This window comes from Flavilitoribacter nigricans DSM 23189 = NBRC 102662, assembly GCF_002646595.1.
GTDB lineage: Bacteria > Bacteroidota > Bacteroidia > Chitinophagales > Saprospiraceae > Flavilitoribacter > Flavilitoribacter nigricans.
In genome coordinates, this window is sequence record NZ_PDUD01000054.1 from 1 (window position 1) to 57,671 (window position 57,671).

Below are 57,671 nucleotides of genomic sequence, written 5' to 3' on the forward strand. Positions count from 1 at the left end.
ACCAGACGTATCCATTCTGGTATAGGAGGTATTTCTCCGAAAGAAATGTATTATCGATTAACTCAACTAAAACAGACAACCTAGCCCAATTCACTGTCCACTATTCTGAGGAGTTCCACTACCCGCTCTCCAAGTCTCCAAGTCACCAGGTCTCCAAATCGTCTCCTTGTCTCCAAGTCACTAAGTCTTCCTCAACAGGGCCTGTAGGTAATAATAGCTTTTGAACAAAAGGGAATTGTGAAGTCGTGCTTTTCGTTTGGAACGCCGGGACAGATCCTGGAGAACTTTAAGGTAAGGTTCGTGACGGGATGGTTCCTTATTAATTATGCGCCGCACGTTGTCGTCGGGATCATCCTTGAGTGCCTTCCAGGCCGCTTCAATCTCCGGATCGGAAGCGTATTGGAGGCCCTTTACGGCTTCGGTCCTTACGTAGCTGTTGGTATGCTTTAATGCTTCCAGAAAAGTCGGGCATATTGCTGGATCAAACGGCACGTGCTCCAGTACCCGGTTGATTGCTCTCATGCTCCCGAGCTGGATAAGCACATCTTTATTTTCCACCAGCGGCAGCAACTTTGGAATATATGCGGCCTTGTTAACCCTACCCGCGATATTTCCCAAACTATTGGCGACCTCCTTCACCACATCCCGATGGTCATCTTTCAGCAGCTCAAAAAATTTTTCTTCCAGCCTTTCGGAAAACTGAAAATTGACATGATCGTACTGATGGCAAATTACGCCGATCTGGATGACCCCAGCCTGCCGAACGAAAGGGGAGGCATGTTCCAGAAGCTGGTACAGGTGATCGGGTACGCTGGCGTTGTAGCGCTTTGCGATCAAACTTGGCGTGGCATAAGCAATATTCAGGTTTTGTTTTTTCTCCAGCAGACGGGGTAAGATCCAGATGAATTCCTCCGCCCGCGGCAACAGGTAGGGATTTTTGATATTGTGGAAGCGGGCCAACACATTTTGCATGTATTCCGGTTTCTTCTCGTCGTAAAAATTCGGTTTGATCCGATCCAGGATATCTCCATCCGAAATACCCCGGGAACGCAGGATCTTTTCTGCTTCATTACCGGCAAACCGCAACGGTCCGCAGAGGACTTCCCAGGCGATCTCCGTCACTTCCGGGGTATGGAAATTTTTTAATGCCATCAGGATATTGGTGACCAACTGCTCGGGTTTGTTGGTCTTTGTTTCCTCCCGATAGGCCTTCAGGGCAATATCATAAACTTCCTGGTCCTGATAAACCGACAGGCCCTTTAGTATTTCTGAGCGTATATTCTGATAGGGCTCACTCCCATAGAGTTCAAGCAGTATAGCCCGGTTTTCGGGTTCGGGAAATTTGACGAGGACTTCGCCGGCCAGGCGTCCAACATGATTCGGTGTCATGAAAGGCAGTACGGATCGCACCACAGCCGGCGCCAGAGGAAATTTGTAATATCCCAGATGACGGCATGCATCCGCCAGTCTCTGCTCCTCTTCTCTGAGCAATACCGAAAGAGAACGGCAGCTTTTCCGAATTATCTCCAGATATTTCGCCGGGCTGAAATGGAATAGTTCAAAAAGATCACGCGTCCACGGATCCCGTACTTTTCCCAGATCGGGAGGTAAATCGTTTAGATTCAAGGCTTTTTTTCGTTCGCGAATGAGACTTAACAATGGCTCCAGGCTCTCATCTTCGTGCAGGTCCAGGGTGGCGATGGGTAGAGCGAAGCGGCAGATATTCGGGAAGTTCTCGATGCGTGGTTTCCAGCGATCGTACTGATCCCCCAGCATCATGCGCTGCGCCTGTTCCGGTAACTGCAGAAATAAATTTTCTATCTCGATCACTTCGCCATAAACGGTGGCCGTGATCAGGTATTCATACCGGTTTTCACCAATCTCGGCCGAGATGGTGGTTTTGATGAGATCATCAGAGTGTACATTATTTTCTTTCATGAGCGCAAAAACATCTTTTTCAAACAGTGAGTTCCGGTGGGGATATCCGTAGATCATTGGTTCCGGGAGGGACTTGATCTGAATTCCATCCCGGCTCCTCTTCTTTACCTATCCAGCTACTCCTGTACCGCCACGGCAATTCTCGAATCCGCCGTCCCGTAGTAGAGGAACCATTTATCCTGAAAATAGACCAGGCCTTCCACAAAACATACTTCATTCACTTCACCTACTTTCTCGTAAGGTTTATCCGGATGGATAAAGTAGCCCTCGGTACGGTCGATCAGTTTATAGGGATACCGGGCATCAAACAGCGCCTGTCCGGCGGCGTAAGTAAACTTCGGCAGCGCGGCATCGTTAAAATTTGCGGCATTGCTGCCGTTATAGATCAGCACTACGCCTTCGTCCCGCAGCAGCGCATACGGTCCCGGCTCCACCAGTCGACTATCAAAGTATCCCATCCGGGGATGCAATACGGAAATGAGTTGCCCGTTTTCGGCATTCTCAGCGACCTCCCAGTGAATGAGATCTTCGGAAGTAGCCATGAAAAGGTCGGTATCGCCAAAATACATCCAGTATTTACCGTCAATTTTGGTCGCGATCATCCGGCTACCGTCACGTTTGGCAATGATGGCTCCCGATTTCGACCAGGTATCCCGGTATTTTCCGTAGCCCATTACCAGGCCGTGCTTGGTCCAGGTGGTCAGGTCCCGGGAACTGGCGAGGCAGAGCCGGGCCGTTTTGCCATCGTAGGCCGTGTAGGTCATGATGTAGCGGCCATCTTCACTTTCCACAATACGCGGATCTTCTACGCCCCCCGGCCATTCGTAACGTTTCAGACTATCTTCCGCCGGATAGAATACAGGAGCGGCCTGTTTTTCGAAATGCAGCCCATCCGAACTCATCGCCAGTCCCAGACGGGAAGTCATTTGTTGGTCCTGCGCCCGGTAGAGCATGTAGACCTTGCCATCTTTGACTACCGCCGTGGGATTGAGCACATTCCGCGCTTCCCAATTGACGGTTGCACCCCGCAGGGGGGCCGCAAAACCGACGGAAGTATCGGGTTGCATAATGGGATTGATGCTGTCCACCTTGACGAAATTCGAAAACGCCCAGGATCCCGGATCTTTTTCCGCAACCGGAGCTGTTGTTACATCCCGACAGGAAGTCAGCAATCCGCTGATAACTACGAATACTATCCAAAAATAATTCCGTCCCAACATAGAAATTTAGTTTTAGCAGGAACCGCACGACCGATCAGGCTATCGTTGCCTTTTGGAATCAAGTTTTGCAACCGTTTCCAGGCCCACTTTCGATTTCCTATTCCACTTTTAACCGCAAGGTCGGTTCACCTTCCAGATAACCTAAAGACTCGAGGAATTTATCGGTCTCCAGCACCGTGTGGTAATAAAATTCCGGACTGCGATAATTGAAGAAACCGTGTCCGGCCCCTTCGTACAGATGGAGATCGCAGCGGCTGCCCACTTTTTCCATGACCGTCTGATAGTATTCGCCGGTCGCTACGGGGATCAGGCGATCTTCGGTACCGAGGAAAAAAATAGTTGGCGGAGCGCCCGCGCGAATGTTGTGCAAGGGAGAAAAGGCGTAAAAGTGCTCCCCTATCCTTTCGAAACCGTAGCCGCCGGGGCCGTTATCGATCACCGGATTGAACAGTACCAGCGCATTGGGCACACAACTTACGGACAGATCATCGGTGGATTCATTGTAGGGTTGGACCAGAGCCGTAGCCGCCGCCAGATGCCCGCCGGCCGAACCACCCGAGGCGATCAGCTGATCGGGATCGATCCGAAATCGGGCGGCATTTTTCCGGATGTAACGAATGGCGGATTTAGCATCCATCAGCGATTCAAAAGGAGTAGTCTTTTGCCTGGACCTGACCCGATAATCCGCCAGGAAGCAGACGATGCCCCGCTTGGAGAGGTATCTGGCGTGCGGTTCGAATTGACTGACCGATCCACCATTCCAGCCACCGCCGAAAAAGAAAACCATGGCGGGATAGTCGCGGCCGGCCTCCATTTGCTCCGGATAGTAAATATCCATCTGCAGGGCAACGGTATCGATCTGTTTATAAATAACGCTATCCACTTCCTGAGCGGAAACGGATAGTGTCATACTGAGCAAAAGAAAGGTGATTAATGTGAAGCGGTTACGACCGGTGCGTACGACCGGGCGTTCAGTGGTTTTTCGTAAATTTTCCATTTTGGAAAACTACTAAAACTTTTCAAATCAGCCAGCCATTTTGGAACGCCCTTTCGCCCGGAAGGCAAAAAAAGCGATGCCGATTAAAACCGCGAAAAAGCTCACGTAAAACATCGTGCCCATACCCGGACGTTCTGGTTCCACCACCGTGATCATTTCGTTGACGGGCTGATCGAGCAGTACCTGTTTTTCACCACCGGTCCAGGTGATGATCAGTGAATCGATGCGATCGGCAGTCCCCAGACCGAAATGGGCAATGGTAGAGTTTTGCGACAAGTGACTGGAGCCACCCCCGTCAATTTCCCGCAGCTGGTGCTTCCCTCCTGCAACGACCTCCACGCGGGAACCCAGTCCGTGCGTTTCGGCTTCGTTACCCTCTAGTTTCACTTTGACCCAATTGCCTTTAGCCAGATCATTACGGAATAATTTGGTAGTGGATTCCACCGGATAATCATAGACGGCTTCCTGATTGATCACCAGCAGGTCCAGATCGCCATCGTTATCGTAATCGAATACCACGGAACCGCGACCGAGACCGTAATCCGCGAGGCCCATCGGGCGGGCATTATCCACAAATTTCCCATCGTTGTTCTCAAAGTAGAAGTTGCCCATGGGTACGCAGTTCGGGTTGAGGTCACCGTTAGCTACGAACAGGTCCAGATCGCCATCGTGGTCGAAATCCGCAAAATTGGCGCCCCAACTGATCGCCAACTGGTGCAGTTGCATTTCTTTCAGCTTATCAACAAAGGGTTTCCCCGGTCCCTGACTGACCATAAAACGATTGAACCGGATATTGGTAATGAAATAATCCAGCAGGCCGTCTTCATTCACATCCCCTACCGCCGCACCCATGGCATTGATCTTGAGATCCATGGCCAGTGAGTCGGCTACATCGACAAATTTCTTTTTCGGATAGAGGTTTTCCAGCAGGAGGTTGGGGGTGCGCTTGTAACCAAAGTCGTGGTTGACCAGCAGGTCCTGATCGCCGTCGTTATCAAAATCCGTAAAAATGCCGCCGAACCCAAATCCTTTGTGCGATAAGCCGTATTCCTCGTACTCATTCTCAAATCGTCTTCCGTCCTGATTGATCAGCAGGTAACCTTTCGAAGTCTGGTGCGCAGCCACGATCGTCGCATCACTGATGTAGTTCAGGCCCCCTTCGTACTCGTGGAAATAGTTGCCGACGTACAGATCCGGATAACCGTCTCCGTTTACATCCCCGAAATTGGCGCCGGTGCTGAAGGAATACATCTGATCCAATCCGAATTCCGAAGTTACATCCCGAAAGGTATTATCGCCCTGGTTCAGGAAGAGCAGGTTGATCTCCCGGGGGATGGTCTTCACGCTGTCTTTGGAAGTGATGGTGGTAATAAAGAGGTCCACCCAGCCGTCCCGGTTGATGTCCGCTCCGACCACGCCCTGGGTGACATAATGCCGGGTCAGTTCCAGACCCGATCCTTCGTAAATATTTTTGAATGTCCCGTCCCCATTGTTGAGATAGAGCACATCTTCGTTCATACCGCTGGTGAGGTACAGGTCTTCGAAGCCGTCATTATTCAGATCGAATACGCAGATCCCACCGCCGAACATGCCTTCGTACACTTTGAAGGTATGTTCGATACCGGCCGATTGCGTCACATCGACGAAGGGGGTTTGACCGAAGAGCATTCCGGCCCAGGCGACCAGCAGGATGATCGTGCAGGATTTCCGTACCATAGACCACTTACATTTTTTATTAATTCCACGCATACCTCTGTTTTAAATTACGGGGTGATCCGGATGGATTACATATCCCGTTTCCAGTTCAGTGCATTCACATTTCCGGCAACGACCTGTCCTTTTTCCAGGCCCACGTCATTATCCTGCGGGGTGTGAATACCACCGTAAAAGCGGGAGTCCGCCGTTTCCCGGGCAACCCCCCAGAATTGGGTGAACGGGCGTTCCCGGAAATCGACATCCCGGAGTTCATCCCGGGGGCGTCCGACGTGGGAGCTATCCACAAACGTAAAATCCTCTCCGTACAGATCGATCAGTACGGTGGCCGCAGCCGAAGCCTGAATGGCGTGGCCGGATGGGAAAGCCGGAAAAGGAGGATCGGGCCAGAAGGACTCCCATTCCGGATCAATGAATTGTGGAATGTAGGTATTCGGACGTTCGGAGAAAAAGTGAAATTTCCATTTCCAGCAATTGATGAAAGCGTCCGCTACCGCCATACCCACCCGGGCGTAGGTTTCCGCGCACTTGATCAATTCCGGATTTTTATCTTTCAGCACCAGGGTAGCGATGTAGTAGGAATGTCCCGGAGGCGTAAAGGTCTCATCCGGATCATCTCCCCACCAGATGGCGATCTCTTTTTCCTGCTGGGTCAGTTCCAGGTCTTTTTCGTAAACCGCCAAGAACTGCTGGTAATAGGGGGAACCCGGTGTCGTATCGTAGGGAAGGATCTCGGGTAAAGGTATTTCGGAATTCCGGGGCAGAAAAGTCCGATTATCCCCCCAGTAAGGATGCAGAGGATGGTGGCTGAAGGACTGGGCGTACAGGGGCGGCTTCCAGGAGCCGGGAAATTGACGATGCTCCAGTTCCTTATCGAAATTGTGCAGATAGCCCCGGTGACCGCCGTCGGTCTTGGACCATTCGAAAATAGCCTGCGCTACGGATTTACCGTACGCGACCGACCGTTCCGTCATGGCCTCCATGCCCGCTTCCATGCCAAATGACTGGTAGTAGAGCGATTCCAGTGAGTCGATCTTTACCTTATTGGAATCAGAAGTCTGGTTGTACAGGCTTCGGATGATCTCCGCCTGCCCGGCGTTGAGGACCAGCAGCCAGTTGTATTCCGCGTCGGCTTCCGGTGAGGGCAGACTGCCCAGTTCGTTGAGCTGTCCCGCCAGCGACTGGTATTCCGGATAACCGTTGACGATGGATTCGTACATGGTCAGTCCGATGTAACCAAAGCAACGGGAAGCATAGGTCGGAGAATTGGCGGGGGTGGTCTTGGCCAGATAAGTGGATAATTCACCCCAGCCGATCGCCACTTCCTGCGGGGTGAAAGTCGGCACCTCGGATGCTTCCGTCGGTTCATTGACCGAGCAGGAGGCAAGCAGTAGTGCCAGCGTTAAAAGAAGACTAATCTGTTTATAGCTTTTGTCAATGATGTCTAAAATCATGGCTCCTGTTTTTGATATCCATTTTGGGGTAGCAGGTGTTTGGTGAGGGAGCGCGGGCTATCGCTTACGTTTAGTTTTTCCGGTAGGCCTTTACCGGGCCTTCGCTCAGGCCAAAAAGTAAAGTATTATCCAGTTCAACCACGCTGCGCACATCGCCTTTAATCGCAAATCCGGAGGTCTGCTGATCGATATACCGGAAGCCACCGCGGCCGTCCCCTTCGAGCAAAATACCATAGTTGGCGTCGAACCGCCCCAGACGAAGTTTAGCGTGGCTGTTGTTGCCGCAGAGCAGCAGGTCTTTATTACCATCCGCGTTATAATCCAGTACGGTAACCGTGTAGACCGGAGCAAACTGAGCTTCCACGGGCAGAGCAGCCGGTTCAAATTTCCCGCTACCACTCAGGAAAAGGGTCGTTTCCATGCGATTCGCTTCCAGTCGTTTGGCATCACGCAATTCCTCCGTAGCGAAGATGTCCCCGATCGTCAGGTCAGCATAATCCTTGTAAGTCGTATAACGGGAACGCAGGCCGGAAAGCTGTCCGAGCATTTCATCGCGGGTGACGTAGGGGTAGCTTTTGCCCTGAATGTAAAAGCAGAAGATGGGATCTACCGATCCGTTATCGTCAAAATCGGCAAAATAGATCTCCGCCGGTTCCTCGCTGGATACCCTAAACTGGGTATTGGTGCCGATATTTCCCAGTACAAGGTCCGCCCGTTGGTCACCGTTAAGATCATCCACGGTGATGGTATTCCACCAACCCCGGTATTCTCCATTGAAAAAGTCCAGGGTACTGTTTTCCAGTTGCCCGTTGGTCAGGCGGTATACAGTGAGCGGCATCCACTCCCCTACCACCAGCAGTTCTTCCGTGCCGTCCTGATCAAGGTCGGCCCAGGCGGCATCCGTAACCATCCCCAGGGTACTCAATTCGGGCGCAAGGGCTTCGGTCTGATCCGTAAACCGGCCACTGCCGTCATTGATCAGCAGATAACTGGCCGGCGTTTCCGGATACCTTCCGGGGATCACCCGGCCTCCGACAAACAGATCCTGATGACCGTCTCCATTAATGTCTTTCGCCAGTACCGTTCCTTTGCTAACCAGCATTTCCGGCAGCGCGTCGGCCGAACGGGTAAAATTGCCCTGACCGTCATTGAGATACAGACGATCCTGCAAGGCCTCATCCTGAGCGTCCAGATCGTGGTAACCGCCACTCGCCACGTACAGATCCGGATGCCCGTCCCCATTGGCGTCGAACGCAACGGCCGCCGCATCTACAGGTGCCTGGTCGGCAGTAAAAGCAGGCACATCGACGGGTCGAAATTGCCCGTTCCCGCTTTGCAGATAAAGAGACGCCGCTTGGTTTCGCCCACCTCCGATGAAGATATCCGGCAGGTCGTCGCCGTTCAGGTCTTCCTTCAGCAGGAAGGGGCCCATATAGGATAGCTCACTGATGAGCAGCGGCTGGCGGTCAAAATCCCGTACCTGCATGGTCGGTTCCTGGTGCTTTACGGGTGAGGACACTTCCGTGAAAATGGCGGACTGCTTTCTAGCAGGTGTCCAGGTTTCTGTCGCTTCGCCTTCCGAAAGTTCAATTACCTGATTGGCCCGCACATCAGTCAGTGTCTGTTGTTTGCCGGACGGCCAGATTACCACCAGTGAGTCAAGAGTTGTGGTAGTGCCCAGACCAAAATGCATTACCGGAGATACGGAGGAGAGGTAACCTCTGGAAAGATATTGCTCCAGTTTCTGGCGTTGTCCATTGTAAACGGCCAGCACTTTTGCGCCGATACCCTGGGTATTCATGCCTGCTCCCCGGAGGCGCACCTGGAGGTAGTTATTGTTCAGTTGCCCACCGGCATCATTGCGGTAGATGTAGGCCGGTTGGTTGATGTTATTGACGATCAGGTCCAGATCACCGTCATTATCCAGGTCGGCGTAGGCAGCTCCGTTACTGTTGGAGGGGCGGTCCATGCCCCAGTTGGCGGTCCGGTTGGTGAAGCCTTCTCCGTTTTGATTGCTGAAAATATAGTTTACGACATTGGATGCCGGCATATGACCGATGATCTCCAGTACGTCATCCCGGACCAGCCGCCCTTTGGACTGTACGTAATCATCCATGTATTTTATAAAGTCCAGATTGGTGTAATCCCGGAGATAACCGTTGGTAATGAACAGGTCTTTCCAGCCGTCGTTGTCATAATCTGCCAGCAGGGCGGCCCAGCTCCAGTCCGTATTGGAAATGCCGGCCATCTGGCCGATCTCACTGAAGGTGCCGTTGCCGTTGTTCAGTTGCAGCATATTGCGCATATACTGCCGGTGGAAGCCACTCTGTTCGTTCAGGTCAAATTTGGCGTAATTATCCGGGGCCAGCAGGAGTTTCTGGCGGTAATTATCTTCGGGCAGCATATCGAGCGTCACAATATCCGGCAGACCGTCGTTATTGATATCCGCCACATCATTTCCCATCGAGAAATGGCTGTTCTGGCCCATACTTTCCTTGATCTTATCCGTAAAGGTACCGTCGCCGTTGTTGATGTACAGATAGTCCGGCACGGCGTAATCATTGGAGATATAAAAATCGGGCCAGCCGTCTTCGTTGATATCCGTGATGCCAATGCCCAACCCGTAGGTCAGCGCAGAACTGCTGATCCCCACTTCCACCGTAGCGTCGGTGAAGGTACCGTCTTGTTGTTTGTACAGGCGGACGCCCTGCAAGGGATCATCTTTTTGCAACACGGCCTTTGTGGCCGATACATTGAGTACCGGTAAATTTTTGGGGTTGTGGTTCAATAAAAGGGCGTCCAGGTCGCCGTCCCGGTCATAATCAAAAAAGTAAGCCTGATTGCTGTAGCCGGCACTGGCCAGGCCGTAAGCCTCCGCCATTTCCCGGAACAGCGGGGTTCCGTTGGTACCTACACCCTGGTTGATGAACAACTGGTTCTGGCGTTTTTCATTGGGGAGCGCTCCGGAATAGGAAATGTAGATATCCAGACGGTTATCGCCGTTTACATCGGCCATCGTAACGCCGGTTTTCCAGGGACCGGGAATACCCGAAGCACCGGAAATGGCCGTTACATCCCGGAACTGCATATTGCCCTGATTGATATACAGCTTGTTATTGGCCATATTGGAGGTGAAGTAAAGGTCGATCAGGCTATCGCCATTGAGGTCTCCAGCGGCAACTCCACCGCCGTTATAGAAATACTCGTACATCAGGATGTTGGTATTCAGTCCTTCGTCGAGGGTATTCTGAAAATCAACTCTGGTCTCTTGCGGAGTGAGCAGCGTAAATAAAGGAGGAGCGGATGGATCGGAAGGTGTGGTAGAATCGTCTTGTTCTACATCCCGGCAGGCGCCGAAGCAGACCAGGGCAAGCAATAGATAGAGGCCGCCCCTACCCCATCGGGTGAGTTCTAATGTTTTCCTTTGTAAGTTCATGTTTATCAGCACTTCGTGCAAAAGTAAGAAAATCTATCCCCAAATGTTCAGGGATAGATTTTCCGGTATGACAGCTGTCAATAATTCAGCTTGTGGGATGAATTCGGTAGCGTGTAGCACATTGACGTCCTACACGCTATCCCACAAACTGTATTAGTTGGCGTATCCAGGGTTCTGGACCAATAGCTCGTTACGTTGCATTTCGCCCCGATCGATGGGACGGAAATATAATTTATCTAACCATACACGGGTTTCGTTCTCGGTGTTTTCCACCACCGTGTAGGTGTAATCGTAAACAGATTTATCATGACGATAAGGTACGTGCGGTGTGGCACCCGGCTTAAGTGAAGCGCGGATATCGATAGTCTGAATACCGCGTCCCAGCTCTTCACCGATCATCCAGCGACGACCGTCGTAGTACCGGTGCTCTTCGTATACCAGTTCGATCCGACGCTCATTGCGATAGCGTTCTCTGAGCGCATCGCCGGTATCATCGATCGCCGGCATACCTACGCGGTAGCGGATCCGGTTCAGCCAGTCACGGGCTTCTGCTTCATCCCCCAGTTCAATGCTGGCTTCCACGTAGTTCAATACTACTTCCGTGTAGCGGATAAACGGCCAGGGAATAGTCTGAGCGGCAGACTGGTTATCCGGCAGGGCCGGGTTCGGATCGATAAACTTCCGCACATAGTAGTGCGTACGGCTACCGTTCCAGTTCTCGATGGAAGATTCACGGGTATCGACACCGTTGATGGTACCACCGTTTCCGTCATCGTAGTATCCCGTCTGGATCTGATCTACCGGATCGAGGCCGGCTACATCCGAAGGCCGTGGTTTCCAGGTAGCGCCGTCGTACATGATCGTCGCGTAGAAACGTGGGTCACGGTTGGCGTAAGGATCCGCAGCGTGGGTCGGGTTGCTCCAGTCGAAGGTACTTCCGTCCATCATTTCGTAATCGTCTACCAGCTGCTGGATCGGCGTATTACCGGCCCAGTTGTGGTAACCGTTAGGACCATTGTTGATACCCCAGTTGATACCACCCAGAGGCCAGTTGTTTTCCTGCGTATACAGCGCGGTGTGCGTACGTTGGAAGATCAGTTCCACCGCAGCCGCAGCATCGGCTACTGCACTTTCGCCACCGGCGGACAGTGCAATGTAGTTGTCCGTTCCTTCCTGAGCGGATACCGGCGCGGTCAGATCGAGTTTGTACCCCATTCCTTCGTCCAGTACTTCTTTGGCAGCATTCTGAGCCGCCTGCCAGCGAGCGTTGCGATCACCACCCGGGTAAGCAACCAAAGACAGATCGCTGTAACCGGCCAGTACGGAAGAATTCGCCGTAGCGGTTGGTCCGTGGTGCAGATCACTGGCTGCATAGAGCAGCTGACGTGCTTTCAGCGCCTTGGCCGTCAAAGCAGAAGCACGGCCCGGAGTTTCGGGTTTGCCTTCCAGCAGACGAGCGGACTGATCCAGATCGCTGATAATGAAATTAACACACTCTTCGTAGGTATTTCTGGCGATGCTGTAATCTTCGCCCAAACCGTAAGTACGATCGATAATGGGTACACCACCGTACATTCTTACCAGATTGTGGTAGTAGTAAGCACGGAGGAAATACGCTTCACCCAGGAGGCGATCGCGCAGTTCGTCATTATCAAAAGTAGAGGTCGGCAGTCGTTCGATGGCGATGTTCGCCTGACGAATAGCCAGATACAATTCTCCCCACTGTGGGTGAACGCGCTGGTTACCCAGGTTGGAAGGGGAAATAGAACCTTCCGTGATTACGTCGATACCCCGTCCTGCGTGGGTAAACATGGCTTCATCCGTGACGGCTGCAAGGCCTTCTTCCTCGAAACCACCGTATCCCAGGTAGGAGTAGACGTTAAAGATAAAGGCTTCGGACAAGGGTCCGTCCGCCCAGGTAGCCTCACTCGATATCTTATCGAGCGGCTCCGTATTTAGGAAATCCTGATCACACGACAACGGAAGGATCGCGGCGAGCAAGATTAAAAGGTAAAATGATTTGTTTAGATTCATTATGCTTCAATTTAGAAAGTTAAACTAACGCCGGTGTTGATCACCTTGGTCTGTGGGTAGTACTGACCAGACTGGTTAACAGTTTCCGGGTCAAAGATCTCACTACCCAGTTCGCCGGCGATCGTGAACAGGTTGAGCGCATTTACGTAAAGACGCAGGCTGCCCAGGTTGATCTTGTCCAAAGTCGTACGTGGCAGGTTGTAACCCAGTTCGATGTTTTTCACGCGGATGTAATCCTTGTCAAACAGGTAGTAGGTGTTACCGCCGAAGCTACCGGTGAAGTACGTATCGTTCCGACTTGCCAAACGGGGGTGGATGCTGCTGGGAGCATCGATCCGCCAGCGATTTTCGTACTGGTAGTTCAGGTAGTTACCGATGTCACCGGACTCTGTCCGTACGAAAGTAGAAGCGCCCGTTGCACCCTGCAGCAGGATGGACAGGTCAAAATTCTTGTACGCCAAGTCGACAGTTGCACCGAAGTTGAAGGTCGGTGTGATGCTTTCGTTCAGACGAATGCGGTCATCAGCGTCAATAACGCCGTTACCGTCGGTGTCTACGAATTTCATATCACCCGGGATCAACTGACCGGTCACCTGGCTGTAATCGATGGTGTTGGCATCAATCGCTGCCTGATCGAGGAATACCCCGTCATACTGATAAACGAGGAAAGAACCAATTGGTTTACCTTCCTGGCGCTGATAATCCGGAGCACCGGGGATCTCGTCCATAAATACAACTTCGTTCTGAGCGTAGCCACCGTTGATACCCGCTCTGAATTGCAGTCCGGAACCGGCCTGACCGTTGTAACCCAGTGCGAATTCGTAACCTTTGTTATCTACTTTACCCGCATTTACCGGAGGCAACAGGCTGTTGATACCGGAAGAAGAAGGTGTAGAACCGGTCAATTGGATCAGGATCTGATCCCGGCGGTTATAGAAATATTCGAAAGTGAAGTCAATCTTGTTGTTGAACAGGGTTGCGTCCAAACCGAAGTTCCAGTTTTTAGCTCTCTCCCAGGTAAAGTCGGGGTTAGCCAGTACCGTTTCACGCAGCGTAGTTACCACCTGACCGTCGATCGGGTATTCCCCGAATCCGTAAGTAGACAGGTAAGCGTATTCCTGCAGCTGGTTGCCGAAGAATACCTGGTCATTACCCATCTCTCCGTAAGAACCACGCAGTTTCAGATAATCGACAAAAGAAACGTTGAAGAAATCTTCGTTGGAAACGTTCCATCCCAGCAATAATCCCGGGAAGAAACCAAAGCGGCTGTCTTCGGGGAAGATGTAGGAACCGTCGTAACGCCAGATGAATTCTGCCAGATATTTCTCACGGAAGTCATACTGCACCCGACCGTAGTATCCCAGGCGAGCTCTTTCGTAGCCGCTACCACCGGTATTTTGCTGGAGGGAACCACCGGCAAACAACTGGTCAACTGCAGCGGAGATATAGTTTCTTCTGAACGCGAAGAATCCGGAGCCCTGGAAGGTCTCGCGGGTAACACCCGCCAGGATATTCAGCGAGTTGTCGCCGAACTTGCGCTCGTAGCTCAACAGAGCGGTCAGGTTGGTGTTCAGCTCTTTGCTGTAACCTTCAGATAAACGTGGATCACTGAAGTTAGAACGGATGTTGCCCGTCAGTTTGGGAGTTACCCCGTCGGCTTCGTAAGACACGCGGTCCCAGGAGTACAGGATCCAGGGCGTTTCCCAACGCTTGTTGGTTTCGCTTCTGGTATCCACGGATCCGTTCAGGGTCAGTTTCAGTCCTTCCACCCATGGGTTGGTCAGGGTAATACCACCGTTCACCTGAATGTAATCTCTCGGGTTTTCCTGATAACCGGTTGCATTGGTCGTAATCACGTACGGGTTCTGACCGTTCTCGATATCCGGACCGGGCAGACCGTTCGGCCATACTTCGGGTTCCGTCGGACGACCCCGCATCAACATCCGGAAGATCGATCCGGCGGATTGCGTCGGGAAGTTCCGGTCTTCACGGCGGGCGGCTAGGCCCAGATCCGCGCTGATGTAGTCATTGACCTTGGCATCCAGGTTTACCCGGAAGTTGTATTGCTTATAGAAGGTAGCGGATTCGTGGTAGATGGCGTCCTGGTTGATGTAACCCAGAGAAGCCAGGTAGCGGATGTTCTCCGTACCACCGTTGATCTGCATGTTGTAGCGAGACTGCGGAGACCAGGGTTTCAGAGCGTCACCGAACCAGTCGGTGTCGGGGAATCCCCAGGGATCCTCACCGGTGCCGTGCTTTCTTACGGCCTCCGGGCTGTAGTTTGCGTTGATGGTACCTACACCGGCAGTCGGTGAATCATAAGTACCGGTAGTCTGGATAGCATCCCAGGCTGCACCCCATTCGTTCACCGGAATGGTCTGATAGATCGGCAGTTCGTTCATGATCGTGGCGTATTCTACGGCACTGGACATGTTCGGTACCACCGTCGGCGTAGACCAACCCTGGTTGAAATCAAAAGTGATGCTCGGCTTACCCGTCTTACCACGCTTGGTGGTGATCAGGATAGCACCGTTGGCCGCCCGTGCACCGTAGATGGCTGCGGATGCGTCCTTCAATACGGAAATGGACTCGATGTCCTGCGGGCTCAAACGGCCCAGGCCACCGGCCCGGTCGGGAATACCGTCGATTACGATCAGCGGGCTACTGTTACCGAGGGTGTTCGTACCCCGGATTGAGATGTTCGCACCGTCATAACCCGGCTCACCGCCCGTCTGGATCACAACCAGACCGGGAAGGCGTCCCGCCAGAGAGTTGGAAATATCTACGGCCGGGGACTGCTTGAGTTCTTCCCCTTCGACCCCGACAACGGCGCCGGTTACCGTAACTTTTTTCTGTTTTCCGTAAGCTACTACTACGACTTCATCCAGTACCTGGCCACTTTCCAGGCCAATATTGATCGTACTTTCCGAACCAACAGAAACTTCCTGGGAGCTGTATCCCGTGTAAGAAAAGATCAGAACATCTCCTTCGCTGGCTTCAATCGAATAGTTACCGTCAAAATCGGTGATCGTACCTGTCGTTGTCCCCTTGACAATAACATTCGCCCCGATTAGCGGCTCATCTGTACTGGCATCAGTCATCTGACCGGTAATGGTCTTCTGAGCCAGCATGGTCATCGAGCAGAGCAGGAACATGCCTACCGACAACGACCATTTAAATAAGTGTCTCCTTTTCATCATAAATCCTAAAGTTTTTCGTATTGTCAATTTGTAAATACCACATAAAATCACACTCTAATGCAAGAGCGTTAGTTCTCAATTTTATTGATGGCAAAGCGCAAATTTGGTGATTAGAAAAACTATCCCGATCCTGGGATATGCTCAGTGCGAGCGTGTTTTGGGATCTGTAAGGCTTTTAAAAATATTCGGATCAGGCTGGCGTAATGCAATGCTTCTAACCATACTCTATTGGTATTTGGAGTATTTTAATGGTTATAGTTGGTATAACTTTGTTGTTAAAGCGGCAGGTAAAAGTAGGCTGATTTCAACTAATTACCAAAACAAATTTACAAAAAATCACCTTTTCCAAATTTTATACCATATCTGGAAATTCAAATTGCGCCGCAGTAAGAACCGTCCGTATTGTTAGATCAATATCCACAGCCGGCCGGCCACTTTACAGCTCATTGACGATCAGTACTTTCCCGGAGTTCCGGCCCGGCCCGGAGAGGAGTAGTTGGCTATCGACACCGCCTTCCAGCCGGGCAGCAGTGAATCCCCTGTTTTTTCATCTGATGAAGTTAGCGATATTTGCAGTCGAACCAATTCCGGCCACATGCGTACGCTGGTCATCCATACCGGATCGGAACATCCGGCATTACAGTATACCCTGGACTTCATCCGGCAGCATCCGCTGACCCGAGAGGCCGGTTGGCTCGTCGCCCGCGAACCGGGGACCGACGCCAGCGAGATCCAGCTTTTTTACGGTGCGCCCCTCCCGGAAAACGATGATCACTTTTTCATTCCCGCGCAGGGCCTGTGTTTCGGCGAACCATCCGTCACACGGCCCCTGTTTGCCAATCCCTATTCTTTTCAGGATATTTCGGTATTCAGCGTGGAAGACTACCGGCAGGATAACTCCCGGCCCCTGCTGCAAGGGAACCATTTCCAGTTCGATCTGCTGGAAATGATCTTTTTTCACATCAGTCGTTACGAAGAGGTTTTTGCCACTGCCGGGCAGCTCAATTCCTCCGGTTGGCTCGCGGAAGAACAGCACTTTCTGATCCGGCATCAACTCCAGCGACAGCCCGTAGTAGATTGCCTCCTGGCCTGTTTCTGGAGCGCAATTCAGGGACAGCCGGTCCACTTACCGACTACCTATTCGCTCTCCCACGATATTGACTTTTTATATCGCTACCCCACCACTGTAAAATTACTGCGGGCACTGGCAGGAGCATTCGTCCGCGGCGAAGGCGTAAGCGGGCTGCGTTATCACTGGCAGCGCTACCGGGCGATCCGCCGGAATCAACAGCCCGATCCCTACGATTGTTTCGACTGGCTGCTTGCTCCCGGAACGGGTTGGGATAAAAAGACCCTCTATCTCATGGCCGGCGGCGAGACCCCCTACGATAATCACTATCGGATCGATGATCCCCGGATCCGATCGCTGATCGGGCTGGCCCGGAACAGAGATTACCAACTGGGGCTGCACCCCAGCTACAATGCCGCTTTCAAGCCGGCCTTATTCCGGGAGGAGCAGGCAAAGCTCGAGCAGGTATACGGTAAATCTGTCCATAACAATCGCCAGCACTGGCTTCGCTGGGATTGGCCAACCACACCGTATATATATGGTCTACAGCATATCCGGGAAGATGCTTCCATGGGCTACCGCCATCACCTGGGTTTTCGCGCGGGTACCGGATTCCCCTACCGGCTTTACGATTACCAGTCGCAAAAGGCCTTCGACTGGCGGGAACGCCCGCTGGCCTTAATGGATAGTGCCGCCCTGCACGAAGCTGACCATACCGGCATTGACCCGGTTGCGCTGCTAAATGATTTCCTGCAGCAAAATACCGGCAACAGTCACATTTCGATCAATTTCCACAATAGCAACTTTGATCCAGCCCTTCCCCACGGCCAGGCTTTAGCCGACTTTTACCGCCGAACCATCCTGCATCTTGCGGGCTAATTCCGTGGGGATGCATCTTATTGGCTAAATTGCTATTTTTGTCAGATCAACCAGAGGAAACTTTCGCTCCCAAAATGCGCTGATCCCATGAAGCATTTGATCACTATTCTTTTTTTATCCCTTTCTTTCAGTCTGCACGCTCAGATGTGGAACGGCCAGGATAGCCTGTTCGGCAATGAATGGATTCGCTACGAGCAGTCCTACTTCAAGCTGAAAGTAGCCGAAGACGGTATTTACCGACTGAACTACGCTCAACTGCAGGCCGCCGGAATTTCCCTGAATGAGATACCGGGACAACAGTTTCAAATGTTTCACCTGGGTCGGGAGATCCCCATCCACACCAGCCGGAACGGAACGCTGGGAGCCGGCGATTTCATCGAATTTTACGGTGTGCAAAATCGCTCCGAACTGGACCGCCACCTTTTCACCGATCCGGAAGAAGATCTGCTCAATCCGGAATACAGTCTATTCACCGATAGTTCGACTTATTTTCTGACCTGGACTACAGCCGGCAGTCCTACCCTTCGCTACACCAGCATCGATAATGCTCTGACCGGCGCACCGGCTCCGGAACCCTGGTACTGGGCGGAAGAAAAAGTCGTTTTTACGGAACAGCATTTCAAACAATATGAGAAGTTTGCCGGCGAGAATGTTTACTATTCCAATTTTGAGGGAGACGGCTTTGGTCATCCCTACACGGAAACTACTCAATTCACTCTTCCTACCTCGAATCGGGCAGTCAATGGTCCCAATGCCACCCTCTCGGTAAACCTGATCGGGAACTCGAACCAACAGGGGCACGCTTTGCAAATTGACCTCAATACGCAGACGGTAAAGGTAGATACCTTTTACGGTCCGGTCGTGAAAAAATACGAACTGCCTGTTCAGTCCGGCCAGTTGAGCGATGCCGTGGAAATTGCCGTTCGGGGCAATAACGATACGGACCGTTATGGGGTTTCCGTTGGTAAGATCCGCTACGCCCGCACCTTCAATTTCTCCGGTCAGGACCTGATCCGGATCGATCTGCCGGCCGCCGCGGGGAAACGCCTGCTGGCATTCAATGGTCTGGGCCAGGATCCCTATATTTTACTGGACCTCGAGCATAACTTACGATTGATCACTTCCGAATCCAACGGGCAGCACCGCGTACTGCTGCCGGCCGCAACGGGAGATCGCCGGCTGATCTTGATGAAGTTTTCCGCGCTTGCATCCCTACCGGGACTAGAGCCGGTAACGTTTGTTGACTACCAGTCGTCCAACACCAATTATCTCATCATCAGCAATGACCAGCTTTTTAATGATGGGCTCGGCAACAACTGGGTACAGGATTATGCCGACTACCGGGCCAGTACAGACGGTGGTAACTTCCGACCAACCATCATTGAAGTGCAGCAACTTTTTGATCAGTTTGCCTACGGGATCGATTTTCACCCTTTATCGATCCGAAACGCGTTCCATTTTCTGCGACGGAATCGCTTCCCGGATCTTGAATTCATTTTCATCATCGGCCGGGGCCAGGAATACCAGAACATGCGATCATCGAACCGGCTGCAGAGAGCCGTTGAGGAAGGGGACATGCTCGTACCTTCTTTCGGCTATCCGGCCAGTGACAATTTGCTATTCACCACCAATGAAACCGATGTCAGCCCCGTCCCGCTGGGCCGTCTGGCGGCCAAAGATCCCGGCGAGGTAAAAATATATCTGGACAAGGTCAGATCTGTGGAAGCCAATACCCAACTCCCCCAGACGATTGCCGACCGCGCCTGGACCAAACATATCCTGCACCTCGGCGGCGGCGGCACGGCGGGTGAACAGATCACCATCAAAAACCGCCTGGAAGCACTGGCCGATCTGATCGAGGAAAGTACCTTCGGCGGTTCGGTCAGGGCCTTTTACAAAAACAGTACCGACGTAATTCAGAACAGCCTGTCCCAGGAAATTTTTGACTATATCAACCAGGGCACTTCCATCATTACCTTTTTTGGCCATTCCAGTCCGGGCACCTTCGATTTCAACATCGATAATCCCGACAACTACGATAATGAAGGTAAATATCCGCTGATCCTGTCCCTGGGTTGCTATTCCGGTAATGTGTTCGGCCCCAGCCGCAGCATCGGTGAGCGCTTCACTTTTTACGAGGATAAGGCCGCCGTCATTTTCGGAGCTTCCCGAGGGCTGGGCGTACCCTCTGATCTGGCCCGGTTTGCCCAGGCGTTCTATCAGTTCATCGGCGAGGAATACTACGGTCGCAGCATCGGAGAAGCGCTGAAAGCGGCCTATGAATCCCAGTCGGCCTACAACTGGCTGAGCATCCGCACCCTGGTCCAGCAGTTCAATCTACACGGCGATCCGGCCATCCGGCTGCATCCGGTGGACGGACCGGATTATTTGATTGATGCGGCTTCGGTGCGGTTTGACAATCAGCCGATCAGCACCTTGATGGACAGTCTTACATTCTATTTTGATGCCGTCAATCTGGGGAGAAACGAAATGGATACCGTTAGTCTGGTGATCAGTCGTACGTTCCCGGACGGAGAAAAGGTTGAACTCCTGAAAGATACTATAGTAATGGACCGGTTCCGTAAGCAACTGACCTATACACTGCCGGTCGGAGGATCCCGCAGTACCGGCCAGAATATTTTTCACGTTTTCATCGATGCGGATGAAAAGATCGCAGAATCACCTGATCCCGCGGCTGAAATGAACAATGAACTAAGCAGGTCTAATGGAGAGAGCGGCATTCCCCTTTTCATCATCGACAATGCCGCTCGTGCAGTATACCCTCCGGAATTTGCCCTAATTGGGAATTCTGATATAACACTTAAGGCTTCTACCACTAATGCGCTGGCTCCCGAACGTACCTATTGGCTGGAAATCGACACGACTGCGCTGTTCAATAGCCCGCTAAAGGTTCGTCTCACCCAACAACAACGCGGCGGTGTTCTCAAATGGACCCCGAATATCAATTGGCAGGATCAGACCGCCTATTACTGGCGGGTAAGTCCAGCCGTTAGTACTGACAATCCCGAACCGGTTTGGTCCAACAGCTCCTTTACCTATATTGCCGGCAGTGAGCCAGGTTGGAGACAGGGGCATTACTGGCAGTTTAGACAGAACACGGATACGGATCTGATCTTTACGGATTCAACGCAAGAGGTGAGTTTTGGACAGGAGTTTTTGGATATGCGGGTGCGGAATAAGTTGTGGGATGCTGATGACAGACCCGGTTTTTTCTATAATAACTCCAATGCCGCCGCCTCGGTTAGGCCGTGGCTGGATCTACAACAGGGCATTAGTGCCGTGGTTTTCATCCCCGATACCGGAGTTCCCTGGAGAAATTCGGGCAAACAATACAATAGTGAGGACCGAAGGAATCAGGCTTGCTTTTCCTTCAACACCCAAACGGAGGAAGGCAGAAATGCATTTATTGAATTCCTCACAAATGTGGTTCCGGAAGGACACATTGTCTTTCTATTTACGATACAATCGACACCGGATGCGGACTATCTCCCGGAAAACTGGGCTGTGGACAGCTTAAACACCGGCCGCAATATTTTTAGTGTGCTGGAAGATGAAGGTGCTCAGATCATTCGAAACCTGGAAACGGAAGGATCCGTCCCGTACGCATTTATCTATCAGAAAGGATCTGGTGCCAGAGATGAGAAAATAGCCGACTCTCCGGACGAAGAGATTAATGTGAGTACCGTTCTTCGCCAATTTCAAACTTCAGCCCAACTACGCTCCAAGCTGGTAGGGCCGGCCAGCAGTTGGGGAAGTTTAACCTGGAATCTAGCTGATGAGCTGACTACGTCTGGTGATACGGTAGAGATCAACCTGATCGGTATTACTGCTCAGGGAACCCGGGACACGCTGTTTAAACAACTCGCCCATGCCCAATCGTTGGAAGCTGTAGATGCCTCACTTTATCCCTATCTTGAGCTAGAGTATCTTACCGGTGATGAAACCGAACGCACTCCTGCATTCCTCAGGCATTGGACTGTTTTGTATGAGGGAGTACCCGAATTTGCGATCAATCCTTCTCTGTCATCTTATTTTTTCCAGGCGGATACGCTCCAGCAGGGTGTCGACCTGATACTCAGGGGTACCATAGAGAATCTGAGCCGGGTAGCTTCGGATAGTGTAAAGATTCAGTATAAATTGCTGGACCCACAAAACACCGAGAGCAGTTACGTTCAGGTCAAAGCGCCTTTACCCGGTGAGGGTCAAACCGATTTTGAGCTTACGCTGCCTTCCCACAATTGGGAAGGGATTTATAGCCTAACGACCGAAGTCAACCCTGAACATTTGCCCGAAGAACATCACTATTTTAATAATCTACTCAATCAGAATTTTGCAGTAATCAGTGATAAGAAGAATCCCTTATTAAATGTAACTTTTGACGGTAGAATTTTACTTAACGGAGACCTGGTGGGCACCAACCCTGTTATCAATATTCAGCTAAAAGATGAAAATCCTAATTTGCTGCTCTCCGACACCAGTTTGGTGGGTCTCCAATTGATCAGACCGAATGGGCAGACCGAAAAGATCTACCTGAATAGCCCGGAGGTACAATTCACTTTACCTACTGCCAGCAATAAAAACGAGCTGGGAATCGAGTACTTGCCAACATTTATCGAAGATGGAACCTATCAGCTAAACGTTAATGGAAGGGATGTCAGTGGGAATTTTTCGGGCAATATAGACTATCAGGTAGAGTTTGAGGTAAGGACACGTAATTCCATTTCGAACGTATTGAATTATCCTAATCCGTTTACCACCAGTACCCAGTTCGTTTACACGCTCACCGGCACAGCTCCTACCTTTTTCAAAATCCAGATCCTAAATGTATCGGGCAGAATCGTACGGGAGATCACTCAGGATGAGATAGGACCGATGCAGGTAGGCACTCACCGGACGGATTTCGCCTGGGACGGGAAGGATGAATTTGGGGATCAACTGGCCAACGGCATTTACCTCTACCGGATCATAGCCAAAGATGAACAGGGCCAGGATTATGAATCCTATGACAATTACGTGGAAGATACTGGATTGAGCGGATTCTTCGAACGTGGATTCGGCAAAATGGTGCTTCTGCGGTGAGTCAAAGCTATATTTTGCCGCTCAGCTGTTGTTTAGCCTGCCGATAAGCGTTTAATAGATCCAGGATATGCCGTTCATGGCTAAACCGATCCATTATTTTTTTCCGGTTTTGGGGTTGACGCCCCCAGGTCATAAGCTGTTCCATACAATTCACGTAGGCTGCAATATCCCGTTCTTCGGCCAACAGGCCGTTAACTCCATCTTCAATTATTTCGGGAATACCCGAATGCCGGGTAGCAAAAACGGGCAGTTCCATGGCCATGGCTTCCAAGATAGCCACAGTGGTGCTTTCCATATCGTCTTCCGTAGTAGTAATACTGGGGTGGACAAAAACATCACTGCTTGCCAGTAACTTTACCGCTTCCTCCTGGGTAATCCATCCCGGGAAGCGGACGAAAGCCTGCAGACCCAACTGTGCTACTTCTGTTTTTAATGCTCCTTCTAATGGTCCGCCTCCGGCCAGAATAAGGTTCATCGGTTTTCCCGGGTGACGAGCCATTAACTGTTGAAAAGCCCGTATCAGATAAAGATGCCCTTTTTTCGTACGGAAGCTGGATATTTGAGTAAAAGTTACCGGGATGTTTTGTTGAAGACTAACCGATTCAAAAAGGTCCATTTTAATACCAGAGTAAAGCACCTGTCGGTGACTACCCGCGATGTTGTATTGCTCCATGTAACTGAACAATGAAGCAGAAGTAGCAAGGGCATAAAAATTTTTTCGCGCCATCAGTTCCCGGAGTCGTTTTCGGTAAGCGGGACTTTTTTTAACTAATTTTGTGGCATCATAACCGTGAAAAGTCAGGAAGATAGGGCCTTCGAAGTGGAGGTTATCCAAGAAAGAAAGTGCCTGAATCCCAAAGTGAAAATGTAACACATCCGGATGAAAATCATTCAGTATCCCCTGGAGCTGTTCCCTAAGTGCAGCGTCCTTAAAACAAAGAGATAAATTGAGTTTGTTCCGCAGATTTCGCCATTTAACTTTAAACCGGCTTTCACGGTGATCCAAGACCTGCAATGGGTGAAAAGGTCGCTCTTTTTCATTTTCCCGAAAAAAACATACCACCTTAACCTGAACATGACCTTGCAGTGCGATCACGTCGTGATAAATAAAAGTTTCGGTTATAGGGCTAAACCTATGAGCAAAAACAATTACTTTAAGCGGCATTTTGAGTATAAGTAATGAATAAATACAAGCCTGCCGAATATTGGGAAAATAGATTGAGTAAGCGGTTTTCACTTCGTGGAGTGGGACACCAGTCTTACAGCCTATTCTATAACCAATGGCTATACCGCAGGAAAGCTCAAGTGTTGAGCACAATTTTTCACGACACCAAGTTAGAACAAAAATCCGTCCTGGATATAGGTACAGGCACCGGCTTTTTTATTGCCTGGTTCAAGGATCGGGGGGCTGATGCCACGGGTATCGATATTAGTCCTACCGCCGTACAACTGCTGGGAAAGCAATTCACTGATGTTGCCTTTTTCGAAGCAGATTTTACAGAGACGGATCCGATCCCAATACAAACTTACGACATAATTAATGCCTGGGATGTCATTTACCACCAACCGGAAGCATCGGCCTTTCATAAATTTCTGACCAATGTGGCCGCCTACTGCAAGCCGGGCGGCTATTTTATTTGTAGTGACGGGTTTGCTTTACCCAGGGAAGTTTCACCGGCTCCTCATGTAAAATTCAGAAACTTGAACGTTTACCGGAACATCATGGCCGAGCTGGGATTTACTTTACGCAGAGAATATCCGCTGTATAAATATCTAAACCGGACTGTGCAGAATAATAAATTGATGCGGTACATTCACCAGACCATGGCACCGTTCTTATTCTTGCTGGATACTATACAACGACTTCCCGCTTCGAATAATCTATCTGTATGCGTATGGCAAAAAGAACAGTAAATTGAGTTACTTTGATTCGCTTTTTTCGGGAATAAAGTGGACCAGTATTTCCTCGGTAGTCGTCTCTTTGCTAGCGATACTAAAAATTGCCGTATTAACGAGCTTTCTCGCAAAATCGGACTTTGGGCATTTCGCCCTGGTCATGAGTATTCTCAGCTTTATTAATCTTTTTTCCGATTTCGGGCTTCCGATCGCTATATTACACATCAAAACCATTACACCGAAAGCATTTTCCAGTCTATACTGGTTAGGTATCCTGTCCGGCCTATTGATCTACCTTATTCTTTATTGGCTTACGCCCTATATTGCCGACTACTTTCAGGCCCCCCTTCTGGAGCAATTACTCCCAATTGCGGGCCTGGCAGTATTGATCAACAGTATCGGCAACCTCTATCGGGTATTAGCGCTCAAAAAACTGAAATACAGCAGGATCGCTGGGATCAATATCCTGGAAAGTATAGTTGTCTTTACAAGCGCCTGTTTACTGGCAATGGCCGGTTGGGGCGTTTGGTCTTTGATCCATGCTTATCTGCTGGGAAAAGTGATCCTGGAATTGTTCTTCTTCGTATATGGTTACCGGCAGCTACCGTTGTCATTCGTTTTTTCCCGCCAGGCAATGAATCCATTTTTCAAAATTGGGAAATATTCCGTTGGAGGGCAGCTCATTAATTATTTCAACCGGGAAATTGACATACTACTGATAGCCAGATTAGGGGGAGATGCCGCTACTCTGGGCGTTTACAGCCTGGCCAGGCAACTGGTCTTAAAGGTCGGAGGACTAGTCAATAATGTTATATCAGAAGCAGCCAGGCCCATATTACCGAAATTTCAGGATAAGCTTGAAAAACTGAAGATCAACTTTTTGAAGATTATTCAAACCATCAGTACGCTCAATAGCCTCTTGTACATTCTGTTTATAATTTTTACTCCGCAGATCGTTGCTGTACTTTACGGCGAAGATTATAATAACCTGATCCCCGTAGCCCGCATATTGGCTATTTTTGCCTATCTGAGAAGCATTATCCGGTACAACGGAAACCTGATTGTAGCCACCGGCAAAACGGAATTGAGCCTGTTTATGAATGCCTTTACCCTACCCTTGATTGCATCGGCAGTCTGGATCGGATTTTCCGGAGGCCTTAGTGGGATTGCCTGGGGACAGGTGGTCGCTATGACTTTGTTGCTTTTCATCAGCTGGTACTTCTTGATCTACCGTCTGTTACGAGTCTATCTATCTACCTATCTGTTTGCTTTGCTGCCTAGTTGGGCACTGATCAGGGAGGTATTGACGAGAATAATGAAAAAATATGAAAAGAAAGTTGACCAACCGGATCGATAAAGTTTTTCAAACCCTGGGACTAAGAACGCTTTATGAGAATAAATATGGCATTAAAGCGCTCAATCCCGTTATGAAAAGTGTCTTGTTGGAAGCTTATCAGGACCGGCCTTATGAAATGATCGATCCGGGGAAATTGAGCCTGGGTGTTGACGGTTTAAAGGATCGGCATACACTTCTTCATGTGCCACTGTCTGATTCCCCCCATTTCTTTTTGATGACCCAATTTGAATCCCAGAGAGCAGTAGATAAAAGTGCCGACTACTATAAACGCTCCATTACCGGAACGCTGGATTTAAGGCGAGCAAGGATACCTGATGTAAGTTTTAAAACCTATAAAGAGAGGAAAGCCGCTATCCTAAACGACCAATATGCTCCCATTTTTATCGTTAAAAATACTCCTTTTCACCTAATTGTGGATGGGAAACACCGGGCGGCATTATGCCTTCAGCTCGGGAAACCCGTTAGCGCTATTTTTATTAACGATTTTTTCAGGGATTCCCATTTTTATTGGCTCATGCAAAAAATGGTCAATTCGACAAACACTACTGCCTTCGAGAAACACCTGACTTTTTTCAGAACGATCTTCCCAACCTGAATGTAAAATTATGGATATCCAGCCATTAGAACAATTGATCAAAAAACTCGAACTCAACCCCCAGGAGCGATCCGGGCACATTTATCACCCTATTCCTTTTCCAGAATTCAATCACCTCACCGTCAGTTCCAATCACAAGGAAGTTTACAAAAAATGGGATAAGATCCTGGATACTTCAAATCAGCTATTCGGGTATGACCTTAGCGGCAAAAAGGTACTGGACATTGGGGCTAATGCAGGATTTTACAGCTTTAACTTTGTCAAACAAGGCGCAAAGGTTACCGCCTTCGAACCGCACCAGGTCTACAGCGAAATCGCGGCAGCCATTATTCACCACAAAAAACTCTCTTCCTCAATATGGTGGAGGAATGGTGTGTACGATCGCAACGTAGAACTTCCGGCAGCCGAATTCGACATCGGTTTATTACTGAGTACTTACCAATGGATGGCTGCAGGAGGTGAAAATATGGAATACGCGACCGAATCGCTCCGGGATATTTCTACAAAGGTCCGTTACCTCTTTTTCGAATTGGGATATAACCACGGGAATTCGCATTTAAAAAGTCCAAAATTCAATCATTACGCCTACCTCATCCGGCATCTTCGGATGCATACCCGGTATCGTTATTTTAAGTTGATTGGAAAAACGAGGCTTTGGAAAAATAATACTCGTTACCTGATGCTCTGCTCCAATGATCCTAAATGGGATGATCACTTTTTGAGAAGGATCATTTCCAGGATCCACATATAGCTGCAAAAATAACCGGGAAGCGGTATAGAGATTCCCTTTACTTTCCTAAAAGAATGTCTTCATAAACTTTCTCTATTGCCTTTGCGGTCTTATCCGGAGAAAAACCCGCTACAACCTGATCACTTAATTGCTGAGGGTCCGGGCGGTCTTTCATTAACTGTTCAAGCAGCAAAGGCACCAGATCAGCTTCCTTGTCAACAATGCTCACTCCTACAAAAGGCCGCGCTTCCAAAATGTTGTTGCACCGGAGCATCACTACGGGCACACCACTGGCCAGTGCTTCTACCGGAGCCAGTCCAAAAGATTCGGCAAGACTAGTCGATACGTATAGGTCAGCCGATCTAAATGCCGCAGCCAACTCCGGTGGGGACAAAGCCCCGGTAAATCGGACTCGCTCCGCAATCCCCAACTGTTCGGACAAGCGATTAAGTGACCGTAACCGGGGGCCATTCCCAACGATCACCAGCTTAAGGGGGAGCTGGTGAGCAAGACGGGCAAAACTCTGGAGCAGACCGGTATAATTCTTTCTGGGTATCAAACTGCCTACAGAAATGATCGTCTTTATCTGTTTTGGTCCTTCTGCGACTGCGGTCGGATTAAATATTTCCGTATCCACCATATTGGGGATTACTTCTACCCCGGATACGAACGATTGCATGGCATTGGCGAGTGCCGGACTTACCGCTATAACTTTTTCCGCATCTCTGTATATGGAGGCCAAATCTCCTCTCCAATGAGTCGGCAACTTATCGCTTATAAAGCCACTGTAGTGTTCCGTCAGCAGGTAAGGGATCTGGTACCTTTCGGAAAGGTATCGAGCGGCAGCCCCTCCTACAAAACTGTGTGCATGCAGCAGGTCCGGGAGTTGCCCATTGATCCGGACAAAATATTGCAATAGGCGATCCCAGTGTGCAAACCAGATTGATCGCAGCGGCCGAATTCGTTTAGGAGGAGTAAAAGCCCGAAGTCGATAAGTAGGGACCTCTTTATCGTTGGACAAAGAGAAGTCAGGTGCGCTTCTCATAAATGGCAGGCGGTCTTCATCAAACGATAAAACACTTATATTTAAGCCAGTAGCCCGCAGAGCCTGTGCCTGCAGTCTGATAAAATTTCCAGCATATGGATCACCTACCCGGGGATACCAGGCCGGGATGATCACAATGTTTTTATTATCCAATGAAAGATCCTTTAGTGTCAGTCGTTATTCCGAATTACAATAACCAGGTCGGTCTGGAACGGTGCCTGAATGCGGTGTTCAAACAGACTTATTCTCCTGGCCAAACCGAAGTCATTGTCGTAGACAATGATTCGGACGACCAATCAGTGAAAATTAGCAAAAAATTTCCGCTTAGGCTGCTGATCAGACCGGAATATCGCAGTCCCTATTGGTGCAGAAATGCCGGCATTCAGCAGGCCAAGGGAGAATATCTGGTTTTGTTGGATTCCAATTGTGTTCCTAGCCCCGATTGGCTCAGAGCCGGCGTCCAGGCTCTAAACAATTCCGGCGCTTCCGTCGTTACTGGCCCGGTCCGGTTTCAGTTTTCTCTCAATCCCTCTTTTGCGGAAAAGATCGACTATCTGTATTCCGTGATCAGGGCCGAAGATATACCCCATGCGACCGGATTACCGGCAACGCACCTGTTTATAAGGGCCCCGTTATTCCGGGATCTCGGTTTATTCATCCCTCACATCCGTTCACTCGGTGATATAGAATGGACGAACCGTGCTCATCAGAAAGGATATACCTTTGGTTTTGCCGAATCAGCCATTGTGGATTATCCGGCCAAAAACTGGAAGAAAGCTATTGAAAAAATGGTAAGACTGGGGGGTGGGAAAAAAGAATTGTGGGTTGCCGGAGGAAGATCGGTTTATACGCTCCAATGGTGGGGAATGATAGTCAAAAATCTATTGCCGCCGTCAAATTCTTTCTTTCGGGATATGCAGCAACGCAATTTGCAAGAGAAGACGGAATTGCCGAAACTAAGCCTGTGGCTCGGGCTTTGGGGCATAAAAATATGTCGGGCTATAGGAATGATCAGCAAACGGACCATTGCTTTCCCCGCTCGTACTCCTGGAAGATCTTCAGAATAGCATCTTCACCGATATTCATTAGAGCATCAATAACCGAAAGCCCGTTCAACCAGGGGCCCTGAAATTGGGAATAAGGATACTGCTCGAGAAAAGGATAAAGGTCCTGATATTTCAGGTCTATACCTGCGGATAAAAATTGTCCCGGATCTTGGTATTTCCGACCTCCGGCGCCGCTGATATATGCTTCGCCACCCCTATACCGGACCAGAGCCAGCAGGTAATCCGGTCCCTTTCCGGAGACCGGTATGGAAGCTGCATTTATGAATTGGCAATCCAATCCTAACATTTGACTGACTTCTTGTACCAGGTAAATGTTCCAGTTACTCAGCAATTCAAATTCAAAAGCATGCTGAAACCAGGCTTCCAACGCGGGAAAATATTTTTCAAAAAACGGTGCCTTCCGGTAGCTATCAATAAGGCAATTTAGATGACGGGCCGGCCAGTCCTGAAGATGATTAATTTCCAGGGCCTTTATTGCTGTCCCCAGGTGGTGTTTTTTGACCGGTACCGAAAGATAACTCTTGTCTGTCTGTCCAAACCCGTTTCTTCGGGACGTACGAGCGGTATAACTTCCTTTGGAATAAGCGACATCGTCCAGAAAAATGAATTGATCAGCAGCAAATATTTTATAAAAATAGCCCAGCCAGGGAAGGTAATTGGGCTGATGGATCGCAACGCGTTTCATTTCTTTAACCGTAATACCTCGTCATTTAAAGCAGTCGGAGTCCTAATCAATACAGCGTGTAGACAATCTTCAGCATGCAAGGCAAAAAAGGAAGGATCAGGTCGAAGAACTGTTAGAGGATGATCCGGATGACCTCAAAGGCCTCAGCGTATTTTACATTGATTTGAGTCCCCCGAACGGTAGCCAGCGAGCGAATAAATTCCGGGTTCATATAAAGTCGTTCCTGTTGGGTTTTATAAGCTTTCAAAGCCCTGACTTTGGTATCCAGATGGGTTTCTTCCAGTTCGACAAAGCAATCCGTACTAAAGGCCAAATTGTTCCAGATGAGTTCGTACCCAAATAAGCAGGAATTTTTGAAAGCCCGGACTCCTTCGTGGTAAATAGTAGAATGATCCTGATGGATATCTTTGGAACTCGGTAAGAATACCATTTCCGGTCGAATGATCAGCCGTAAACGAATGAGTTCTTCCAGGATCTCCTGCCGCATATAATTCAGTTTTCGGACCTGATATTTGTAAACAAATACCTGTTTTTCCGGAATTCCCAGGATCTCCGTTGCTACTCGAACCTCTTTTTCTAACTGGTTACGGGCGAAGCCTTCCGGTACTGACGCCTCCGCAGTAGAAAAAGCTACATAGAATACCTGCGCCCCTTCAGAAACTGCCCGGGCAATGGTACCACCACACCCGAGTTCGCCATCATCCGTATGTGGAGCAAGGATCAGAATTTTTTTATTTGCTAACAATGTCCCTGTTTTGTTGGATTAAGGCATCAAAAAAGGAGCGGAACTGATGCTCTGTGCTCATGGTACGAGCAAGATCTCGGTTTTTAGGCCAAATTTCGGGAACACCATTTTTCCAGGAGCAGTATCGGGCCAGGATAAACTCTTTAAGGACACCAATATTTTTTTCCTCATTATACAATAGTAGTCCTGCAGCAAGTCGATTAAAAAAAATTTCCTGTTCTTCATCTTTTTCCCCGTTGATAATGGATACGATCGCATTCCCACTAGCCAAATACTCATAGATCTTGCTGGAAATATCTCCCTTTTGGTCCTTACTACTAAAAGCCAGGGAAATATTGATCGCACTAGCCCGTTGCAATTCCCTGCTGGCGGCCAGAGATAACATACCACGAATATGGCCTTGGTCTTGCAATTTCTTTTCTCGGACCCATTCCTGCCAGTATTCCGGTGTTGGCCCGGCATAAGTCAATTTAATTTCTCGACCATCTATAGCTCCATCACGGATCAATTGCCGGACTGCTTCAAATATTAATGCTCCATTTTGCTCTCCAGGATAGATGCGACCGGTGTAAGAAAGCACGAATTTTTTTTCGTCCAAAGCACTGGAATTGGAGTTGGACTGGGGAATACCGTTTCTTAACAGGCTAACATTTCCTCCCAATGCGGCCAGCTTTTCTTTCAGCCCGCTGGATACAGTAGTTATTTTATCTGCCGTTGTCAGCATTTTTTTGTTAAACCAAACCTGTAACGGCCAAAACAGCAACTGCCGTCCGTTCTTTTCATCGAGATGCAGATCCCGGTAATCTGCTACCCAGACGATATGCTGAAATCTTTTTTTGAGCAGATAGGCGATCACATGATCGGAATAGGGCCGAAATGTACTGAAGATATGGGTAATCCCGTTCTTTTCAACCAATCGCTTTCCCGCCAGAAACCCCTGGATAATATACACCAATCCACCATCTCCTATCAGGATATTAAAGGGGAAACTATCGATCCATCTACGGAGCCGCTTTCCCCAAAATGTTCTTTTAGTCCGGCCGGATATGAATGGTTGGTTATTTGGAACGTTTCTTTGGGTGGTCAGATATCGGATATCCAGAGCCGGTACTTCGGTAATGTCCACTTCATCCACCCTTAAGTCAGGATCGGTTGAAAAATAGCAGCGATTACGGGTAGTAATAGCAAAAACCTCGGAAAAATAATGCGGTGCAAGCCGGCAGATGTAATGTACACGCAAAGCTCCCGGGACCTTTACTGGAGGGAAATTATAATATATGATCAGGAGTTTTGGCTTTTTTAGAACCGGCATAGATCAGGGACTGACTGAAAAACAGATGCTACCATTTTCCGTATAGGGTATGATAGCATCTATTTTGTAATGACGGGTGATAATTGCCACGCTAGCCAGCATTTACCAATTCAAATGCTGGTTCTGCAATAGGATTTGCCGGGTAGTCCGGCTGGCGGATACGGGCTCCGTGACACAACTGGACATAAGTTTCCACGATCAAACGCTCATCAAAACGATCCAGGGCACGGGCGCGGGCGGCATCGCCCATACGCTGCACCTCCTGTTGATCTTTCTGGAAAAAATAATGCATGGCTTCGGCCAAAGCTCTGCTGTTTTTCACAGGTACCAGTAATCCTGTTTTGTCACAGATCGCTTCCCGGCATCCGGCCACGTCAGTTGTAATGATCGGCTTACCCATTGCGAGGGCTTCCAGAATAGCCCGTGGCATTCCTTCCCGGTAAGAAGGTAGTACCAGCACATCGCATTGCTTAATAAAAGGCCGTACATCGGCAGCGGCCCCTTGGTATTCAATATATCGTTGCTTAATCCAATGCAGGAATTTCTCCCGGGGAACCGCATCCGGATTAGTAGAGGCCAGGTCGCCTACTACCCGACAGGAAACAGTTACCCCCCATTCCCGAAGATGAGCTGCGGCTTCTACAAACTCTTTTATACCCTTATCGTATAACAAACGTCCAATGAAGAGAAAAGTAAAGGTGGTATCCGTTTGGGGTTTGGGCAACGGCCTAAAATAATTCGTATTAACGCCGGAACCATTGACTACACCGCTACAACTTTTGGGGACAATCCCAAGTCGATCAAACAATTCGCGATCATCCCGATTATGGAAGATCACGCAATCCAGACCGGAAAAGGCGTAGCGGTACAACTGGATCGTCAGTTTATTAAGCCAATGCCCGTGCAGAAAAGTATATCCCAATCCAGTGACCGTTGGAATGCTACGTATACCAGCCCATTTGGCAGCTATACTTCCAAAAATGTTGGGCTTGATCGTGAAATGAAGAATGGCTTCCGGTCGCTCGGTCCGATAGATCCGGAACAATTCCCACAAAAGCAGAATACTTCGGAAAAGGCCTCTTCCCTGGGGATTTAGATTCCGGAGTGGTATATGCCGAACAGTCGGCAGTTGCTGTAAATAGTGGATATAGGTATCCACGGGAGCGACCACCACCACTTCCGTACCTTCCCTTACCAGTTTTCTCAAAATACCCAACCGAAAATTATAGATATTCCAGGTGGTATTGGCAACGACAATAACCTTTTTCAATTTGTCACTATTTTTCCCTTTGCCGTTTTGGGGGTTAGTTCAATGGCAAAGTCTTCAAAAATATTTGTTTTCTCAGTTTGAAATCCTGTTCAACTCAAACAAGTTCTTTATGGGCTTGTCTAATAGTGTCTTTATAGGCTTGCGGAAGGATAATCCCATCGAGTTCTTCAACGGTAAAAGTACCGATGGCAAAACTCTCTTCGCTGATGCGAAGCTGATCGATGGTCGCAGTGGTGAGGCAGCTGTAAATAACGATGAATACATCAACGGTATTCATCACCCTGATTGTCAGAGTTTTTAGTAATTGGTGAGGTTGTACGAGGATGGACAGTTCTTCTTCTATTTCCCGAACTAAACAGTCCGGAACGGTTTCTCTTTTTTTAAGCTTGCCCCCCGGCAGATCCCATTCGTCTCTTTCGTTTTTTAAAAGTATTACCTTTTCTTCAATAAAACAAACACCTTTCACGGAAACCGGAAAACGCGGGGCAAAAACATCCGAAGGGATGAGTTGACCGAGGGTACGTAGAAATATTTTTACTAATGATTTGATACTCCTATGCCATGATGCTCTGATACCGTGATGCTTTGATCATAGCATCTCTGGATCTCAGTATTATAGAATCAAATAACCTTTTCGCTCGTGTCCAGTTTTGAAAATGCCGAATTCTGGCTGGTAAATTCCGGTACAATCGCTTTCATTTGGCGAACCAGTTCCAGCCGGGGATGTCCATCCCGGGCAAGCTCAATCAGAAAGAGGATCTGTTCTTTCATCGTTTCGTGATCGTTCTGGCGGACGGCCGCCTTGCGGATTTTCGGGTGGTGGGTCGGTATGAGGCCCTCCTGTTCGTCGAGCAATTCTTCACGTAGTTTTTCACCGGGACGTAATCCCGTAAACTTTATCTCTATATCCTTGCCCGGGGTAAGTCCGGCCATTTGGATCATTTTTCGCGCCAGATCAACGATCCGGACCGGTTTCCCCATATCAAAGATGAAGATCTCTCCTCCTTTGCCCATAACTCCGGCTTCCAGTACCAGCTGACAGGCTTCGGGAATGGTCATAAAGAAGCGCGTAACTTCTTCGTGGGTGACGGTAACGGGTTCCCGGTTTTCGATCTGTTTCTTAAAGATCGGGATCACCGAACCGTTCGATCCCAACACATTACCAAAACGGGTAGTAATGAATTGCGTACGGGTACGGGAAACGTAATTCAGGGACTGTACATAGATCTCAGCGATGCGTTTGGAAGCGCCCATGACGTTGCTGGGATTCACTACTTTATCCGTAGATATCATTACAAATTTACGGACGCCGTATTCCGCCGACAGATCGGCCAGACACTGTGTACCGTGTATATTGGTCTTTACCGCCTCTTCCGGAAATGTCTCCATGATGGGCACGTGTTTGTAAGCGGCCGCGTGGAATACGTACTCCGGCTGGTATCTTTCAAACACTTCTCTCAACTTGCGGTCATCACATACACTACCGATGATCGCCTTAAAACGCCCGGCCTGGACTTCATGCTTAAGCGCCAGCCCGATCTCGGCAAGAGGTGTTTCCGCCTGATCCAAGCCAACGATCATCCGGGGATCATAACGCAAGAGTTGTCGCACGATCTCACTGCCGATGGAGCCGGCACAACCGGTTACCAAAACGACCTTTCCGCTGATCGAACGACTGATGCCGATCTCATTTAATTTGATCGGTTCCCGGTTCAGCAAATCTTCAAAACGAATATCCTGCAACTGACCGAGCTTCAGTTTATCGTTGAGCCACACTTCGGTCGGTGGTGCTTTCAGCACTTTTACCTTGTGTTCCAGACAATCGTTGATGAATTCAATCCGACGTTCTTCGGGCAATTGGTTGATACCAATAATAGCTACCTTGACATCATATTTCTTAATAACCGAAGCAAAGGATTTACGTGGGTTGAAAACCTGCAAACCATTTAGCAGTTTTTTATGAACCTGGGTATTATCATCGAAAAAAGCTACCGGACGGTAGTTGTGATTACTGTTGGAACGCAGTACCCTTTCGAGAATGGCCCCCATTTCTCCGGCGCCGAAAATAACCGTATTCAGCCTCGATTTACGGGTATCCCGTAGCTGATTGAACACCAGTCTCAGCAAAACGCGGAAAAAGACTGCAAAAGCTAAAAGCAGCAGGGCATCCACCGTAATAATGGAGAGCGCTTCGCCTTCCGGTAATATTTTGGGAAACAGGATCTGTATACCCAGAAATAGCGAAGAAGAGGTCACTACCGCGTAAAATAGATTCTTTACATCCTTTTCTCCGATGTAACGGATAATAATGGAAAAAGTCCGGAATGAAATGAATGCGGCCAGGCGAAAGGCCATCAGAATGGGCAAGGCCCATCCCCACATTAAGGAAGCCCGGTCCAGATCAAATTTCCCGATAATGAGCACAGCCAGCAGGAAAGATAAAAAAGAGAATAAGAGATCGAATCCCAGGATCAGGGATTTGGTCACGTAGCCGGCGATCGGACGGGTTTTAAGTGTTTTTTGACTGATTTTTGAGATCATAGTTGCTAGCATCTTCACAAAAGATAACGCAGTGGGCCACCGTATGAGACTCGGGAAAACTTATGGATTCGCAGTTCCGGGGTAAACTGCTAAACCGAAAAGCTCCTGTTGACAAACTGGTTAACCACCTGATTGAGATAAACTGATCAAATAACCGTTATCGGGTCAATTTTAGTATTATCGTTCTTGAATTCTGCTTGGGTGCTCTGGACTATCTTCGCCTCCTTATATCAATGAAGGTCGCTGTTCCCGCGTATAACTAAAAAAAGGGTACTAAAAGTTCGCTCGCAGGAAAAAGGTCCTCGATGAAGGACTCAATAATTGTGTTTCGGGTAGTGTCTCAAAAGAAATGTCTATGCTTTTATGGAAACAGCGATCTGGTCCAACACCGCAAAAATACGGTCAAAATCCGTTTCCGTCAAATTGGAGCCACTGGGAAGACAAAGGCCGGTGTTGAATAGATTTTCGGCAGTATGTCCACCGAAATAGAGGGCATCTTTAAACACCGGTTGCAGGTGCATGGGTTTCCACAGCGGTCGCGCCTCAATATTTTCCGCCTCAAGGGCCAGACGAACGGCTTCCCGGCTTACTCCATGATTCTGCTCTGATTCCAGCAATATACAACTTAACCACCGATTACTGTATACTTCTTTCGGTTCTTCCTGAAATTGGACCCGAAAACCGGCATTTTCCCAGTTTTTAAAGTAGCTGCGATACCGTTCAAAATTTGCTCGTCTTTGGGCCACCCGCTTATCCAGCACTTCCATTTGCCCCCGACCAATTCCTGCCAACACATTACTCAGACGATAATTATAACCAATCTGGGAATGCTGATAGTGCGGAGCGGGATCACGGGCCTGTGTGGCCAGAAAACGAGCACGTTGAATGAGTTCCTCATCGTTTCCGAGTAAAGCCCCTCCCCCACTGGTGGTGATGATCTTGTTGCCATTAAAACTCAAAATGCTCAATTCGCCCAATGCTCCGCAGGCCTGATCCCGATAATAACTTCCGAGCGCCTCTGCCGCATCCTCGATCACCGGCACCTCATAGGAGCGAGCAATCTCCAGGATCTCCGTCATTTTTGCCGGCATCCCGTACAAATGGACCGGAATAATGGCTTTAGGGCGTTTTCCCTTTTTATCCAGTTCACGAAGCGCATCCTCCAATGCCTGGGGATCCATATTCCAGGTTTCCGTTTCGGAATCGATGAAGACCGGCTCGGCGCCCTGATAAGCGATAGGGTTGGCCGAAGCAGCAAAGGTCATACTCTGACAGATGACGGTATCCCCGGGGCCTACATCCGCTAAGATTAAGGCCAGATGTAATGCAGCCGTCCCGCTGGACAAAGCAGCCGCGGCTTTCGCCCCGGTATAAGTCGTCAGGTCCGCTTCAAAGCCGTTGACGTGGGGCCCGAGGGGAGCAATCCAATTGGTATCAAAGGCTTCTTTTACGTAATTTTCTTCCCGACCGGACATGTGGGGAGAGGAGAGCCAGATCTTCGGTTTACTTAAGTTTGTCAAATTAGTTGCCTAAATTTATTTTTATTAGTTTGGCAGTTAATAATCAATAAGGAGTTATGGATCAGATAAAGGCTCCTTTCAACGGGATCCTTGTTAATTATTTTTATCTCCAAAACTTTAATTTATACACTAAGTCAAATTAGTGTTTACTACCTTTCTGATACCTTCGCCATTCTACCTTTCCCCAAAACATTCCCACGTATTCATGAACCGCTTTATTCATCATATCCAGGTTTTGACTAGAAGGTAAAATTTTTAACCTTTTGGGTAGATCATCCTCTTTAATCAAGTAATTTGTTGGTGCGGGAACAGGAGAAAGTCCGGCCCTACGAAAATGCATCATGGCCCGTGGTAAGTGAATGGCGCTGGTCACCAGGATCAATTTCGGTTTATTGCCGTAGCGATCACGGTACTCGATGGCCTCGAACATGGTATTCCAGGGTTGAGTCAGGACGGCAGTATCCTGGGTGGCGACACCAAGCAGTAAAGCTGCTTTTGCCATTACTTTCGCATGAGACCGCTCAATACCTTCCCTCGAAAAACCAGAAAGGATTAATTTGCTATTCGGTAATTGACGATTTAATCGAATTCCTTCAACCAATCTTTTCAAAGCCGATTCGGAAAGCTGGTCCGTAGCGGGTAGCCTTTGGTCAGCAGTATGCCCACCTCCCAGTACTAAAATATGTACAGTGGAAGCCGTATCCATACGTTCAACATGAAGCGGTTCGTACTGCCACTCCAGGGATTTAACCAGCACTTTAGGCAGGAATGGAGTAGAAACCAATGCGAGCCAGATCAATGCTGCGGTCAGCAAATAATTAAATACCCGCCGCTTTTTTCGAAAAAAGAACAGGCTACTGAACAGTAGTAGCCAGAAGAAACCCATGGGCTCCAGGATAAAATAGGCAATCGGTCGCAGCTATTATTGTTTTTTGATTACGATCTTTTCCTTAAAGCGGAAAAACACCGTTTCATCGTCACCAATATTTTTGTATACGATCATACCCGCTCCAATGACATTATTGTTACCGATCTTTGCCCCCGGTATGGTCGAGCTGTTGGTGCCGAACATATTATTATCTCCAATCTGGGTATTTCCGGACAGGGCGACCTTGGGACTAATAAAGTTGTAGTCTCCCATTCGGGTGTCGTGCCCAACTGTACAACGGGAATTCAGAATATTGAAGTTGCCAATCTCTACTTTCGGCCCCACGGAGGCATTGTGGGAGATCACAACTCCTTCTCCAATCGTTGCGGAGGGAGAGATTAAAGCCGTCGGATGGATCAAGCCCGTAAATCTGGCTCCCTTTGTCAGGAAGTCTTCAATGATGGCCTTTCGGTATTTTAGGTTGGCGATCCCCATCATATAATGGCAGTCGTTTCGAATGCAGTGATCTTTTATACTTCCTAAAAATGGTTCTGCATAGCCATAATGCTCGTGAGGCTGAGGATCATCATCCAGAAAACCGAGCACCTCGAACTTTTCAGACCTATCCTGATCATTATAATGACGGATATAATCTCTAATCTCCGCCGCGTGCCCGCCGGCACCGATGATGATTACCTTTTTCATACTAATTGGACTAAAATGGATTTATGATTAGTAAAATAGAATAGGGCGTAGTGCGGGAAGTATAAAGTACTGACCGAAGCGGTTTTTGACCCAAAGGGCAAGAAAACTGGTCTGCGACCGTAGAGGGAGGTCCATTGCTCCTTCACTGTGCCGTATACCCGCCATCCACGACCAGGTTCGTTCCCGTAACCCAGCGGGCCGCATCAGAAAGCAGAAAGATACAGGCATTAGCTATATCCTCCACGTTACCCAATCCAAGTGGATGTAGTGCCTGGATCCTTTGCCGGGCTTGTTCATTTTGGGTGTATACGGCCTGATTGGACATAGGCGTTTCTACTACCCCCGGAGAGATACAGTTGACCCGTACCTTTTTACGCGCAAGTTCCAATGCTAAGGATTTTGAACCGGCGATCAGTGCTCCTTTGGTCAGACTGTATATCGATTTCCCCGTCTCTCCGACCATTCCCATGACTGAACTCAGAAAGATTATACTCGCGCCTTCCGTGGATAGAAATACCGGTTTGGTCACCAGCCGGGTAAGCTCAATGGCTGCCGTGACATTCGTTTGAAAATAATGATCCAGTTTTTCCGGCTTCACCATTCGCAGCGGTAAGGTTGTAGATATACCGGCGCTGTGGATCACTCCATCGAGCTTGCCTACTACCTGTACGGCTTCTTTAATTTTACCGCCCACCTCATCGTAATCCGTCAAATCAACCGCTATAATTATAAACTTCCTATCTCCCGCCAGTTGATTAGCGGTCTCCTCAAGTGCCTCCGGTCTCCGGCCAAGTAAAATCACATGAGCTCCCATCCGGCTACAATTGATCGCACACTGACGCCCAATACCGGAAGAGGCCCCGGTGATAAGAATAGTTTTGTTGGTTAGATGGAAAGGCGTTGTCAAAAGCATTTAGATCTCTACCAGATCGGGAATATGACAGTTGTCAAGGTTTAGTACCGCCGATGCCCACGACATACCGACCCCAAAACCGGACAATAATAGTTTTTTCCTAGTTACCAACTGGTCTTGCAGTTCCGAAACCATCGTAATGGGAATCGAAACGGAGGAAGTATTTCCAAATTTATCCAGAGAGATCGGCACTTTTTCCGAATCCAGTTTGAGTTTTTTCAACAGGTAATTATTCATATACATATTGGCCTGGTGAAATAACCAGTAGTCTATATCTGCTGGATCTGAACCCGAGGCTTCCAAAATAGATCTGATATTTTTTGGAATCTCCCGGAGCACAAAATTGAATACATCCGCTCCATTCATATAACCGTGCTCATCGGTACGGATATTTCCGTGTTCATCTACTACTTTTTCCCGCAGGGTTTCCGGCGAACTTGGATTTCGGTATCCGCCGGCGTCCATTTTGATCAGATTTTCGCGGGCTCCATCGGAATGCAAAGAAAAAAAACTCTCCCCGAAGCGATCGTCCCGTTCGATTAAAGCGGCTACTCCCCCATCTCCAAATAAAAAGGCCGTTTTTCGATCTTTTGCCGAATAGACCCGGGAACGCGTTTCACCGTCTAACAGTAAAACCTTCTTAAATCCGGGGTTCTGCATGAAAGCATAAGCGGTCGACAAACCATAGATAAAAGCCGAACAGCCCAGATTTATATCAAACGCAGCGGTGCTTTTGGGCAATCCTAATCGATGCTGCAAAACGACGGAAGTAGCCGGCATGCGATAATCCGGCGTCTGAGAAACAAAGATCAACAGGTCGATCTCCGAACGATCTACTTCTTTTTCGGTCAGCAACTTTTCTGCTGCCGCAAAACAAAAATCGGAGGCGCAATGCTGGGCCTCCGCGAACCGACGCTCTTTTATGCCGGTTTTATCTACTATTTCTTTGACGTCTGCCGCCGGAAAATGTTCGGTGTATTCATAATTGTTGATAGTATTCCTGGGGACCGCCGCGGCTAATCCAGAAATGCCGATGCGGGAAAAATTCATTGTGGCCATGTGGTTGAGAATTTGCGGATGGGCTGATAACGGGGCTATTTAGGATCGGGAATTGAATTTATGCCGCCTGCTCTACGGCAGCGATCAGGTCTCCCACTGTTTTTAATTGTTCGAACTTAGCATCCTCAATCTGAATACCATATTCATCATCAAGCATTGCAATGAGCGAAAGTCGGGCGAGCGAATCCCATTCGTCGTAGTCGCGGAAATTATCGGTAAGTTGAACTCCACCCTCAATCTCAAGGGCTTCTTTGAAAGCGTCTATAAACTGCTGTTGCATGTAATCAGTTTTTATAAGTTTCCGGATCAGATGATACTCTGGAATAATTACTTCCTTTAAACTCTTCCATGGTTGCACTTGTTTGCGAACTGATGCCTTCCCGTTTAAATACTTTGATCACAGTTAGCCAAAGTATCTTCATATCAAGTGCTAAACTAAAGTGATCCACGTAATAGACATCGTACTCGAAGCGCTTTTCCCAGGAAATGGCATTTCGACCGTTGACCTGGGCCCAGCCGGTGATACCGGGACGGACATCGTGGCGACGAGCCTGCTCGGGTGTATATCGATCCAGGTATCGAACCAGTAAAGGTCGGGGGCCGATGAGGCTCATATCTCCTTTAAGAACGTTGAAAAGTTGGGGAATCTCATCTAGTGAAACCATACGGATAAATCGGCCTATTTTGGTAAGGCGCTGAGCATCAGGGAGGAGATTCCCGTGTTGATCTTGTTTGTCATTCATTGATCGAAACTTAAATAAATGAAAAATCTCTCCATTTTTTCCGGGACGAAGCTGAATGAAAAACGGTTTCCCCTTATTGACAAAAAAGAGGCAGATTGATAGAACAAAAAAAATAGGACTCAGAATTGCAAGTGCAATTATTGAAATCAATAAATCTATAATTCGCTTGCAAAAAATCCTGTACACTGGTAAATTCAAGTTATAAGGTGACTTGATCTTCGTTATTAGTAGTAAAAGAGGCCGGAAAAGCCATATATTTTGAATAAATTTCAGATAAGTCTTTCAAGGTATTCTCTAATAAGAATTTTTCAGCTTTCTTTCTTGCTGTTTCTCCCATAGCTATTCTCATTAGGGAATTCTCCCAAAGTTCAAATACATGGCCAATAAAAGCTGCTTCATCATTTTGAGGAAAAAGAAATCCATTTTCATTATGCGTGATAATTTCACGATGTCCTCTATCTTCAGTAGCTACTAAAGGCAATCCTATTAACGCCTCTTCGATCAAATTTAATCCCAATCCTTCTTGTCTACTAGCAGAGATACCGACATCCGCCATACCGATGACGTTCTGAATATCCTTCCTGAAGCCTAAAAATAAAATCTTCTTTTCGAGCTCCAATTTTTCAACCAAAGCCTCCATTCGACTTTTTAAAGCTCCTCTACCAGCAAATAAAATTTTTAAATTAGGTATTCTTTTCTGCAATTTCGCAGCAGCGTTGATTATAAACTCATGATTTTTACGTTCAATAAATTCTGCTACATAAATCAAAACGAAATCATCTTTAGTAAGATGATTTTGGATTCTTAGGTATTGTTTTTTTTCCGGATCTGTCACTACAAATCTCTTTCTATCAACCCCTATGCCATAGATACGATAAGTTTCTTTATTCCGAAATGCTTTCTCCTTAACTAGTTTATAGTCTTCACTGTTGATAGTAATGATTGCATCCGTTTTTCCCGACAACATGTATTCTACAGGATAATAGAATAGCCAATTTATTACAGGAGCTCCTTTAAAAAAGTGAAAGCCGTGGGATGTGTATAATACTTTTGTTCCTTTCTTCCTTACATTCGATGCAGCTAAACGCGTAATTACACTGGCCATTGGAGTATGACAATGAATGATTTCATATTGCCCATTTTCTATAATTTCCTTCAAAGCGAAATATGCCCTAAAATGGCCCAAAGAGAAAGGTGTTCGAACAAAAGGAACATTAAATTTCTGATCACAGAACGGAATTACTTCATCTCCTTTCCCTGCTACATGAACGTCGTATCCTTCTTTCTTAAACCATTCCAAATACGGTAAATGGAAAGCAAGGATATGTTTATTGATCGATGCAACAAATAGAATCTTTTTACTCAAATTGCAGATTTTTTTGCTAGCCTTTTGTAAAACCTGTCTCGTTTGGGAGTCAAAAAATTTTCATGATAGCGTAGTGACTTTTCATAATTTATTTTTGAATGTTTTTCTATCATATCTCTGCTATCTATGAATTGCTTTATTTTTTGGGCTAACCCATGAATATCATTCACCTCTACAAGACAATCCTTTTCTAGTAATTCCTGTATACCACAAAGTCGAGTTCCAATACAAGGAAGCTGCCTTGCCATAGCTTCCACCATAGCTCGAGGAAGCCCTTCCATTCGAGATGGCATTACAAATAGATCCGCAGCATCTAACTTATCTCTCACAGGTTTCCCCGCTGGCAATTTGCCATGAAATGTGACACAATTGCTAATATTCAATTGTTCACACAAATCTATCATTTCTTGTTTATAGATCCCGTCTCCAACCCATTCCAATTGTACGCTGTATCCCTCTTTAATGAGAAGACTAATAGCTTTAACTACTACATCAGGCGCTTTCATCATTTGATCTAACGATCCAACACATATTACGATGAAAGGAGTAGAATTTGTTTTGGGCTCTCTTTTTTCAACGAATGCATCATCAGTCATAACCACATCAGATACTCCAATATTAAAGTGGTCATTCGGGTATCGACGCTGTAATTCTACTTCAGTCACATATAATGCCATAGGACTTTCTCTAGCTATTTTTTTCAATGACCTTACAGAAAAAAAACGAATTATGGGAGCAAGAGGATGTGTAGTTCCTCCATTCGATAATGTATCATAAGGGTCCCCGACTACTTCAATTGCATATTGTGCATTTAAACTCTTCAATCTTTGAATGCCAGTGGCCCCTATTCTTCCGGGAACACGACATAATACTGCGGTATTATCGGTCAAATGCTTTTCAAGGCCAAGGTCTATACTTTTCTTTAAAGCAAAATACTTTTTTAGAAAGGAATTAAACCCTTTATAATATGGCAATTCATAAACTTTGATTTTATCATTTGGCAACTTATTTTTGGGTAAAACTTCCTCTCTTACTCCTGATCTAGTTCTAGCAAAAATTACAATTGACTCAAAATGGTTAAGATATCTTTTAAGCAAAGAATAATCAAAACTACTTTCACTTGAGTAAAAATCTTCTCCAACTCTAACTATTCTAACCTCTGTAAAAAAAATTAATTCCATAAATTTTCCACCTAATTTAAATATGGCTTTCTCAGCCAAACCACACAATATTTTTCGTGATATTCACTAAATCCAAATTCATTCAAGAACGCAACCAGGCTATTTTTAGCCTGAATGCTCTCATGATACTCCATTCTAATTTCATCCACTAGACCCAAAGTTTGTGGGTTTGTATTATATAAAATATCATACTCAGCACCTTCACAATCCATTTTACATAACTGCAAACGAGAAATAAAATGTTTTTGTAGTATGCTTTCTAAAGATATCGTAAAGACTTCATTGAATTCTTGAGTAGCATTTTTGACCACCGAATTAGGACTGCCCTCGAATATTCGATTGTACGGAGAAGATAATTTGGGGATTAAAACCTTTTTGCCAGATTCACCTCCTACTGCAAGATTATAGGGGATTATCACATCTGGAAGGTTATTTTCTTCAATGTTTTTACACAGCATCTGATAGGCTTCCATATTGGGCTCGAAAGCAAAAACTTTTGAAGCTCCATTTAATATAGCATAAATTGAAAAGACTCCAATATTAGCACCGATATCAACAACAGATGCTTGTGGCTTAATAGGCCCGTATTCTTTTCGAGCAAAAATAACAACCACAGTAAGTATATCATGAGGATTTGGTGATAGGAATATCTTTATCCCATTCTTAAATTCGACAAAATTACCTCTTGGTGGAGACATATTAATGTAAGACAAAAATATTTCCAATGGATTTTTAAATTTCAAGAATATATTAAAAAAGATGTAGCTTAGATCAAAAATTTTCTTTGGTATTCTAGAAATCAAAACTTCCCTCCTGAATATATTCATAATTGCAAATATTTACATTAGAAAAATTTAAAATTTAAAACCACAATAAACATTAGTTTTGAAATTAAGGGCCTAAAACAATTTATCGAAACTTCAATAAATAGGTCTCTGAAATACTTGGTATGAGTGTCTATTTAAACTCATCAGCATACTTATTAATTACCTGATAGAAGTTTCGTATATTTTAAAATAGCTTTTTCATCATCGAACACTTCCCCTCCTTTAATGGCTTTCTCTTTAAGGAGTTTTAAGTTTCCTTCACTTTCCAGAACATTCTTAATTCCTAGGTATAAGCCTTCCGTGTTATTTTCGACGAGCATTCCAAATTCCCCATAATCAAGTACTTCTCTACAACCACTTACGTCTGTTGAAATTACAGGTATTGACATAACCAGTGCTTCACAAATTACTGTTGGTAAGCCCTCAGAATAGCTTGAAGTGACAAGTAAATCCGCCTTTCTCATATAAGGGTATGGGTTTCTTCTGTATCCCAAAAGTTTTACTTCATTACTTAAACTCAAATCTTCTATCAAGTCAGAAAGTTTATCTTGTAGAGCACCTTGTCCTAGTATCCATAACTGGAATGATATTCCATCTTTTCTAAGTTTAGAAGCTGCAGTTATTAATCTTTCAAATCCTTTTACTGGAGATAAACTACCTATGGCAATGAGAATCTTTTTATTTCTGGGGTAGTCAAATTTTACTTTCAAATTAGATTTATTAATAACATCTAATCTATTTATAGGATTGTATATGACACGCATATCTGGATACAATCCAAATATCTTCTTGAACTCATTCATTGAGTCATCAGAAACAGCAACGATTGTATCTATATTGTTATATCTTCTTTTCATTCTCTTTATATGGGAGCTAAATATTGATCTAGATACATTTTTAAAACTGAGATAACTGCTATGGACTACTACTATTTTTCTATGAATATTTCCTTTAGCATAAAAAAGGAACTGAGAATTTGATCCATCAAGAAATGATATCCCCACATCATAATCACCTTCAATTTCTTTACCCCAGATTTTATAGAAAAGTTCTAAACCATACTTTCTGTATAAATAGGACGCAATCCTTTCAAAAACCGGTGAAGGGAAAATAAAGCTTGGCTTTACGTGGTTCGGTAAATCATCAAAAAGCTTTCCTTTATTGATTACGACATAAAGCTTTATATCAAATTTGTTATGATCGATGAGATTTAAAATATTAATCAATACTCTCTCCGCTCCACCCGCAACTAAAGATGGAATAATTATAAGAATTTTGCGTCGCCTGTTTTCCAAATGAATTTCTTGTTCAGGTTATTTAGTGTCTATAATAATTCTCCCCAATTGATCAGAAGTTAGAAATTCTACATCAGGCCAGTTCCTAAGAATGGTTTTAAGCAATCTATCTAATTCTTTAAGCCCTAAATCTCGATTTGCTTGGCTCAGTCCACCAGAATAGTTTACACGATGAGTACTAATTATGGCTGGCTTTTTACAATAAAAGGCAGTTGAAATATCTTTAAGACAATTTGAAACCCAATCTGCTACTTTTACATCACTTGGTTCGAAAAATGCATTTCTAGTGAGATATATTTGTCCTAGTTTATTTCTCTTACCCAAATATCTTAGCGAGCGACGATATTTACCAGATCCAAGAGGTTCTTTATTTAATTTAGCTGTGTTTATAAAACGTATACCTTTTTTTTGAAGGATACTATTTAATGATGAATTGAAAGGGCCGTTGGTTGGAACAAAGTACTCAGCTCGATACCCAAAAGTATCATTAAAGAGATCCAAGCCACTGTCCAAAACCTTAACTAAATAATCAATATCTTCTGGAAATTCTATATCAAACGCAGCTTGATAATCTTTTCTGCTCTCTTTAACAATACTTGGGTCAAGTCCTGTCAATTCTAAATCAAAAGCAAGTTTAGTAGTAGAAAATGCCTTATCTTTTAATCTTCTAAACCAATATTTTACGTTTAAATGTTCACGTCCGTGGAATTGCGGACGAATAAGGTCATTTTCAATACCTTGAGACCATAATTTGATCATCTTCTCCTTTCTACCATACCTTTGATATGTTTCTAGCAGTGTTTCGTACTCATAGGAATCAAAATTATTAGATCTTATTTTTTTAAAGTCGGGATTTGCTACTATGCATAAAGCTGTGAAACATGGATTGTTACCATTGGAATCTTTATACTTTTCCAAAAGGCTGAATATTCCCTCCAAATCTTCTTCATTTTCTAATGTTTCATATTTTGAATAAATATCCTGGTCTACTTTTACTCCCTTCTTTAATAATATTTCATAGACTTCTTTAGATGGAATTCTAATGCTTCCCCAATCGTCAGATTCGAAAACAATTATTTTTCGAGAAGTTCTCCAACCTGGTGCATTGGCCAAAATGCGGAGTAAATAATTACTCATTTAAATTTGCGTTATGTGTGAAAGCCTCCTTCTTTTTATCCATTTCTAAACCCAGTTGATCAGATGAATAGAACTCTACTGAAGGCCATAACTTTACAATTTCATCTAGCAAAGATCTCAAGCCTCGAAGGTTTGTATCTCGATTTTTGGGATCCAATGACCCCGTATAATTTAACCGATGGCTACCAATTATTGCGGGTTTTTTCCATTTAAATGCGATGCTAATTCTTTTCATACACTCACCTACCCAATCTTTTTGTGGATACAAAGTAGGTTCAAAAAATGCATTTCTAACAAGATATCTTTGTCCCAACTGGTTCTTTTGCCCCTGATAATGAAATTTAAGTTTTCTGTCATACCCTGACTGGGCTGTTGGTATTTGTTGCGCGACTACTCCTTGTAAGTAATGAACGCCGTTTTCTAAAAGGCATTCCTCTAATTGAGAATCCCATGTGTAACAAGGAGCTATGAATGATTTTGAAGAAAAACTCCAAATATCCTTAAAAAGCTTTAGTCCTTCGGATACTATTTTTTTTTGTCCAGTTAATTCATCTATAGAATCATAGTCAAGGGCGTCCATATATTCCATTGGATAATCATGGCTATATCTAATCTTTGGACTAAAGAAATTATGTTGGAATGCATCTAATACAGGCACTTCTTTTCTTTGCAATGCATCAATCCAACGATTAACTTGCAGATGCTCTCTTCCATGAAACTGGGGCTTGATCAACTTTTCTTCAATACCTTTTTGATATAGTTCATAGACTTTATCATGTGATGGGTAACGATTAAGGGTGTCTATGAAAGGTTCAAAATAATAGCTCTGAAAATCTGATTCCTTGATCTTTTCGAAGTTAGGATTGGCAACTATATTATTTAATGTAAAAATAGATGATTGCCCATTTTTATCTTTTACAGAATCTAACACATCAAATAGGCATTCTAAATCTTTATTACTTTCTAATGAATCAAAATTATTATATGGACAATTTTCTAAAGGATACCCCTTCTTTTTGAGAGAATTAAATACCGCTTTTGAAGGCATTCGAATTGCCCCCCAATCATCAGATTCAAAAACGACAATTTTACGATCTGTTTTCCAGCCCAATATATTTATCAGATGCTTTTTTATCATCTTAGCAAATAAGTTATTTACAAACAGTGTTGTGAGAATTAACGCTCAAAAAATTTGAAGTGTCATTGGGCATCAATAATTAAGCTGTAAGTGAAATTTTTAGGTCAAAAAAATCTAAACTATATCCTTATATAAACACCTGCTTAATAAATTCTTTAATTGTAATTTCTTCTCCATTTAAAAATGGATAAATACCTGGACTTATAAGTACCTTAAATCCTGTATATTCTCCAATTAGGCTTAACTGTGTAAAAACGAATAAAAATATAACAGGTGCGCCAAGTATTACGATTGTACGGTATCCATAGACTGAAAGCGTCTTCTTTTGAGCTATATTCTCGTTATACAAAATGATTAGGTACGCTAACAAGTATAATGCGGCATTTAAAAAAAATCTTTTCTCAAGCGACGATGTAAAAGTGCTTAAATTAGCTCCTGCAATTAAAAGCAAAGCAAGACTTGCTAAAGAGCTTAAAAAGTAATCATGGTTTTTGCGCTTTAAGTATCCAAAAAATATCACAGCATAGATAAAGAGTAATTGTATTAACAATTTAATGCCTTTAAAATAGTATTCTACATGAAAACTTTTATTCTGCCTCCCTGCTTTGCTGCTCCTTGCCTCTAAATAAGCATCGTCCTTTACGTAACTATTAAACTTTTCCCTTCCTAACTCTGTCGTTTTAGCATATCTTTCTATGGTATTTATATCTGGAGTTAAAAAAAATGAACTTAGAAAAACCAATAAGTAGATCTTAGGCCAGTTTCCGAATATTGCTATTAGGTAAAATGGTATTGTAAGAATAAAATATCCAAAATGAACTACAGGGGCCAGAAGAATTAACAGAATATATTTTCTGTCTTTCGTTTGAAAATATGAGAATGCACCATTAAAAAATATCCAACCTCCAGTATGGTTGCGAATGGTATTTATTCCTTCAAAGCTCTTCCAAAACAAAAAAATCAGAAAAAGAAGAAGAAGGACCAAATCCCATTTACCTCTTATTAATGAATATACTTTATTGATACCATTTACAAAGAAATAACCGTAAATAAGTCCCGCAATTGCGTATAAGCCAGCTGCCGAACTTGAAAAGAAACTTGCTATGTAAGATATAAAATGAAGAAAGAAATCATCATTCGTTTCAGGCTCTGGTCTAAAAAGAAATATTGCCTTTGTTTCTTTTAAAAATTCTCCAAGACCTAAACCATAATAATGATTAGCAATATTAGACGCATGACGATAGCCATCAGTTCCAACAGGAAACAACATTGTCGCTCCATAGATCCCAAAAAATAAAATCAATATATATTTTCCATAACGTGTATTGATTTTCCTTAAGGAACCTAAAAAGCCTAAAACGGGGCTAATAAATAATAAAATTAAGCCAAAAGCATATTGCTTTTTATTCATCTACTGTAAAATTGCGAATAAAAATGGATTATATTTTTGGTTTATATTTTAAATAGGTCATACTTTTAATAAGCTACTAAGTGGTCTTAAATCTACACTCATTATTGTATTATCCAACAGTTAACAACATGATTCCTACAACTATAATAAATTTTTAAAAAGGTCTCTTATAATATATGGCAAGTTCAACCAGATAAGCTGAATCTTTTTAAATTTATTGCTTTCTATACATTTCAAATAGAAGCTTATATATTTTTCACTAACTATTCCCGCATCAAAATGTAGATGGAACAAATTTATAGTGTCATTACTTATCTTATTGTAGTAAGATGAATCTGAAATCAAATTTTCAATATTTTTCAGATTATTTTTTAGTGAGTCTGCATCAGCTAAATTTCTTTCCGAAAAGTTAGTTCGGAAAAAATTGTTAAAATTATTTTTGGATACGAGTATTGGTATATCATTATTTTCTGCTGGAGTAAGCGAAGGGATTCCTAAAGAGGTAGCTTCCATAAATGATCTGCCAGTTCCAATTACACAATCACCTAGATAAAGGAATTGGGAAGCAGTACTTGCGCGTTCGTCAGTGATAAATTTAACAGGAAGCCTTTTTCTTTCAGCTATCTTTTTTAGATTTTCAAAACGATTTTCATTTTGAATTCTCCCAATAACATATAAAAATACATTATGCTTAACCATTAATTTCTCTATAAGCCGAAATGAATCTTCTAATGTTTTTTCATATGCACCTCCTAATCGGGAAATTCTGATGAAATTAAAGCGATCAGTTATTTTTCTTTCCTCTGACTGTGAACTATTTAATATTTCTAATCTTGAGACCCTATTACTTACTAATGAAAGAGGGATATTTTTATAAACTAAATTATTTCTAAACCATTCGAAGTTTTCGTAACTGAAAAGTAATAACCCATCAGCGAACTGCCACCTATTTCTTTTGGGATTCGGTCCTCCACATTTAGTCAAAATAATTTTGTGTTTAAATAGAGCTGGTAAAACTAAAGCAATATTCAAAGATTCTGTATCAAAGCAATTTATAATATCTGGCTTAAAAAGCTTTATATATTCGTTCAACTCATAATTCACCTTAAAAAGGTCAATAACTTTGGTATAGAACAAATGTTCTTTAAAAGCTAAGTTACCATCAAAAACGGGGCTTGCATTTGGACCAAGTGAGATTATCGATACTTTGTTTTGTTTTCTAATTTCTTTAGAAATTTGATTACAAGAATGATAGTGCCCCCCGCTTGCTTTTCCCTGAGAGTAAATTAAAAAAATGATGTTCACTTCATTCAAATTATTCTTTGTTCAACTTCAATTTCAATCTGATATTTCTCCTTAACGCGCTCTTGTACAAAGTTGATAATTGCTATAATATCACTCCCAGTAGCATTATTATAATTTATTATGAAGCCCCCATGCTTTTCTGAGATTTTAGCTCCTCCAATTGTGAATCCCTTCAAGCCAAGATCCTCTATTATTTTTCCTACATAAAAACCGGTGGGACGTTTAAAAACACTCCCTGCATTAGGAAATTTTTTTGGTTGTTTACTCCATCTACTAACCTTAACTCTTTCCATTTTTTCTTTAATACGATCATAGCTTCCTCTTTTCAACATAAACCAAGCTTTCAACACAATTTTATCGGGGTTTTGTTGAAAAAAGCTATTGCGATAACAGAACCCAATATCTTGATTCTCTATCTCCTTAATTTGGAAATCTACTAAATCTAAATATCTAACTTTAACAAGAATATCCTTGATTTCTTCTCCACTCGCACCGGCATTCATTACAACAGCTCCACCAATTGAACTTGGAATGTCATAGAATACTTCAGCCCCAGTAAGTTCATTTTCTAAGGCCAGAGTGCTTAAATCTAAAGTACTAGCACCAGCTTCAGCACTAATTAATCCATCACCCAAAAAATCTAAGGAATTAAAAGAGTCACCAACTATGATAAAATCCTGATTATAATAAGATTTAGATAAAATTATATTATAGCCTCTGCCAATCAAGATCTTATTTAACAAGTCATTTTTTTCAGAGAATTTACTATATATATCAATAAAATCTGATTCAAATTCAGGAAAAAATGCTCTTCTACAAGCTGCTTTTAGCTTGTAACTATTATGAGAAGTTAAATCGTAGTTTCTATGGCATTCCATATGGCCTTTATTAGAATTTAGGAGTTAGAATTATTTTTTCTACAATTATTATTTATCTCATTATAAAATAAAACATCATCCCACAGTTCTGCCTCTAAAAATTTTCTTTCTTTATCCTTTAACTGAGGTGGCCTTTTTGAAGTAAGCAATGATCTATAGATGTATTTCCCAATAAAATTGGAGTTGAGTATAGGAGATATTTTTCGCAACCAAATAGAAGGTGTTTTTGCAGCATTTGTACGCTTATTTTTATCTCCTTCTTTTAAATCTTCGATAGAAGAAATTGTACTAACATTAATAAACTCAAAAATTTCATTTAAATAATTAACTTCATTTTTAATGAATAATTCAAATGGAACTATATAAACATTTTCCTGATCAATATATTTGAATACATTTTCAAATAAGCTCTTGTAGCGGCTTCTTCCAACGTATGAGAACTTCTTTTGGTGATAATAGCTTTTTTCTGTTCTTACGGGTTCTTCCTTTAAAGCATTTAATAATGATAAATGCTCTCTCCCCATCTTCACTTGGTGCCAGTAGTGAGAATGTGTTCTAGATACTGGATGTCTCAGTATAAAAATTAATTTAACATTTGGAACTATATCTCTTAATCGTTGTGGTGCTAAATTTTCAAAAGCGCAATCAGCTGATGTCTGGCCCAATACTTGCCCATCTTTGGAATCTGTGAAAAGGGATTTATACCACTGGACTCCATTTTTATATATCCTTGAATCGTCAAAGAAACTGAATTCAAGAGTTCGGGGAGGCATATAGATTTGTGGATGCCTTCTCAAAAGACTATCTATATAAGTTGTACCACTTTTTTGCATTCCACCAATAATAAAGGAAGGCAAGTTTCTATCTGTTAAAACATCCTCGATCATATTATAAATAGCGATATTTCATAAGAGAGGCCTGATCCATTCGACCTATTAGCTTCCTGTTAGAATCCTTAAGAGACAATTTTTCCGTTTGATTGAATCCAAGCATATTAATATCTTGTCGCTTGAATTTCAGCCAAACTGAGCATCGAATAATTGCCCCTGAATATAATCGGTAAAACCCAAAAGGTAAAAATCCGAATGGATTCTTGTAGCTTCTTGAAAACTTATTTAAAAAAATCATTATTCTCAAAAAGACAGGATTAATTGAAAAGTTCTTAACTGACTTTTCGGTCTCCTCGTAGTTAAATTCTATATCGATGAAGTCTGCAACTTTTTTGAAAAAAGTGTATGGTGAATCGGAAAATTCCTCGAAAAGTAAACATAGAACGTTTTGCTCTCCTATTCTATCTTCCAAAAAACTTAGATATTCATAAAACAGAAAATAATTTGAATTTATTAGTAATGGCTGTTTTCCAAAATTCATAAATTCAACAGGGTTAGCAGTTCCTCCAGTTTTAATATACTGTAAATATAAGCTCTTTAATAAAGCTTGTTGTTCTCTTAAAACTAAGAAAAATTTTAGTTCGTCTTTTTTAAAAATATTTATCAATCTATTCGCGATGATTTTTCTATCAATCGCTCCCATATAAGGCATTCCGCAAAACTCTTCATCAGATATTATTACCCTTTCAGGACAAGAATTATTAGAGAACAGATTGATAAAAATGCTATAGGCTCGATTAAGAGAAAAATTAAATTCGGAGGTATTTAGAACATAAAACTTAAATTGTTCCAAGTCTGTTCTGTCTATATAGTGCCATCCATCAAAACTCTTAAAAACATTTTTTTGAAAAAATGTTGATCCTGTTTTATGTAAACCCAGATGAATTATTATCTCCATCAACAGAGGTTTTTCAATTTTTCTTCCAAGTTTTCATAACCCCTCCTTATTTGCCAGGCATTTTCGATCCTGACTTCTTCATCCGTAGTCATTCCTGCTAGCAATAAAGCTATCCCTGCTCTTAAGTCGATGGCATTAACTGTAGCTCCTTTTAAGCTGTAGCCTCCTTCAATCACTAACATCTCACCACTCAACTTGAATTTCATTCCCATTTTTTTCAATTCTTCGGCATATCCATATCGCCCTGGGAATCGCAAATCGATTATTTTAGATTCACCTTTACTCATGGCACCATACACGGCGAATAGTGGTTGCATATCCGAATTAATTCCAGGATAAGGTCCAGTACTGATCTCAACGGGGTATGGTATTCCTCCTTTTACAATTAATGAGTTTTCCCCTTTGTAAAACTTCATTCCGCTTTCTCTTAAAAATACTAAAGGAACTTCTAAGTGCTCAAATGGAAAATTGATTATCTCTACATCTCCATTAGTGATGACTGACCCAATCGCCCAAGTAAGAGCCTCCATATTATCCGGAATAACTCGATGCTTTGTACCTTCCAGTTCGGAAACGCCTTCTATTTCAATAGCTTTTTGACCATGAACTGTGATTTTGGCTCCCATTTTGTTTAATAGAGTAATGAGATCAATGATTTCTGGTCTAATATGAGGCCCGTAAAGTATGGTTTTTCCAATCGCTAATGAGGAAGCAATTATAGTATTCTCTGTTGCGCCAGTTGACCTAATTGGTAAATGTATTTCACATCCCACTAGTCGAGAATCTTTGGCTTTAGCACAGAGGAAACCGTTTTCCTCCCAAATTTCTGCACCTAGCCTTTCAAGCAGCATAACATGCAAATCATATTTCCTTTCACCCAATTTGCAGCCACCAGGAAGTGGGACACGACCTTCTCCGAATCTTCCAACTAATGCTCCTAATATAAGAAGTGTATTACGTATGGATCTCTTAGACCATTCTAAACTAGTAATTAGTGAATCTTCTTTTTCTGTAATTAGAATGTTATCTTCAAATATTTTAATTTCTTTCCCTAATACCTCCAACATCTCCATATGGATTTGGATATCAAGTAGGCCCTTAGGAAAGTGTTCCAATTGTAATGGGTAACGAGTTAAAATTGAAGCTGCAAGTAACCGAAGGGCACTATTTTTTGCCCCACTCACTCTGACTTGGCCCATTAACCTAGTTCTGCTTATACTTAAAGATTCCATTTATTTTTTTGATAGATTTCTACAAAGAGCTTCTTTATTAGGAAAGAACACTTTTTTCAAAATGCTCTAAGAATGCCCTACTACTATTTTGATGATGAGAAAACAAAGCTTGAAAGTTTTTTATGATTGATATATATCTTTCATAATTGCTGGAAACTTCTACTAATTTTTCTTTTAGATCACTAAAGTCCCAATTTGTAGATACGTAAGTTTCTCCATTTTTAAAAAAATCTGGATAGGTATTTAAATGATCCATTTTAGGTTTCAAAAGCAGGCTCCCGTTTACAACAGACTCAAAATCTCGATAGCAGATTTCTCCCCATCCAAAAGGACTCAAAGTTATTTTTGAATCTCTTTGCTCCTTCATATACTGAGAAAAGGAAACCTTTCCGCCAACTAGAATGTCATCCCTCCGCATATTTTTAAGTCTTTCTGAAGCAAGATTTCGCTGGTAATCATAACTTTCATGCTTATTGGAATTGCCTCTATAACTTAACAGATATTTTTTATGAGAATTAGGATTTCGCATCCTTACCTTTTGATAATATCCGGGTAATATCATTGAATTGCCGATAGGTAAAAATGACTTAAAAGGGAACCATCTATAATCCAGAAGACCGATGTTCCAGCCAAGTCTCAATTTTTCTACATCCTTTTCTTTCAGAGGGGTGAACTCTAATTTTCTCGTTTCTTTTAGGCCTGGAGGCAACCAGACCATTAGGTTATAGGATTTCCGCTCTGTATAATAGGATAAATCTTTAAAGATCTGCTTTTTTAGATGAATATCTACAAACGGAGTAATATGAGATGTAGAACTACCTCCTGAATCTCCAGTATCAAAAAGGACCACCCTACATCCTTTTTGTTTTGCACTTTCGATCACTTCAAGAATAAAGAATTCGCTATCGTATTTATGATTTCCTGGAATCTTATATCTGCTCTTTGCAAGGAACTGGTAATATCTATAATCTAAAAGAAATACATCACACTCTAGGAGTTTTGGGTTTAAATGATGTGAATAAAACCTAAACTTAATATTTTTCTTTTTGAAACTATTCTCCCACTTTAATATAGGATAAAAGTCATTAAATCCTCTTCGAATAGGAATTTGAGGAGTTAATATATTTATTCTAGTCATGGGAAAATTGATCTTTAAAGTAAATGTTTTTCAATTGTTTATTTTTTACAATATCTTTTATGATTTTATTTTTGCACAAAAAGTACAAAAGCTGAAATGGGAAAATAAGACCTCTATATATGATCACATTTAAAAATTTTCTTTCGTTAAGCGGTGACTCATATAAATATTTATCTATTTGAATTTTACATTTGACCATTATTGCTTCAACTCTGGTAAGCATCGGAATCTTATATAATAAAGTAGCTGGGATTAAATTTTGATAATGCCACTTGGAAATAATCTTATCAGTTTTCTTTAGGGAAATAGAATCTCCATGTACTCTATAGGATACCGTGTAGGCAGGTAGCAAAAACAGCTTGAATCCATTAAGTAGAAACTTATACATTAGAGGTATATCTTCATAAAGAGGAAATCTTTCATCAAAGCCGTTAACAGACTTTATAGCCTTATGGCTCATAAAGATTGTAATTATTCGATAATGCTGCTCCCTAGAAAATAATTTTAATTGCTCATTATTTGACAAACAGCTGCTAAATAAAATATAAGTTTGAGGATCTTTTAGCATTGCTTTTTGATGCCATTCTCCATTCTTAAAATATAATTTATAGAACTTTGAAAACAATATTTGGATATTTAAATCTTCGTTCAGATATATATATTCCAAATTATCCTTAATGCAATCTCGCAATAAAATATCATCGCCAGCAATAATTTTAACCCATTCTCCAGTACACGCATTAAATGCCCTGTTTAAATTACCTGATACACCTGTATTATTTTCGACAGAAATATATTTGATATTTTCGAAAAACTCCTTATTCTTACTTATCCATTGCTGGCATAAAAGTTCTGTATTATCAGTAGAAGCATCATCACTGATT

44 protein-coding genes (1 of these 44 running past the window's edge) are annotated in these 57,671 nt (G+C 44.6%); 7 read left to right on the forward strand and 37 right to left on the reverse strand.

What is annotated here, in order from left to right; genetic code table 11:
- Nucleotides 1–180 precede the first annotated feature (180 nt).
- The 8 genes from CRP01_RS36730 to CRP01_RS36765 all read right to left on the reverse strand — a co-directional run bounded on the left by CRP01_RS36730 (nt 181) and on the right by CRP01_RS36765 (nt 15,992).
- Nucleotides 181–1,938 (reverse strand): HEAT repeat domain-containing protein, encoded by a 1,758-nt coding sequence (locus CRP01_RS36730; RefSeq protein WP_170110705.1) that lies wholly within the window; start codon nt 1,936–1,938, stop codon nt 181–183.
- Nucleotides 1,939–2,054: 116 nt separating this feature from the next.
- Nucleotides 2,055–3,158, reverse strand: a complete 1,104-nt coding sequence (locus tag CRP01_RS36735) for a glycoside hydrolase family 130 protein (protein ID WP_099155090.1) — start codon at nt 3,156–3,158, stop codon at nt 2,055–2,057.
- A gap of 97 nt (nt 3,159–3,255) precedes the next feature.
- Nucleotides 3,256–4,155, reverse strand: coding sequence for an alpha/beta hydrolase (locus CRP01_RS36740; RefSeq protein WP_222845902.1), 900 nt, complete (start codon nt 4,153–4,155; stop codon nt 3,256–3,258).
- Nucleotides 4,156–4,182: 27 nt separating this feature from the next.
- On the reverse strand, nt 4,183–5,871 hold the full coding sequence (locus CRP01_RS36745) for a CRTAC1 family protein (protein ID WP_099155091.1): 1,689 nt from the start codon (nt 5,869–5,871) through the stop codon (nt 4,183–4,185).
- Nucleotides 5,872–5,939: 68 nt separating this feature from the next.
- Nucleotides 5,940–7,322 carry a vanadium-dependent haloperoxidase gene (locus tag CRP01_RS36750; RefSeq protein WP_099155092.1) on the reverse strand — a complete coding sequence of 461 codons (1,383 nt, stop codon included), beginning with the start codon at nt 7,320–7,322 and terminating at the stop codon, nt 5,940–5,942.
- A 70-nt stretch (nt 7,323–7,392) separates the two neighbouring features.
- On the reverse strand, nt 7,393–10,758 hold the full coding sequence (locus tag CRP01_RS36755; RefSeq protein ID WP_099155093.1) for a VCBS repeat-containing protein: 3,366 nt from the start codon (nt 10,756–10,758) through the stop codon (nt 7,393–7,395).
- A gap of 153 nt (nt 10,759–10,911) precedes the next feature.
- A complete protein-coding gene (locus CRP01_RS36760) occupies nt 10,912–12,792 on the reverse strand; it encodes a RagB/SusD family nutrient uptake outer membrane protein (RefSeq protein ID WP_099155094.1) in 1,881 nt (626 codons plus the stop codon).
- Between the two features lie 11 nt (nt 12,793–12,803).
- Nucleotides 12,804–15,992 (reverse strand): SusC/RagA family TonB-linked outer membrane protein, encoded by a 3,189-nt coding sequence (locus tag CRP01_RS36765; protein WP_099155095.1) that lies wholly within the window; start codon nt 15,990–15,992, stop codon nt 12,804–12,806.
- 595 nt (nt 15,993–16,587) lie between these two features.
- Here CRP01_RS36765 and CRP01_RS36770 point away from each other — a divergent pair.
- Both CRP01_RS36770 and porU2 read left to right on the forward strand, forming a co-directional pair.
- The gene (locus tag CRP01_RS36770) at nt 16,588–17,940 is read left to right on the forward strand and encodes a DUF7033 domain-containing protein (RefSeq protein ID WP_099155096.1); all 1,353 of its coding nucleotides are present in this window, start codon (nt 16,588–16,590) and stop codon (nt 17,938–17,940) included.
- Nucleotides 17,941–18,027: 87 nt separating this feature from the next.
- Nucleotides 18,028–23,040 (forward strand): putative type IX secretion system sortase PorU2, encoded by a 5,013-nt coding sequence (gene porU2, locus CRP01_RS36775; RefSeq protein ID WP_099155097.1) that lies wholly within the window; start codon nt 18,028–18,030, stop codon nt 23,038–23,040.
- A 7-nt stretch (nt 23,041–23,047) separates the two neighbouring features.
- Here the strand turns inward: porU2 and CRP01_RS36780 are convergent, their stop codons facing one another.
- Entirely contained in the window at nt 23,048–24,277 is a 1,230-nt protein-coding gene (locus tag CRP01_RS36780) for a glycosyltransferase family 4 protein (protein WP_170110706.1), read from the reverse strand.
- On the opposite strand from CRP01_RS36780, the gene CRP01_RS36785 reads away from it, so the two are divergent.
- Genes CRP01_RS36785 through CRP01_RS42800 form a run of 4 tightly spaced genes read left to right on the forward strand, consistent with a single transcriptional unit; the run spans nt 24,220 to nt 27,639 of the window.
- Nucleotides 24,220–24,954 (forward strand): class I SAM-dependent methyltransferase, encoded by a 735-nt coding sequence (locus CRP01_RS36785; protein ID WP_099155099.1) that lies wholly within the window; start codon nt 24,220–24,222, stop codon nt 24,952–24,954. The two genes, CRP01_RS36780 and CRP01_RS36785, sit on opposite strands and share 58 nt — an antisense overlap.
- A gap of 1 nt (nt 24,955) precedes the next feature.
- Nucleotides 24,956–26,293 carry an MOP flippase family protein gene (locus CRP01_RS36790; protein WP_170110708.1) on the forward strand — a complete coding sequence of 446 codons (1,338 nt, stop codon included), beginning with the start codon at nt 24,956–24,958 and terminating at the stop codon, nt 26,291–26,293.
- Nucleotides 26,262–26,888, forward strand: a complete 627-nt coding sequence (locus CRP01_RS36795) for a hypothetical protein (RefSeq protein ID WP_099155101.1) — start codon at nt 26,262–26,264, stop codon at nt 26,886–26,888. Before CRP01_RS36790 ends, CRP01_RS36795 begins: the two co-directional genes overlap by 32 nt.
- A gap of 10 nt (nt 26,889–26,898) precedes the next feature.
- On the forward strand, nt 26,899–27,639 hold the full coding sequence (locus CRP01_RS42800) for a class I SAM-dependent methyltransferase (protein WP_185154592.1): 741 nt from the start codon (nt 26,899–26,901) through the stop codon (nt 27,637–27,639).
- 37 nt (nt 27,640–27,676) lie between these two features.
- On the opposite strand, the gene CRP01_RS36805 is transcribed toward CRP01_RS42800, so the two are convergent.
- Nucleotides 27,677–28,816 carry a glycosyltransferase gene (locus CRP01_RS36805; protein ID WP_099155102.1) on the reverse strand — a complete coding sequence of 380 codons (1,140 nt, stop codon included), beginning with the start codon at nt 28,814–28,816 and terminating at the stop codon, nt 27,677–27,679.
- Here CRP01_RS36805 and CRP01_RS36810 point away from each other — a divergent pair.
- On the forward strand, nt 28,816–29,730 hold the full coding sequence (locus CRP01_RS36810; RefSeq protein WP_099155103.1) for a glycosyltransferase: 915 nt from the start codon (nt 28,816–28,818) through the stop codon (nt 29,728–29,730). The genes CRP01_RS36805 and CRP01_RS36810 overlap by 1 nt on opposite strands.
- On the opposite strand, the gene CRP01_RS36815 is transcribed toward CRP01_RS36810, so the two are convergent.
- The 27 genes from CRP01_RS36815 to CRP01_RS36945 form a co-directional block, all read right to left on the reverse strand.
- Complete coding sequence (locus CRP01_RS36815) at nt 29,675–30,415, reverse strand: WbqC family protein (protein ID WP_099155104.1); 741 nt, start codon at nt 30,413–30,415, stop codon at nt 29,675–29,677. The two genes, CRP01_RS36810 and CRP01_RS36815, sit on opposite strands and share 56 nt — an antisense overlap.
- Before the next feature lie 112 nt (nt 30,416–30,527).
- Entirely contained in the window at nt 30,528–31,160 is a 633-nt protein-coding gene (locus CRP01_RS36820; RefSeq protein WP_099155105.1) for a PIG-L deacetylase family protein, read from the reverse strand.
- The gene (locus tag CRP01_RS36825) at nt 31,147–32,472 is read right to left on the reverse strand and encodes a glycosyltransferase family protein (protein ID WP_099155106.1); all 1,326 of its coding nucleotides are present in this window, start codon (nt 32,470–32,472) and stop codon (nt 31,147–31,149) included. The genes CRP01_RS36820 and CRP01_RS36825 overlap by 14 nt, the downstream gene beginning before the upstream one ends.
- 91 nt (nt 32,473–32,563) lie before the next feature.
- Nucleotides 32,564–33,742, reverse strand: coding sequence for a glycosyltransferase family 4 protein (locus CRP01_RS36830; RefSeq protein ID WP_099155107.1), 1,179 nt, complete (start codon nt 33,740–33,742; stop codon nt 32,564–32,566).
- Nucleotides 33,743–33,836: 94 nt separating this feature from the next.
- Nucleotides 33,837–34,208 carry an NUDIX domain-containing protein gene (locus CRP01_RS36835; RefSeq protein WP_170110709.1) on the reverse strand — a complete coding sequence of 124 codons (372 nt, stop codon included), beginning with the start codon at nt 34,206–34,208 and terminating at the stop codon, nt 33,837–33,839.
- A gap of 155 nt (nt 34,209–34,363) precedes the next feature.
- A complete protein-coding gene (locus CRP01_RS36840) occupies nt 34,364–36,283 on the reverse strand; it encodes a polysaccharide biosynthesis protein (RefSeq protein ID WP_170110710.1) in 1,920 nt (639 codons plus the stop codon).
- A gap of 353 nt (nt 36,284–36,636) precedes the next feature.
- The gene (locus CRP01_RS36845) at nt 36,637–37,758 is read right to left on the reverse strand and encodes an aminotransferase class I/II-fold pyridoxal phosphate-dependent enzyme (protein WP_099155110.1); all 1,122 of its coding nucleotides are present in this window, start codon (nt 37,756–37,758) and stop codon (nt 36,637–36,639) included.
- Nucleotides 37,759–37,942: 184 nt separating this feature from the next.
- Nucleotides 37,943–38,689: a YdcF family protein gene (locus CRP01_RS36850; RefSeq protein WP_099155111.1), complete on the reverse strand. Its 747-nt coding sequence runs from the start codon at nt 38,687–38,689 to the stop codon at nt 37,943–37,945.
- 36 nt (nt 38,690–38,725) lie between these two features.
- Nucleotides 38,726–39,376 (reverse strand): acetyltransferase, encoded by a 651-nt coding sequence (locus CRP01_RS36855; protein WP_099155112.1) that lies wholly within the window; start codon nt 39,374–39,376, stop codon nt 38,726–38,728.
- Nucleotides 39,377–39,518: 142 nt separating this feature from the next.
- Nucleotides 39,519–40,289 (reverse strand): SDR family NAD(P)-dependent oxidoreductase, encoded by a 771-nt coding sequence (locus CRP01_RS36860; RefSeq protein ID WP_099155113.1) that lies wholly within the window; start codon nt 40,287–40,289, stop codon nt 39,519–39,521.
- The gene (locus CRP01_RS36865) at nt 40,290–41,348 is read right to left on the reverse strand and encodes a 3-oxoacyl-ACP synthase III family protein (RefSeq protein WP_099155114.1); all 1,059 of its coding nucleotides are present in this window, start codon (nt 41,346–41,348) and stop codon (nt 40,290–40,292) included.
- 58 nt (nt 41,349–41,406) lie between these two features.
- On the reverse strand, nt 41,407–41,628 hold the full coding sequence (locus CRP01_RS36870) for an acyl carrier protein (protein WP_099155115.1): 222 nt from the start codon (nt 41,626–41,628) through the stop codon (nt 41,407–41,409).
- A 4-nt stretch (nt 41,629–41,632) separates the two neighbouring features.
- Complete coding sequence (locus CRP01_RS36875; RefSeq protein ID WP_099155145.1) at nt 41,633–42,277, reverse strand: sugar transferase; 645 nt, start codon at nt 42,275–42,277, stop codon at nt 41,633–41,635.
- A gap of 13 nt (nt 42,278–42,290) precedes the next feature.
- The gene (locus CRP01_RS36880) at nt 42,291–43,457 is read right to left on the reverse strand and encodes a glycosyltransferase family 4 protein (protein ID WP_099155116.1); all 1,167 of its coding nucleotides are present in this window, start codon (nt 43,455–43,457) and stop codon (nt 42,291–42,293) included.
- The gene (locus CRP01_RS36885; protein ID WP_099155117.1) at nt 43,454–44,677 is read right to left on the reverse strand and encodes a glycosyltransferase family 4 protein; all 1,224 of its coding nucleotides are present in this window, start codon (nt 44,675–44,677) and stop codon (nt 43,454–43,456) included. The genes CRP01_RS36880 and CRP01_RS36885 overlap by 4 nt, the downstream gene beginning before the upstream one ends.
- The gene (locus tag CRP01_RS36890; protein WP_099155118.1) at nt 44,650–45,465 is read right to left on the reverse strand and encodes an FkbM family methyltransferase; all 816 of its coding nucleotides are present in this window, start codon (nt 45,463–45,465) and stop codon (nt 44,650–44,652) included. The genes CRP01_RS36885 and CRP01_RS36890 overlap by 28 nt, the downstream gene beginning before the upstream one ends.
- Before the next feature lie 155 nt (nt 45,466–45,620).
- Nucleotides 45,621–46,760, reverse strand: a complete 1,140-nt coding sequence (locus CRP01_RS36895; protein ID WP_099155119.1) for a glycosyltransferase — start codon at nt 46,758–46,760, stop codon at nt 45,621–45,623.
- Between the two features lie 18 nt (nt 46,761–46,778).
- Nucleotides 46,779–47,897 carry a hypothetical protein gene (locus CRP01_RS36900; RefSeq protein WP_099155120.1) on the reverse strand — a complete coding sequence of 373 codons (1,119 nt, stop codon included), beginning with the start codon at nt 47,895–47,897 and terminating at the stop codon, nt 46,779–46,781.
- The gene (locus CRP01_RS36905) at nt 47,890–49,035 is read right to left on the reverse strand and encodes a hypothetical protein (RefSeq protein ID WP_099155121.1); all 1,146 of its coding nucleotides are present in this window, start codon (nt 49,033–49,035) and stop codon (nt 47,890–47,892) included. Before CRP01_RS36905 ends, CRP01_RS36900 begins: the two co-directional genes overlap by 8 nt.
- Before the next feature lie 127 nt (nt 49,036–49,162).
- Nucleotides 49,163–50,446, reverse strand: coding sequence for an EpsG family protein (locus CRP01_RS36910; protein WP_099155122.1), 1,284 nt, complete (start codon nt 50,444–50,446; stop codon nt 49,163–49,165).
- Nucleotides 50,447–50,587: 141 nt separating this feature from the next.
- A complete protein-coding gene (locus CRP01_RS36915) occupies nt 50,588–51,751 on the reverse strand; it encodes a glycosyltransferase family protein (protein WP_143473706.1) in 1,164 nt (387 codons plus the stop codon).
- Nucleotides 51,752–51,756: 5 nt separating this feature from the next.
- Nucleotides 51,757–52,629, reverse strand: coding sequence for a UDP-N-acetylmuramate dehydrogenase (gene murB / locus CRP01_RS36920; protein WP_099155124.1), 873 nt, complete (start codon nt 52,627–52,629; stop codon nt 51,757–51,759).
- 17 nt (nt 52,630–52,646) lie between these two features.
- A complete protein-coding gene (locus CRP01_RS36925) occupies nt 52,647–53,516 on the reverse strand; it encodes a sulfotransferase (protein WP_099155125.1) in 870 nt (289 codons plus the stop codon).
- A 1-nt stretch (nt 53,517) separates the two neighbouring features.
- Nucleotides 53,518–54,417 (reverse strand): sulfotransferase domain-containing protein, encoded by a 900-nt coding sequence (locus CRP01_RS36930; RefSeq protein ID WP_099155126.1) that lies wholly within the window; start codon nt 54,415–54,417, stop codon nt 53,518–53,520.
- Complete coding sequence (locus CRP01_RS36935; protein WP_099155127.1) at nt 54,417–55,649, reverse strand: UDP-N-acetylglucosamine 1-carboxyvinyltransferase; 1,233 nt, start codon at nt 55,647–55,649, stop codon at nt 54,417–54,419. The genes CRP01_RS36930 and CRP01_RS36935 overlap by 1 nt, the downstream gene beginning before the upstream one ends.
- A 37-nt stretch (nt 55,650–55,686) precedes the next feature.
- On the reverse strand, nt 55,687–56,787 hold the full coding sequence (locus CRP01_RS36940; protein ID WP_099155128.1) for a hypothetical protein: 1,101 nt from the start codon (nt 56,785–56,787) through the stop codon (nt 55,687–55,689).
- Nucleotides 56,780–57,671, reverse strand: the 3' portion of a protein-coding gene (locus tag CRP01_RS36945; protein ID WP_099155129.1) for a glycosyltransferase family 2 protein. 122 nt of this gene lie beyond the right edge of the window; the window shows 892 of its 1,014 coding nt (coding positions 123–1,014); the start codon falls outside the window, past its right edge; the stop codon is at nt 56,780–56,782. The genes CRP01_RS36940 and CRP01_RS36945 overlap by 8 nt, the downstream gene beginning before the upstream one ends.

Coding starts and splice junctions, on each gene's coding strand:
- CRP01_RS36730 (WP_170110705.1), bottom strand. CDS start 1,938: ATGAAAGAAAATAATGTACACTCTGATGATCTCATCAAAACCACCATC.
- CRP01_RS36735 (WP_099155090.1), bottom strand. CDS start 3,158: ATGTTGGGACGGAATTATTTTTGGATAGTATTCGTAGTTATCAGCGGA.
- CRP01_RS36740 (WP_222845902.1), bottom strand. CDS start 4,155: ATGGAAAATTTACGAAAAACCACTGAACGCCCGGTCGTACGCACCGGT.
- CRP01_RS36745 (WP_099155091.1), bottom strand. CDS start 5,871: ATGGTACGGAAATCCTGCACGATCATCCTGCTGGTCGCCTGGGCCGGA.
- CRP01_RS36750 (WP_099155092.1), bottom strand. CDS start 7,322: ATGATTTTAGACATCATTGACAAAAGCTATAAACAGATTAGTCTTCTT.
- CRP01_RS36755 (WP_099155093.1), bottom strand. CDS start 10,758: ATGAACTTACAAAGGAAAACATTAGAACTCACCCGATGGGGTAGGGGC.
- CRP01_RS36760 (WP_099155094.1), bottom strand. CDS start 12,792: ATGAATCTAAACAAATCATTTTACCTTTTAATCTTGCTCGCCGCGATC.
- CRP01_RS36765 (WP_099155095.1), bottom strand. CDS start 15,992: ATGATGAAAAGGAGACACTTATTTAAATGGTCGTTGTCGGTAGGCATG.
- CRP01_RS36770 (WP_099155096.1), top strand. CDS start 16,588: ATGCGTACGCTGGTCATCCATACCGGATCGGAACATCCGGCATTACAG.
- porU2 (WP_099155097.1), top strand. CDS start 18,028: ATGAAGCATTTGATCACTATTCTTTTTTTATCCCTTTCTTTCAGTCTG.
- CRP01_RS36785 (WP_099155099.1), top strand. CDS start 24,220: ATGAATAAATACAAGCCTGCCGAATATTGGGAAAATAGATTGAGTAAG.
- CRP01_RS36795 (WP_099155101.1), top strand. CDS start 26,262: ATGAAAAGAAAGTTGACCAACCGGATCGATAAAGTTTTTCAAACCCTG.
- CRP01_RS42800 (WP_185154592.1), top strand. CDS start 26,899: ATGGATATCCAGCCATTAGAACAATTGATCAAAAAACTCGAACTCAAC.
- CRP01_RS36810 (WP_099155103.1), top strand. CDS start 28,816: ATGAAAGATCCTTTAGTGTCAGTCGTTATTCCGAATTACAATAACCAG.
- CRP01_RS36815 (WP_099155104.1), bottom strand. CDS start 30,415: ATGAAACGCGTTGCGATCCATCAGCCCAATTACCTTCCCTGGCTGGGC.
- CRP01_RS36825 (WP_099155106.1), bottom strand. CDS start 32,472: ATGCCGGTTCTAAAAAAGCCAAAACTCCTGATCATATATTATAATTTC.
- CRP01_RS36840 (WP_170110710.1), bottom strand. CDS start 36,283: ATGATCTCAAAAATCAGTCAAAAAACACTTAAAACCCGTCCGATCGCC.
- CRP01_RS36845 (WP_099155110.1), bottom strand. CDS start 37,758: ATGTCCGGTCGGGAAGAAAATTACGTAAAAGAAGCCTTTGATACCAAT.
- CRP01_RS36850 (WP_099155111.1), bottom strand. CDS start 38,689: ATGGGTTTCTTCTGGCTACTACTGTTCAGTAGCCTGTTCTTTTTTCGA.
- CRP01_RS36855 (WP_099155112.1), bottom strand. CDS start 39,376: ATGAAAAAGGTAATCATCATCGGTGCCGGCGGGCACGCGGCGGAGATT.
- CRP01_RS36860 (WP_099155113.1), bottom strand. CDS start 40,289: ATGCTTTTGACAACGCCTTTCCATCTAACCAACAAAACTATTCTTATC.
- CRP01_RS36865 (WP_099155114.1), bottom strand. CDS start 41,348: ATGGCCACAATGAATTTTTCCCGCATCGGCATTTCTGGATTAGCCGCG.
- CRP01_RS36870 (WP_099155115.1), bottom strand. CDS start 41,628: ATGCAACAGCAGTTTATAGACGCTTTCAAAGAAGCCCTTGAGATTGAG.
- CRP01_RS36890 (WP_099155118.1), bottom strand. CDS start 45,465: ATGAATATATTCAGGAGGGAAGTTTTGATTTCTAGAATACCAAAGAAA.
- CRP01_RS36900 (WP_099155120.1), bottom strand. CDS start 47,897: ATGAGTAATTATTTACTCCGCATTTTGGCCAATGCACCAGGTTGGAGA.
- CRP01_RS36905 (WP_099155121.1), bottom strand. CDS start 49,035: ATGATAAAAAAGCATCTGATAAATATATTGGGCTGGAAAACAGATCGT.
- CRP01_RS36910 (WP_099155122.1), bottom strand. CDS start 50,446: ATGAATAAAAAGCAATATGCTTTTGGCTTAATTTTATTATTTATTAGC.
- murB (WP_099155124.1), bottom strand. CDS start 52,629: ATGGAATGCCATAGAAACTACGATTTAACTTCTCATAATAGTTACAAG.
- CRP01_RS36925 (WP_099155125.1), bottom strand. CDS start 53,516: ATGATCGAGGATGTTTTAACAGATAGAAACTTGCCTTCCTTTATTATT.
- CRP01_RS36930 (WP_099155126.1), bottom strand. CDS start 54,417: ATGGAGATAATAATTCATCTGGGTTTACATAAAACAGGATCAACATTT.
- CRP01_RS36935 (WP_099155127.1), bottom strand. CDS start 55,649: ATGGAATCTTTAAGTATAAGCAGAACTAGGTTAATGGGCCAAGTCAGA.
- CRP01_RS36940 (WP_099155128.1), bottom strand. CDS start 56,787: ATGACTAGAATAAATATATTAACTCCTCAAATTCCTATTCGAAGAGGA.